Origin of the sequence: Lacibacter sp., from assembly GCF_035299325.1 — a bacterium.
Lineage (GTDB): Bacteria > Bacteroidota > Bacteroidia > Chitinophagales > Chitinophagaceae > Lacibacter.
In genome coordinates this window covers 1-57671 of sequence record NZ_DATGWT010000008.1, presented here as the reverse complement: position 1 = coordinate 57671, position 57671 = coordinate 1, and the positions used below count along the sequence as shown (strand labels likewise).

The following is a 57671-nucleotide window of genomic DNA, read 5'->3' as shown; positions in this document are numbered from 1 at the left end:
TTATGTTCCTACATTAAGCACAGCTATATACAATCAATAAAATTGCTTTTATGAAACGATCAATCATTTATCTAACTATAATTCTTGGTGCGGGGATAATTATTTCGTCCTGCAATAAAACAGATGATGCTCCTCTTTACCCTACCCTAAGCTCGTACCTGCAATCACAGTCTGATCTCAGCCTTTTTGCTGCAGCACTGGACAGGGCTGGTTTGCAGTCGTTCAAAGATGGGCCAGGGCCGTTTACGTGGTTTGCTCCCAACAATGATGCGTTTGCAGCCGCCGGCATAACACTTGATTCAATTAACAAAATGAAAGCAGGTGATATCAGTTATTTGTTGATGTACCACTTGGTCAATGCTTCGTTTGCATCAAATGAAATGGTTGCACAAAACAGTTTTCCACGCACAACTCAATTGGGGGTTGCAGTATATATTGGCAGAAAAGGCGCTGATTATTTTGTGAATGGAAGCAGAATAACCAGTATTGATAACCGTGTTTCAAATGGCTATGTGCATAAAATAAACCGAATTAATCTTCCACCGTTATACACAGGAACAATGCAGGCAATATTAACCAAAACGGGACAGCATTCTCTTTTTATTGCTGCATTAACAAGAGCTAACAGATGGGCAGCATTGAACACTACTGCGGTGTTTACTATTCTTGCTCCAACCGACAATGCAATGACAGCAGCCGGACTTACAAGTGCTGCTATTGCTGCGGCACCTGTTGCAAGAGTTGATTCAATTGTCCGTTACCATTATTTCAGCAGTGTTCGATTGTTCTCTAACGACTTTGGAACAAACGTAGAAACCCCGCAAACAGCTCTTGGCGCAGGAAAAACAATCACTTCACTGGAGAGTGGCAATAAACTAAAAGGTAAAACGAATGCTACGCCTGTAAACGTTACTGTCAAAGACATTCTTGGATCTAACGGTGTAGTACATATCATTGATGGCGTTTTAAGTTATTAAAAAAACACCCACTCATAAAAGGCTGCTTTTATCTAAAAGCAGCCTTTTATTTTAGCTACATTTTTTACATTTACATAATAAGTTTTTGCTTCTATGCGTACACTTTATCATCTTATTCTTGTTGCATTATTACTTATCGTAATTGTTCAAAATGCGATTTCGCAATCGCCCCTTCCCTCGCAAATTTCTACTGGCATGAAAAAATGGGACCAGGAAAACCCGCAGGAAAAAATCTTTCTACAGACCGACAGGTCGCACTATTTTGCTGCTGAAAAAATATGGTTTAAACTATGGGCATTTATTGATCAGCAGCCTGCTTTCTTAAGCCGTATTGTTTATACCGATCTTATTAATGACTCAGGAAGAGTAATCCTTAAACAAATGTATGAGCTGGACAGTATGGGCACTTCTGCGGGTTACATGGAAATACCTGTTGATATAAAAAGTGGCAATTTCAGCATACGCAGTTACACGCTTTGGATGTTAAACTACCCCACATTTCTTGCATCTGAACCAATTTACATTTACAATATCGATTACAAGACAAAAAATAATACTGCAAAACCAGCTCTGTATATGCAATTCTTTCCTGAAGGCGGAAAACTAATCGAAGGACTTTCAGCAAGGGTTGCTTTTAAAGCAGTAAATGAAAAAGGTCTGCCTGTAAGTATTAATGCTAAACTTAATGATCAAACCGGCAAAACAATTACTACATTAACAACAGAACACGATGGAATGGGACTATTTGAATTTATACCAACTGCAAGTACAAGCTATCATGCGGTGATTGAAGGCATTTCACAAAAATTCAATTTGCCGGCAGCAGAAAAAGAAGGTATTTCAATTCGTATCGACAATAGTAAGCCATCCAGAATATTTGTTTCAGCCGAGCGAAATGAAACAAATAAAGATTTTTATAACCGATTGTATTTATCTGCAACGCTAAACGGTAAACTCGTATTCCTGAATGAATTAAATTTTGATGAAGGCCTTTCAGCAGCAGCTATCTCAAAGAAAAATCTTCCTCCGGGAATTTTGCATATCACTTTTTTTCACCCTAACGGATCTGTTGTTGCAGAACGATTGGCATTTATTGATAATTACACGGTTGCTCAACCATCAATTGTACAAACCAACAGTAAGGAACAGAATGGCATTACGTATTTAACGTTCAGGATAGACAGTTTATCTACCGTCAGCAATTCGTTATTATGTTCCGATGCTTCTTTGGTGTCACCAATATTTACAAACAACAATCTGGTATCAAGCCTGTTTCTAACCTCTGATCTGAAAGGAAGTATTAATAATCCCGGCTATTATGTAGAAGACAAATCAATTGTTCGCTTGAAACATCTTGACCTTTTGTTAATGACGCATGGCTGGAAGCGATATAACTGGAAAGATGTAATTACTTCAAACAGCACTACTCTTAAATTCCCTGTGGAAACAAGTATTAATATAAAAGGAAAGGTCACAAAAAGTGATCGTTCAGAAATTATAAAAGACGGTAAAGTAAGCTTTATTATAAAAGCAGAGGATTCTACAACCATGCTATCTGATGCTACTCTTACAGACAAGGGTGAATTTATAGTAGACAAAATTAAATTCTTTAAGAAAGCCGATGTTTACTACCAGGGAACAAACAGTAAAAAAGAAAAATATGTTGTTGATGTTACTTTTTACCCCTCATATATCGACACCTTAAGTCATAGCTCAGTTGTAAGCCCGATCGATCTTGATACTACAAAAAATAGTGAAAGCACTTTTTCCAACTATTTAAAATCGAGCTTTACTCATTTAGACAGCACCGTTAGCAATTACAAAAACCTGAAAGAAATTATTATACAGGGAAAGAGAAAGCTGGCACGCAAAGATTCTTTGAATATCGTTTACGCTTCACCGGGTATATTCCAAAGCGGTTTGTCTCTTGACCCTTCGGAGCGCCAAAGCAATCAAAACATTTGGTATTATCTGCAATCGCAGGTGCCCGGGCTTCGAGTGGAAGGTACATTTAATCCAAACGTTTATTTTTCAAGATACAGCGACCTGCAAATTCCCGGTAGTGAAGAACCATTAGCCGATGCATTTGGCAACAGGGAAGTTAATGGCGTTTTACTCAACAGAGGCGGGGTTGCTTTCTACCTTAACGAAATAAATGTACCTCAGGAAGTAGTTGAAACACTTGTTCTTAGTGATGTGGCGTTGGTAAAAGTATTACGAACAGAAGCGGCCGCACTTGGTATACCTACCGGAGCAATCGCTATCTACACTAAAAAAGGTGTGAATGCAGGAAAAGCGATTTATGAAAAAGATTTTTCGAATCTGAAGGTTACAGGCTACACAGTTAATAATAGCTTTTATGCTTTACCTGTAACGTCCCAAATATCTACCTCGCCTCAACCAACACTGCTGTGGAATGCAAATATTTCCCCAAAAGATAAATCAATTGTTATTGCAGTTAATCAAAAAACAAAACCTAAAGCAATCCGCTTTACCCTGCAAGGTGTAGACATTGATGGCAATTTAAATCTCGTTGAAAAAATAATTGAAATCAATTATAAGTAATAACTGGAATGGCTTCTGCTTAAAGCAGAAGCCATTCCAGTTTGAATATTCGCCTTCTTAATTAAAAAATACTGCATTACACAACATCAACTTCCCGTTCTCCCAGAAATTGCGGAACATAATATCATCAGTGATATACACTACTGATCCACGACCGATGTTCTGTGCACCAAACAATAATCCATCTTTCAAACGGTCTTTCAGTTTAGATCCAACAAAGCCGGCAAGCTGACCTTCTTTCTTGATCACACCAACGTTCCAACCGGTGTTATTGAAGAAATCGAAAATATTGTCATCCATCTTTAATGTGAAATAGTAATTGGGATAACCAAATGCCAACGGATGCGTATTATCCAATTCCACTTTATAAATAGAACCTGGCGTCATATTTCGAACAAAATCACGTTCACGGTTTTCGAACGAACGTAAAGGATCGTACGGATCTTTGCTTGCAGCTTCATCTGTTTTCTTCGATTTTAAACCCCAGTCTAAACGTGCAAATGAAGAAGCAGCACCTTCCATGGCAATTACTTTACCGCCTTTGCTTACCCAATCTTTCAATTGATCAGCCGAAGCCTTATCAGCAAGGAAACGATAGTTACCATCGGGCATAATGATCACATCAGTTTGCTGCCAATTAATGCGACTGATATCATTTGCATATACCAATGAAACAGGATATTCCAGTTGTTTATCAAAGAAATGCCAGACCTCACCAGCTGCATTTCCATTTACTCCTTCACCTGTAAGCAAAACCACATTCTTGAATTTGAATGGTGACACCAGATCACTTCCAAGATCACCTCCAGCATCAACAAAACCGGTAGAGATGGGATATGTTTTTACGTTGGCTGCATTAGCTGCATCAGCAACATGTTTCCACAATTGTGCTCCAAATGACTGGTTACTTGTTTTCATAATAATGATGGAACCACGATCGAATTTCTGTCCACCAACTTCAAACGGCACTTCCGTATAACGAAGCTTGATTCCTTTCTCCAGCAAATCACCTACAACTTTCGCACTTTGCACACTCTCCCACTTAATAACATATGCATATGCATCAGCAGAAGAATTATTTACCTGTGCCGGTTTTTGATAAGCACTTGTATTGATACGATCTTTTGAAGCAAAAGCCTGCAAGCCGTAAGCATAAGGCAAACTCCATGCAGTAATATCATAAGTTGCAGAATCGCTGAGTTTTGATTTTGGTTCAAACAACACCTGTACCATCGCAGAGCGTGGTTGAAAAGCACTGATCACCAGATCTCCATTTGCAACATTGAAACTTTCATCTTTGCCTGTAAAATAATTATAGCCTTTCCCTGCACCGGAAGCAGTTCCATATTCAATACCATTCTTATCGAGTAATAGTGTTAATGCAGCTATGCGATCGGCATCTTTTGCATTGTTCTTAACTACATAGGTCTTGTATTCACCAAAACCACTGCTTACTCCTTTATTAAAAAACTTACGGAACTCAGCAATGAGTTTGTTCGCATTCATCGAAGAAATTTCAACCGTGCTTAAGCCAGTTGTAAAATGATGTGTTGCTCTGTCTAACAGAGTTAAGGTATCACCTTCTTCTGTTAATGCAGTTGCACCACCTGCCGGACCACCACCCTGTTCATACGTCATACCAATTGCTCCGTTATATGTTGGATAGGTATCTCCATACGATGGATAGAATAAATCGAAACGGAGTTTGGTGAAATACAGCCATCCGTTTGCATCAAAATATTTTGCGTGGTTTTTACCAATAGTTGTTTGAAAATCACGTTGCCATTGTGTGATCACTTCATGAAATGGTTCTGCTGCAGGAGCAAAATAATACGGCTCATTAATTCCCTGCTCATGATAATCCACATGTATCTGCGGCATCCATTGATTGTATAGTTTCAAACGCTGCTGACTTTCTACCTGTGTTTGCCAGGCCCAGTCACGGTTGAGATCAAAATTGTAATGATTGGTTCTGCCGCCCGGCCATGGATCACGGTGCTCACGGGTATCCATACGAGGATTTGCGTTTACGCCCACAACAGAATTGAACCAGTTTACATAACGGTCACGACCATCGGGGTTAATACAAGGATCCATCACCACCACAGTATTCTTCAACCATTCTTTTGTTTTTGCGTTTGAAGGATCAACCAATGCATACACGGTCATCAATGCCGCTTCACTGCTTGATGTTTCGTTACCATGCACATTGTAACTCATCCAAACGATAGCAGGTGCATTCTCATTTGGCGCAGCCCTGTCTTTTGTAAGATTCGCAAGTCGTAAATTGTTTACACGAATGGCTTCAAGGTTACCCATGTTTTCTTCTGAAGAAATAAAAGCAACCATCAAGGGACGGCCTTCATTTGTTTGGCCATACTGCTGAAGCTTTACTGTTTTTGGTGCATTTGCCGCTACATGTTGAAAATAGCTCACCACTTTCCAATGTGGCGTGTAACGTGTGCCGATCTTATAACCAAGAAACTGTTCAGGGCTTTGAACTTGCGCAATTGCCGATATTGATATGCACAGCGCAATTAACAGGGAAAGATTTTTTCTCATACATTAAATTATGGTTGCAAATTTAAAAAAGCGACCGACATAGAGTCAGCCGCTTATCATACAGTTGGTTTAATTTATGCCTAAGATAAGCGGAGTTACCCAGTAAAAAATTAATTTCGGTAAAATTAAGTTCATGAGAAAACTGGTTGTCTTACTTCTGTTGGTTGCAGCATCTCCTTCCCTTGCTCAATACAATCCCTATAACTATACCATTGAAAAGAAAACAAGCGGAAAAGCAGCAGTTGTAAGTGCGCATCCGCTTGCCAGTAAGGTTGGCGTTGCTATCATGAAAAAAGGAGGCAATGCATTTGATGCAGCCATTGCAACACAATTAGCGTTAGCAGTAGTTTTCCCCGGTGCAGGAAACATTGGCGGCGGTGGGTTTATGGTAGCTGTTACCAATAAAGGCGAACAGGTTGCTCTCGATTACCGGGAAAAAGCACCTGGTTCCGCAAGCAGGGATATGTATCTCGATAAAGATGGTAATGCACAAACCAATCTCAGCCAGAATGGTCATTTAGCTTCAGGTGTGCCCGGTACTGTTGCAGGTTTATTTTCAACCCATGCCTATGCAAAACTCCCGTTTAAACAATTGATACAACCAGCCATTGATCTGGCAGAAAAAGGTTTTGTGATCACAGAATCAGAAGCAAATAGTCTTAATAATTATGCGGGCCAGTTTGTGCGCTATAGTTCAAGGCCAAGTGCATTTATCAAGTATGGTGGCTGGAAGGCTGGCGACACTTTAGTGCAAAAAGAATTGGCCAATACACTCAAACGCATTCGTGATCTTGGGCAGAAAGGTTTTTATGAAGGCGAAACTGCACGGTTGATCGTTGAAGAAATGAAACGTGGCGCCGGCGTTATTACATTGGCCGATCTGAAAAATTACAAAACAGCGAAGCGTGTGGCAATGGTATCGAAGTACAAAGAGTACACGATTGTCGGCATGCCATTGGTAAGCAGTGGCGGTATTTTAATTCAACAGATGATGGGCATGGTTGAGAACCGGAATATTGGTCAGTATGGTTTTCATTCCTGGCAAGCTGTGCAATTAATGATAGAGGCTGAGCGTCGTGCATTTGCCGACCGTGCAGAATTTCTTGGTGACAGAGATTTTGTAAAAGTGCCGGTGAAAAAACTTACTTCACCGGAATACTTACGGGAACGGATGAGCGATTTTGAATTAGGCAAGGCAGGCAACAGTAAAACAACGAATCATGGAAACATCAACCCTGAAAGTGAAGAGACCACTCATCTTTCGGTTTATGATGCAAGTGGAAATGCAGTTTCAGTAACAACAACGCTTAATGGAGGTTATGGAAGCAGAACAGTTGTGGGTGGTGCCGGTTTCATCTTGAATAATGAAATGGATGACTTTAGTATTAAACCTGGTGTTCCAAATATGTATGGAGCTTTAGGTACGGAAGCAAATGCCATTGCTCCCAACAAACGCATGCTAAGCTCTATGACGCCTACCATAGTTTTGAAAAACGGGAAACCATTTCTTGTGATTGGTTCTCCCGGCGGTACAACTATTCCCACACAAGTATACCAAGTGCTGCTAAATACAATAGAGTTTAACCTGAGTCTTGAAGATGCAGTTTGGAAACCACGTTTTCATCATCAATGGCTGCCGGATGTTGTGTATGTTGAGAAGGGATTCCCAGCAGACTTAAAAACAAAACTGGAAGAGATGGGTTATAAAATCGCAGAACGTGGTACTATCGGCCGTTTTGAAGCAATTAAGATTGTAAACGGAGTAGTTGAAGCAGTTGCTGATAACCGGGGGGATGATCATGCAGAAGGATATTGACCGTGACGGCATAAAATAAAGGAACAAGATGATAACCCAAAAGCCAAAAAACAAAATACAAAGCACAAGTTGCTATATTAAATCAGAATTCATACATCCTAAATCATATATCTGAAATGCTATTAGCAGAAACCTTTTTATCATCTTACATTAAACGCAGCACTTATTACAAAGAGCTGGCTGATAAAACATTTGATCAATTGAATGAAGCAGACTTTCATTACCAACCCAATGAAGAAAGCAACAGCATAGCCATCATCGTACAACATCTGGTTGGCAACATGCTTAGTCGCTTCACAAACTTTTTAACAGAAGATGGAGAAAAAGAATGGCGCAACCGTGATACAGAATTTGAAGAACAGCAATTAAGCAAAGAGGCTTTGCTGCAAAAATGGGAAGAAGGTTGGACATGTTATCTCTCCGCTGTAAAAAGCCTTACTGAAGATGATTTGCTGAAAACAATCACCATCAGAAGCGAAGAACTTTCGGTTGTTGACGCTCTCAATCGTCAGCTGGCACACTATCCCTACCATGTTGGACAAATCGTTTACATTGGACGCATGATAAAAGATAAGCAGTGGCAAAGCCTTTCGATACCAAAAGGCCAATCACAACAATTCAATGATCAAATGCAAAAACCTTAATGGTTACTTTATCACAGGCACCCGGCAGAACAACCATCATTGAAGGAAAAGAACATCTGTTCTTTTCAGGTTACTCCTATTTGGGTTTGGGGTTGAACAAAACGTTTACTGATCTCGTAAAAAAAGGCATTGATCTGTATGGTGTGGTTTATCCGTCTTCACGCATCTCAAACACAGCACTTGATCTTTATGCAAAAATGGAAGAACAGTTAGCTTCATTTACATCAACAGAAGATGCTGCTGTTTTTTCTTCAGGTTTTTTATCTGCACGCACAGCAGTTGATGTGGTAAGTAAAGAAATGAATGTTTATTGTTTGCCGTATACCCACCCTGCTTCATCGGCATTGCCCGGCATCAGTAAAATACCGGAAACATTATCATGGCAACAATTTCTTGATGAACGTGCTGTTGCAGGTGAGTTTCAATTTGCAGTTACTGCAGACAGTATCAACCCAACTCCGGGTCATATCAACAACTTTGCATTTCTTGCTTCAACGCCTGCATCTTTCAATATCACACTCATTGTTGATGATTCGCATGGCATTGGCTGGTTGGGGAAAGATGGAAAAGGCATCGCTTCTTTATTGAGCCTGCCGTCAAACTTCGATCTGTTGCTGAATTTCTCTTTATCTAAAGCATTTCATATCAACGGTGGTGCCATTACCGGCTCACGGAAATGGATAGCCGCTGTGCGCAGGCATGTGAACTATGCCACCAGCACTCCGTTGATGCCTTCACTGGCTTACGCATGGTCTGAAGCAGGTGATTTATTCATTCAACAAAGGGAAATTTTGCTGCAAAACATTGAATACTTGCAAAAACTCATAACAAACGATACATTTGTGGCCGGTGAAGGAACTCCTGTGTTTGTAGTAGCGAAAAAAGGCATCGCCCCGTACCTGTTACAGAACAATGTTATCATATCTTCCTTCGGCTATCCTCATCCTGAAAGCGACCCCGTCAACCGGGTCGTTGTGAATGCCCTCCATTTAAGATCCGATCTTGAAAAGCTTGCTCAGCTAATTGAGCAGTATTAAACCATTGCGGCAATCACTAAATTAAATGTATAAAATGAAATCGTTTTTTCTACTGCTTACCTTCTGTACCGTAATTACATCTGTTACAAAATCGCAAGGTCTTGGTAAAATATACTATGGCGTAAGAGGTAGTTATGGCTATGTCCTCTCTGCTTACACTGTAACAAAAACTGAAGGCACACATGGCGGCAATGCCGGCGTAATGATGAAGATCCCTTTTGATAATCGCCTGTTCTTTACTCCCCAGGTCGATTTTAATTACCGTGGCATGAAAGCAAAAACCTTAGTGCCGAATGAATTCAGCAAAGTAAACGAACTGCAGTTTCGGGTAATGCCACTCGTGCAGATCGATTTTAAACACCCCGACAGAAATGAAAACACTGTGTTCATCAGCACCGGTCCATCATTAGGCTTTGGCTTACTTGGAAAGCAGACCAAACAAGATCAGAATGGCAACCCTGTTGACAGAGATCTGCATTATGGTTTTACACGTTACGGCCAGTTTGATGCTGAATGGCATTTGGGCCTTGGATATGAAACCACGAACGGGCTTCGTTTATTACTTAACTACTCTCATGGCTTGGGCAACATGATCAATACAAATGATGCCGGCAATTTAAGATATAGGACAATCAGCGCAGGAATTGGTTATTGGTTCGGAAAGAAAAAGTAAGAACTTTGTCGCTTACCAATTACTGTTATGATCAGGTATAATCCTAAAGAGTGGTTCACGTTCATATTCCGGTTACATAAATCGGATACCATACGTAAGTTGTCGCCGCTTTTGTTCGGCATAGCCGTCTATTCAGCTATCATTGCCGTGCTTGAAGTGGAGGTATTCAATCTTTCAGACAACAATCATCTAAAGAACATACCCATGATGCATAGCCTGTTGGGCTTTGCAATTTCCATGCTGCTTGTATTTCGAACCAATACCGCATATGACCGTTGGTGGGAGGGTCGCAAACTCTGGGGTTCGCTTGTTAATAACAGTAGAAACCTGTCGATAAAACTGGCTGCTATTCTGAAAGAAGAAGACAAGAATAACCGGATGTTCTTCAGCAGCAGTATTCCTTTCTATGCCTACAGCTTAATGAACCATTTGCAGCAGGAGTCAACAAAAACCGCTTTGTTTGATGAGGATGATCATGGGCATCTGCTGGCCAATATTGATCAGGGGAAACATATTCCGAACCAGATAGCAGCGCAACTCTTTAAACGGGTGTACTTGCTGCATCAGCAGGGAAAAATTACGGGTGATGAATTGATCATCCTTAATGCCGAATTACAGTCATTTGCCGAAATATGTGGCGCATGTGAACGGATAAAGAACACCCCTATCCCGTTTTCATATAGTGTTTTCATTAAGAAATTTATCTTCTTCTATGTTATGACGCTTCCTTTTGGCTATGTGTTTACAATGGGATATTATGTAATACCGGTGGTAACATTTGTGTTTTACGTACTGGCCAGTCTTGAACTGGTAGCTGAAGAAATTGAAGACCCGTTTGGCATTGATGCCAACGATCTGCCAATGGAAAAGATAGCATCCAACATCAAAAAACACGTTCAGGAAATCCTTCATTAAGTTTTCAGCGTCTTTAACATGCCTGCTGCAATACTTACAGGCATTTATTTGTTTTGTTAATAGTGGTATTGAATTTGCCGTACCAGCACGAATGGTTACTTTTACAGATCAAATACCTTGGCTAGAAAAATCTTAAAAATACTAACCCGCATTTTACTTGTCCTGTTCCTGCTTTTGGTGGCAGTATGGTTGCTTATTCAAACAAGTCCCGTGCAAAACTGGCTCTCAAGGAAAGCAGCAAAGTGGCTCGCCAGTGAATTAAAAACAGAAGTATCGGTAAAACACGTAGATTTTGCCCTGTTCAACAAGGCACTTATTGAGGGTGTTTTGGTGAAAGACCGAAATAAAGACACGCTTGCCTATATCGGTCGGCTCAGCACCAATCTTTCCGATTGGTTTTTCCTGACAGACAAGATCGAACTAAAATATATCGGTCTTGAACAAACGCAGTTATACGCCCACCGCACCGACAGCGTTTGGAATTACCAGTTCCTGATCGATTATTTTTCTTCTCCCACAAAATCCACAGGTAAGAAAAAACAAAAGGAACTGCAGTTAAAAAAGATTGAACTGAAGAACATCTCTATTATCCAGAAAGATGAATGGCGTGGGCAGACTATGGCCGGGAAACTGGGATATTTGCTCGTTGATCTCAAAACATTTGATCTTCCCAATAAGATCATTGAAGCGGAAATGATTGAAATCACTTCACCCTACTTTGCTATTAACAATTATGTTGGCAAGAGAAAGAAAAGTGAGCCAAAATCAGATAGTGCATATCATACGCAAGAAATAGTTGCGCAACACTGGAATGAAGCGGGCTGGAAAATGAGCGCAAAGAACGTAAAGGTTGATAATGGTGAATTCAGGATTGATAACGCAACAGATCGAGAACCACTTGAATATTTTGATGGTGCCCATCTTCGTTTTACAAAGTTGAATGGCCAGTTTAAAAACCTGCAATTCCTTGGTGACAGCTTAACAGCCAATATTCAACTCACAGCAAAAGAAAGAAGCGGGCTTGAAGTGAAGCAGCTTGATGCAGATTTTCTGTTTTACCCACAAGGCATGGAGTTTAAAAACCTGACCGCCCGCACCAACAAGAGCAGGTTAAGTAATTTCTTTGCCTTACGATATGAGCAGTTTGATCATGACATGAGCGAATTTCTTACACATGTACGGATGGAGGGCGTGTTTGAAAACAGTGAACTGCATAGTGATGATATTGCTTTTTTTGCCCCCGTATTAAAAGACTGGAATGACCGTATCAGTATTAAAGGCAAAGTGAGGGGCACAGTTGATCATTTAAAAGGAACCGATATTGTCATCAATACATTACGGCAAACAGTTCTTGATGGAAGTTTTACCATGGATGGTCTTCCCGATATTAACAATACATTTCTTGATCTGAAAGCAAACAGGTTGCAAACTTCTTATGAAGATGCAGCTTCCATTTATCCGCCATTACGCAAGATCAGCAACCCGGCTATTTCAAAGATCAGCTATCTCAATTTTTCAGGATCGTTCACAGGCTTCTTTAAAGATTTTGTTACCTATGGTACAATTCAAACAAACCTGGGTACACTGGTAACAGATATAAACCTGAAGCTTCCCGATAAAAGCGAACCTATTTATTCCGGGAAGATCAAAACAAATGGTTTTGCGTTGGGCACCTTTATTAATGATCCAATGTTTGGAACAATTGTAATGGATGGCTCACTGAAAGGTCGTGGGTTTAATCCCAAAACTTTGTTTGCTGAAGTTGATGGTAATATACAGGCATTTTATTTGGATGGTTATACCTACAGAAACATTACGGCAAAAGGTGTATATGAGAAAAGAAAGTTTGATGGTTCATTTATTGTGAAAGACAGTAACCTGTCCGTAAACTTAACGGGCATGGTGAACCTGAGCAAAGACACACCTAGTTATAATGTTGTTGGCGACGTTTACAATATCAATTTCAAAGAACTTGGCCTCACAAAGAACAAGCTTCGGTTGAAGTCATTTGTAAACGTTGATTTTAAAGGAAGAACAATCGACGACTTTCTTGGCACTGCCAACCTGCAAAATGCAGTACTAACAAACGACACCAATCAACTTTCATTCGATTACTTTTCACTCTCATCGGTTATTATTGATGGTAAAAAACAATTAGCTGCACGAAGTAATGAAGCAGATGTAAACATTGTTGGCAACTTTAATATTCTCGACTTGCCGAATACTGCTTTATCGTTCCTGCATATTTATTTCCCTGCTTATATTCCTAAACCGAATAAACAGGTAAAGAACCAGGATTTCAAATTTGATATTACAACAAGAAATATTGCGGAGTATATTGACTTGCTCAATATTCCCGTAAAAGGATTTGACAACAGTATTATTAAAGGTTATATCAGCACAAATGAAAGTACATTCAACCTGCAAACCGATGTGCCTGAATTCAAATACAAAGACATTGGTTTTAACAGCATTGCCATTACTGCAACAGGTGATTACAAAAAACTCGATCTGAAAGGTGCTATCAGCGAAGTGATATTAAACGACAGTCTAAGTTTACCACAAACAACGTTTACGGTTACTGCAGCAAACGATACAGGTTCAGTAAACATTCGCACAAGAGCATCGCAAACATTAAAAGATGCGAACCTCAACGCAAAGATCAAAACCAACAGGGATGGTGTTGAAATTGTATTCCAGCCTTCAACATTAGTGATCAACGATAAAGTCTGGAATATTGAAGACAAAAGCGATCTGTTTATTGGGAAGAATATGATTCATTCCGAAAGTATAAAACTTGAATCGGGAAATGAATCGATCAAAGCCTATACTAAGTTTTCAGAAACAGGTTCAACAGAAGATTTTGTTGTTGAATTAAACAACGTGCATCTCGAAGATGTAATGCCCTATGTATTAAAGGATCCCCGATTGGAAGGACAGGTAACGGGGCAAGTGAACGTTACCAATCCATACGGAAAGATCAGGATCGATGCAGATCTAAAGGCAGAACGTTTCCGTTTCAATAATGATTCAATTGGTGTGGTCGCAATCACTGGTAACTACAATGTTGAAACAGGTGAAATCAATTCAAACATTGTTTCCGATAATCCTTTTTATGATTTCTTAAGTAGTGGAAAGATCAACATTAAAGATCCAAAGAATCCAACCATCGACCAGGTGATTGATGCAAAGAATCTGAAGCTGAGTATACTTGAAAAATACTTATCGGTTATTATGACTGATATGAAAGGTGTGGCAAATGGTGTGATCCGTTTACAGGGAAATGCCAGTGCACCTGATCTTATCGGTAATGTAAAATTAAGTGACGCATCTTTTGTTCTTGATTATACGAAGTGCCGTTACAAAATGAATGAAGGTGCAGAGATCGTTTTCAGGCAGGGAGAAATTGATTTTGGCAGCATCATACTCACTGATACGGCTAAACGCACTGCTACTTTCTCAGGAAAAATGCAACACCAGTTTTTCAAGAAGATGGCTTTTAACATGGAGTTTCACGCCAACGATGCAAAGCGGGGTTTCCTTGTACTGAACACAACTAAAAGAGATAACAGTCAGTTTTACGGCCATGTAGTAGCAAATGCCAGCGGTACAGTTCGAGGTGCAGTTGACGACATTGTTCTCCGCTTCAGAGGTGAGCCAACCGATAGTTCTAAAGTTTATCTGCCAACATCTGATTCCCGTGTTACCGGTACTGCTGATTTTATTGTGTTCCGTCAATACGGTAAAGAAATGAAGGTGGAATCGAAAGTAAAAGAATCATCCAACCTCACAGTAGATCTTGATGTATTTCCTAATCCGCTTGCGAAAATCTATTTGATCCTTGATGAGACCACCAATGATATAATTGAAGGGCAAGGTAATGGCAATCTCAATATCAGGGTTAGCACCAATGAAGGAACATCGATGAGTGGCCGTTACAACATCACCAAAGGACGTTACACATTCAACTGGCAGGCGCTTATCAAAAAACAATTTATCATCAATAACGGCACTGTAGATTGGAACGGAGATCCTTATAATGCACAAATTAATATTGATGCCCGTTATGAAATTGAAAGAGTGACATTACCTGCTGATCTTTGCAGCAGCAATGAACAAAACTCTTTAACTGTAATCAGCAATCTTTCCGGTTCTTTATCAAATCCTGTTATATCATTCCGGTTTGAGTTACCTCAAGGCCACCCATGTCGTAACAACCCCATTACTGATGCCGGTTTTCGACGTATGCAGAGTAACCCGAATGAATTGAACAACCAGGTCTTCTCATTACTGGTATTTAATCAATTCCTGAGCAACAATGCAAATGCAGCAAATGCCATTGGCGGAATAGGTTCAAGCGTTGCAGGAACACTTACCGAATTTTTGGCACAACAGGTACAGTCGGGTCTTGGTCTTATCCTGAAAAATATTCCCGGTATCAATAAGTTGAATCTTGATCCTTATGTAACATTTACACCCGGGTTAATTTCCGGTACAGATGCTGAATCACAAAACTTTGGAGGCACCAGCCGGTTTGGTGTAACGAAACGATTACTAAATGGGAAACTCATTTTAAAAGCAGGTGGTTCCTTATTGGTTAATACCGGTCAAAACACCCCTATACAAAACAACAACCAGTTAACACCTGACTTTACATTGGAATGGCTGCTCACTCCGGATGGCAAACTACGTTTGATTGGTTTTTACCGTAGTGTGTATGATGTACAATGGCGTGCAGCAAACAGAACCGGTATCAGTTTCTCTTATGTAAAAGATTTTGAATTCTGATCTTACTTCAAAATTTCGTGACCTAATTTATCACGCTTTGTTTCAAGGTATTTTTGATTGTATTCATTCGGAGCAATCCGTACGGGAACAGTTTCCACGATCTCTAAACCATAACCTAACAAACCTGCTCTTTTCTTGGGGTTATTGCTGATCAGTTTCAGTTTGGAAACATTGAGTGTGCGAAGAATTTGTGCGCCCACGCCATAATCTCTTGCGTCCATCGGTAAACCCAAATGAAGATTTGCTTCTACCGTATCTAAACCTTCTTCCTGTAGTTTATAAGCTTTCAGTTTATTAAACAATCCAATACCTCTTCCCTCCTGGTTCATATACAACACCACACCCTTCCCTTCTTTTTCCACCATTTGCATGGCACTGTGCAACTGATCGCCACAATCACAACGCAATGAACCAAGAATATCACCCGTAAAACAAGATGAGTGCACACGCACCAGCACAGGTTCATCATTTTCCCATGTTCCTTTTATCAATGCAAGGTGTTCCTGTTTTGTTTCTTTTTCACGGAAAGCGATCAGTTTAAAATGACCATAAGCCGTTGGCATTTCAACCCGAACAATCTCTTCGATGAGTGAATCGATCTTAAGTCTGTATTCAATTAAATCTTTTATTGAAATAATCTTTAAACCGAACTTTTCTGCAATAATTTCCAATTGAGGAAGACGGGCCATGCTGCCATCTTCATTCATAATTTCCACCAACACACCTGCAGGTTCCAGTCCGGCTAAGCGGGCAAGATCAATGGTAGCTTCAGTATGCCCGCTGCGGCGCAATACCCCACCGGGTTTTGCTCTGAGAGGAAAAATATGTCCCGGCCGGGCAAGATCTTCGGGCTTGGTATCCTTGTTTATAAGTGCCTGTATGGTTTTCGCTCTGTCCTGGGCTGAGATACCGGTGCCGGTACCGGGTCCGGTTAGATCAACAGAAATGGTAAAGGCAGTTTCGTGCAGGGATGTATTCGATGAAACCATTGGTTCCAGCTTCAGCTCTATACATCGCTCATCTGTAATGGCAGCACAAATGAGTCCACGGCCTTCTTTGCTCATAAAATTGATCACCTCAGGCGTTACATGGCGGGCTGCAATAATAAAATCGCCCTCATTCTCACGGTCCTCATCATCCACCACAATCACCATTTTACCATTACGGATATCCTCGATCGCACTTTCGATAGTATGAAGCATAATTAGATTTAAGGCCGCAAAGTTAGTTGAAAACAGGAGGCTTTCCACAAATCATCCCCAACTGTTAAATGATCTGCTTTTACTTGCAGCAAGAACTGCAACACGCTTGTCTTTCTTTACGAAATGTTAATATTTGTTTGCTTTCTGTAGGTAAGATTGTTGTTTATTTGCACACGTAAAACTATACAAGTATGCTAAAAATCAGAAAACTGCTGCTGGCGGTAACGGCAATGTTCTTAACAATTGCTGCTGCTGCTCAGGTTACTACAAGTAACTTAGCCGGTGTTGTCTTATCAGACAAAAAAGAAGCGTTGGTTGGTGCAACTGTAGTTGCAAAACATCAACCTACCGGTTCTGTTTACCAAACTACCACAATCTCCCGTGGTGCTTTCACATTGTCAAATATTGCTCCAGGCGGACCTTACACTGTTGAGGTAACATATGCCGGGTTACAGGCACAAAAACAGGAAGACATTTTCCTTAATCTTGGAGAAACATTCCGTTTAGAATTCATTCTTGCGCCAGCTAATGTTACACTTCAGGAAATTGTTGTTACAGGTAGCCGCACAAGATCAGGCGCCAAAGGTGGAATGGAAACAAACATTGGCAGAGATCGATTAGCCAATCTTCCAACTGTTGGACGTCAGTTAACTGATTTTGTTCGTTTAACCCCGCAAGCCCGTGTTACATATGGTGGCGGCATCTCAATTGCCGGCCAAAATAATCGCTACAATCAATTGATGATTGATGGAGCGGTGAATAACGATGTATTTGGCATAAGTGAAACAGGTTCAAATGGAGGACAAACCGGCTCACCACCCATCAGTATTGATGCAATTGATGCCTTCCAGGTTGGCGTTTCACCTTACGACGTATCATTAGGTAACTTTACGGGAGGTTCAATCAATGCAACTACAAAAAGTGGTACAAATAAATTAACGGGGTCTGCTTACTATATTTTCAGAAATCAATCACTTGCAGGAAAAACTCCAACAGGAACTAAAAATGCAGCAACAGGAGTTCCCGACTTTACTGCACAAACATTTGGTATCACTTTGGGTGGTCCGATCATTAAAAATAAAGCGTTTTTCTTCCTTAGTTTTGAAAGACAGGATGATGAAAGACCGCAGCCTTTTGACGCATCAACTTTCCGGGTTTCTACTTTTAGAGATACAGTTGCACGAATTGTAGACAAGTTGAAGACATTCAGTTATGATCCAGGTGCATGGGAAAATATTCCTGATTTAGTTGTAAGTAATAAACTTGCTTCCAAATTCACTTTTAATTTAAACAACAAACATAAGTTGAATGTATCTTACCGTTATACTGGTTCGGAACGTTCTCTTACATCAGCAAGTACAAGCACACAGATACGTTTCTTTAACGGTGGTTACCTTTTCCCAAGTACTACTCATTCTGCTTCTGCAGAATTGCTTTCAAACTTTACAAATAATATTTCAAATAAAGCATTGCTTACATTCACTAATGTGCTTGATGACAGGGATGCATTGGGTGCAGATTTCCCTCGTGTATTATTGAATTCGGCTAACGGATCAAGCTATACGTTTGGTACTGAAGAGTTCTCTACAGGTAACCAGCTGAAGCAAAACAATATTGCTTTCTTTGATGAATTCAAAGTAAGATTAGGTAAAGGTCATGAGTTAAAGGCCGGAGTAGATCTGGAGTTTAGTAATTCCTATAATTTGTTCGTTCGTCAGAACTACGGCTCATATACTTACAACAGTGTACAGGCTTGGTTAGATGATTTACGCCCTGCAACTTATAACCGTTCCTTTTCTTTAGTTGATGATAAAGTTGGCGACGGTAGTGCAGCCGGTACTGAGTTCAATACATTACGTATGGGCTTCTTTGTAGCTGATCAATGGGATATCACAAACGATTTCCAATTGAATTATGGTGTGCGTGTTGATAATTTTGAATTCCTTACTATACCTAACGAGGATACATTTTTCAACAAATATGCGGTACCACAGATCAGTCTTTATCATGATTTGCTTGGAGCAAGATCAGGCATTCGCCCAAATGCACAAGTAAGTTTATCACCTAGGATTGGATTTACATATAACATCCGTGAACAAAAATTACGTATTAAAGGTGGTATTGGTATGTTTACCGGCCGTATTCCTTTAGTTTGGCCTGGCGGCGCCTATAATAATACAGGTGTTAACGTCGGTGGTATTGGTTTGAACTCATCACAAATTAATGCGTTACCAAGTTTTACTTTCCGAGCCGATCCATTTAATCAATACAAGCCTCAGGATGTTGGTCTCACATTCAGACCTCCAAGTGGTCAGATCGATTTGATTGCCCCTGATTTTAAATTACCAAAAGTGTTGAAAGCATCTTTAGGTATTGAAAAAGATCTTGGTAACAGATGGAATTTCTCTGCCGATATCTTATATCAAAAGAACATCAACGAGGTTGATTACAAGAACGTTTTTGCATACAAAGGTTTAACTAACATTTTGGGACAAACCACCTATCTCTCAAACAGCACAACTTATAACCGTATTGATATGAACGGTACAGTTGCAGGCAGCCAAAATCCTTACTCGGAAGGTATCTTCATCATTACAAACGCTAAAGGACAGAAAGGTTTCTCTTACAACTTGTCTGTAGCAATTGATAAAGCCTTCTCTAAAGGCTGGGCGCTTAATGCCAATTATTCTTATGGTGATTCATACAGCGTGTTTGATGGCACTAGCAGTCAGAACAACAGTAACTGGCGTTTCATGGAAACTTCAACAGGCAGAAGTGATCTTCAATTAAGCAGAAGTGATTTTGCTCAATTGCACAGAATCAACTTATATGTTTCTAAGAAGTTCTCTTACTTAGAAGATAAACTGGCTACAACTGTTACAGCGTTCTACAATGGACAATCAGGTACTCCTTATTCATATGTTTACACACGTAGTTTGATCTATGACAGAAATGGTGTAAACAATGAAACCAACGATCTGATTTATGTACCGAGAGACCTGGCAGATTGGAGCCGCATGGCAGTCCCTTATACTTCAGGGTCTACTACTTATTCAGTAGCTGATCAGTGGACTGCTTTAGATGCTTATATCAGTAATGATAAATATCTGAATTCAAGAAGAGGCCAATTTGCAGAAAGAAATGGTGCAGTTTTACCATTCAGTCACATTGTTGATGCAAGAATTCAACAGGATTTTGTATTGAAAACAGGCAACATCAGCAACAAGCTTTCTGTTATTCTCGACGTTTTCAACTTCACAAACCTTCTCAACAGAAACTGGGGACGCATTTACCGTACCCCAGGTGTTGATCAATATCAGTTAATCAATATTGAAAGTACAAACTATAGCACTACTTTAGTTAATGGTCAATTGAAGCCTAATATGACATACAGAAATACCGGAAACAGAACTGCAGCAGATATTCTGGATCTTCAGGCAGGTGCTTACAACTCTTCACGTTGGAGAGGTCAGGCAACTATCCGTTATACATTCTGATAAATCAGAACACATAAAAAAAGTCCCGAATTATTTCGGGACTTTTTTATGTAATTACGTTAAGCGATTAGTAAAGCACTACAGCAAATCATTAAACATCATTTCCCCAACCCCACTCCAGAAATTCTGGAAATGCCTTTGCCCAGGTTGTTACATCGTGTTTACCATCTGTCATTTCAAGATAACGGATGGCTTCGTCACTATAGCCCTTCTTTTTTAATGCAGCGATCAGGTCAAGTACATCATCAATTGAATCGATAATGCCGTTATTGTTACGATCCAGTTTTTCATCAAGTAATCCGGTTTGGAAAAAAAACTTTAACCAGGGAGCAGCAACACCCTCTCTAACCTGGTTGTGCATAATGCGATCGGCTTCATCTGTATAACCGTCTTCATAAGCCTTCTGTCGCCACCAGAACGAACCTGAGAACACCCCCACTTTACTAAACTCCTGCGGATGATTCCATACAATATCCATTGCCATTAATCCTCCCAACGAAAAACCTGCAAAGGATTTTTCTTTAAACTGAGGTACATTATATTGACTACGCAAAAAAGGAAGTAATTCATCAAAAATAAAAGAGGTGTAAGCGCCGGCTTTTGCACCACGTCCCAGATAATCGGCCTGGCTGGCAATACCATATTCCATTTTTCGATCGGCACCGCAATGAATACCCACACAAAAAAGAGGCTTTATTTTTTGCTGCGCATACAATTCATCCAGCATGTCAGTAAAGGGCATTTTTGGAAGATCCTGTCCATCATTAATAAGCAATAAACTCATTTCTGCAGGATCATGTACCTGTGTGGGTAAGTACATATCAATTTTCACATCCCGTTCAAGCAACTCCGACTTCAACAGCACCGATTCAAATACCATGTGCTTCAATTTCTCCTTCAGCATATTTTCAAAAATAAGGAAATGCAGGTAAAATTATTTTATGCCGCAAGTTAATCTTACCGAATTGTGTACTATATTAAAGCAATAATTCATAACAAAGTTGCCTGCTACTTCAACATCATTTCCAGGACCATAAACATTTAATATGAAATATCCACAAAAAAACAGGCAATTCATACAAACTGCACTGCTCTTTTTTGTGGATATACTATTTGGCTAAAAAACAATAAAAATAAACAAATGAAAAAGATCGGTATTCTTCATGGCAAAGAACGCTCCTTTCCCACTGCTTTTGTTGAAAGGATCAACAGTAAAAACATTCCGGGTATTATGGCCGAACCAGTACGCATCGATAAAGTGGTACAGGGCGTAAACAACGGGTATGCTGTGATTGTCGATCGTATTTCACAGGATGTACCACATTACCGTGCTTATTTAAAAAACGAAGCTATTACGGGAACAGCGGTAATCAACAATCCATTTTGGTGGAGTGCCGATGATAAGTTTTTTAATAACTGTCTTGCAACAAAGATTGATGTGCCCGTACCTAAAACGGTGATTCTTCCATCGAAAGAACGTCCGGATGATACAAGTGATGAATCGTTTAGTAACCTTGCTTATCCCATGGACTGGGAAGGTATGTTCAACTATATTGGTTTTCCTGCTTACATGAAACCATTTGCAGGTGGTGGATGGAAAAATGTTTATAAACTCCGGAGTGCCGATGAGTTTTTTGAAAAGCATGCAGAAACGAATCAATTGGTGATGTTGCTGCAGGAAGAGATAGTGTTTGAAGAATACTACCGCTGTTATTGCATTGGCCGAAAGCATGTGCGTATAATGAGTTATGAACCACGCAACCCGCATCATTTGCGTTATGTGGCAGACTTTCAACCATCAGCTGAGAAATTAGCGATGATGACAGACATTGTACTCCGCATCAACAATTATCTTGGTTACGATTTTAATACGGTTGAATTAGCATTAAGAGATGGTGTTCCTTATGCCATTGATTTTTGCAACCCTGCTCCAGATGCAGATCTTGCAAGTGTGGGCCAGGAAAATTTCGACTGGGTAGTTGAATCAGCAGCCTCTTATGCAATTGAACGTGCACTTGAACAAAAAGATGGAGCTGATAATTTAACCTGGGGAGAATATGTAAAACGTGGTGCGAATAAACAACCGCTATATTAATTTGATTAACAACAATGGGTAACATTAATTACAAACAATTCACATTAGGTGTTGAAGAAGAATACATGGTGTATGATCCCGTTACAAGGGAATTAAAAAGCCATGAACAGAAAATTGTAAGCGAAGGCCAAAAAGTAATTAAAGACAAAGTAAAGGCAGAGATGCACCAGGCTGTGGTAGAAGTTGGGACTGATATTTGCCATGGAATTGATGAAGCATATGCAGATGTATCGTTACTACGGAAAACCATCAGCGGCATTGCAGGAACACTTGGATTAAATGTTGGTGCCAGCGGAACGCATCCGTTTAGTCATTGGCAAGACCAGTTGATCACCGATCATGTACGTTATAATCAAATCGTAAATGAACTGCAGGAAGCTGCAAGAAGTAATCTCATTTTTGGTTTGCATGTACACGTAGGTATGGAAGACAGGAAAATGGCAATTCACTTAGCAAACAGTGCCCGTTATTTTCTACCGCATGTGTATGCGCTCAGCACTAACTCTCCTTTTTGGGAAGGGCGAATGACAGGTTACAAATCATTCCGAACAAAAGTGTTTGATAAATTTCCACGCACGGGCATACCCGAAACATTCGAAAGTATTGAGGCATATGATAACTATGTCGCATTACTCATCAAAACTAATTGCATTGATAATGCAAAAAAGATATGGTGGGATTTGCGTGTGCACCCATTCTTTAATACGATCGAGTTTCGTATTTGCGATGTACCAATGACGGTAATGGAAACCATTGCAATTACAGCTTTGTTCCAGGGAATTACTGCTAAGCTTTACAAGCTGCGGAACAAGAACATGAACTACATTCAATACCAACGTGCATTGATCAACGAAAATAAATGGCGTGCAAGCCGTTATGGTATCGATGGTTATTTGATCGATTTTGGTAAAGAAGAAGAAACCAATACACGTGCATTGATCTATGAACTTTTAGATTTCGTAGATGATGTGGTGGATGAATTAGGATGCCGGCATGCGATCAACTATATCCCTACTATGCTGGAGAGAGGCACAGGCGCCGACCGGCAATTAAAAGTGTATGAAGAAACCAAAAACTTAAGTGCTGTGGTTGATTATATTGGTGGAGAGTTCTTAAGTGGAACTTAACCCTCGTCAGACGTCCTCGTCGGACGAATCGAATCTGACTTAACGCTTCGTATGATGAGGACGTCTGACGGAATATTACTAGACATGCAACGAATACTCTTATTCGTTTGTCAACCTAAAAAGAAGAAAAATGAAAAGCATTGTCACTTTAATTCTCTTTGCAATTATTCTTACGGGTTGTAAAAAAGATTCAGCAAAAAGCGAATTTGAATCGCAACTGATTGGCGAATGGGAGCTTGAATTAGTTAGCAATATGACTGGTCCGACAAATTATCCTCAAGGAAATGGGAACATCATGATATTTGAAAAGGGTGGTGTTTATAAAGGCAAACAAAATAATATATTGGTTTCCGAAGGGAAATTTTTAGTTACAATTAAAAACGACTGCTTTAGTTTCGGTCCAAACACCTTTCTAACTACAACAGGTTCTTCCTCAATCGAAATGTATGTAGCAATAGAAAATGGGAAACTTAATTTAAGTACCCCAAATTGCTATAGCGATGGAAACTTTTTAAGATATCGAAAGCTATAACGGCAGCGGTATATTTCACTTTTCCATATAAGCAACACTTCCTCCTACCCAGGTTTTATCTTTATTATAACGCACACCAATCATTTTCCCTTTGCTCATGCGTGCCAGGTTAATGGCTGCATGCGGACGTTCATCACCATCGGGCCACACATACATCATGCGTATCTCAACCTTCGCATGATCATCAGGTGTTTCAACCACATCAGCATATTTTACTTTACGTTGAAGAATAAAATTCTCCGGATCTTTAATGGCATCAATATCTTCCTGTGTTACATCAATGATCACTCCTTGTCCTGCAAAAGAAAATAAAGGCTTCAATACATAATTCGAAAGATCGCTTGGCAATTGCTTGATCTCATTCAGGAAAAATGTTTCAGGTACATAAGGATGATCAATAAACGGAAGTGTGAATTTGCTGATACGATAGAACCAATTGGGATGAGGCACCCACTCCACATCGAGGTCTTGTGTTATATCAACTACATCACCCAGCTTTTCTTTATTGGCTTTGAGATCATCAAAGATGATGCGGTTGTAAATACGTTTGATCTCTGTTTGTACACCATCTTTCAAATAGTAAAGCTTTCTGCCCTTCTGAATTAGTTTGGTTAAGCAAACAACTTCAATACCCGTATAATCTTTGGTACAGGAAAAATCAATTCTTGTTTTTTGTTCCTCCGGTTTTATTTCTAACAGTATTACATTCTCTGTTGGCAAATCTCCAATGAGTAATTTACGCAGCATGTCGATGTATGTTTCTTTTGTATAGTCGCTGAGATATTGACTGTAATTTGATGGAACAGGAAAATGTCGTTCAACCACTTCAGGATAATACACCTGGAAACCAAACAATGTAGGGAAGCCTTGCATCTCGATCAGTTGAGGTTCCAGTTCACCTTCTTCATTCATACACACACCAAAATCGAAAGCGATCATGTGCGATTGTTTATTTTCATTCGGCACTTTTTCACCTGCAGGAATTGCACGCTCCGTCATTGCCGGGAACTTTTCATTGCAGATAACATCAACTATACGTTCACAGGCATCAAGCATTTTTTGTTTGAAAGCCTTATCAACAAATACAGGTGTCTCACTTACACGAAATTCAATATCACCCGGATGCTTGCTGTGCAGATCCTGCAAAAAAGCTTCATATTTTTCAATAGTAAAACTGTCGTTAAACGCCTTGCGGATTGATGGAACCATAGAAGATGTTTTGTCTTCTAAAAGTATCAGATTTTATCTAAACTTTTTCAGGGTTGCCAACCTTTAATCAGGTTATTTCAATTTCACTACCCGTAAGAAGGTTGGCAACCCTTTTATGCTTCTACTGTATCCATGGAAAATACTGCGTGATGAAGAAAGTTAGGCAGTATGTGAGAGTAGGTCAACAGAATTTTATCAGGATCTTCCAGGTGCTCGATCATACTCTTCCATTTTTCAAACCCATGGTTATCGATCACCGTTTTCTTTTTATCTTCTTTTTGCAGGTACATACTCATACCAATAGCATCAGCTTCGGGATGAAATTGTGTACCGATCATGTATTGGTTGAAACGCACACCCATAATTGCACGTTCAAACGGAACATGTGGTCGTTCCTTTTCAATGCAGAGCAGTGTAGCTCCTATTTCACGAAGATGTTTATGATCGGGTTGTATTACCTGGTAGTCACGGCTGTCAACAGCATAGAATGGATCTTTCAACCCGCCAAATACCACTTCATCAGAAGCATTGCCAATAAAATGAACAGGGAATACACCAAACGCAGTCGACTTACGAACACAAACATTACCAATATTAAAATATCTGCACGCTAATTGAAAAGAATGGCAAATAAAAAATACCGGCTTCTTTTGTTCGTTCAAAGCATTGTCATTCCATGCTTTTACATCGCCCACCCATTTGAAGAATCTATTCTCCCAATCAGTTCCTTCACTTTCCAAAGGACTGCCGGGGCCGCCCGATGAAATAAACACATCATAAGAAGATATATCCGGTACAGCACATTTACCACGCACATCAAACTCATCCCAGGTAAGATCCAATACGTTTATATCGGCGAAGCTGTTGAGTATTTCACGTATACAGCGCATGCCCTGGTTGGCAACGCCATCATACATATCCAATATTGCAACACGCACCTGTTTTACTTCTGCCATAAACGGCAAATTTATTGATTTTTTGATGTTTAAACTGTCGTTCATCTATCCACAAATGTGTAAAATGAAACGGGCTGCAAAAAATTGCAGCCCGTAACGTATAAGGATTCGTAAAAAATCTTACATGCCCATGTCCATTTTCTTCTGCTTCAAGCTGTTTAAAGATGGATCCATTTCTATGGCTTTATCGCAAAGCGCCATGCCTTTATCTTTTTGTCCCATTTTTTGATAGGCCATACCAATCATATACAAAGCTCTTGCGTTTTTATTATCGGTCTGTAACACCATATCCCAATTATCGATGGCATCTTTATAACGGCCACCTTTGTATAACGACTCTGCCAATGCATAACGAACCGTTAAGCTGTGTGGACGTTTTTCCAACGACTTTTCGAGGTTTTCAGTTGATTTAGCAAAATTGCCAAGATTCATATAGCAATAAGCTAAGCTTTCAAAGTAATCAGCATTTTGTTGCCATCCACGCTGAGCAGCAAGCTCAAATGTTGCAATAGCATTCTTATCATCAGGAATGGCGTAATACACCATTGCCATTTCATAGAGATAACGTGCATTCTTTTGATCGGCATTCGCTGCTTTCTGGTAATAAGGAATAGCTTGTTTGTAACGCTCCATTTCAAGATAGCTGCGGCCAATGGTATAAAACATAACAGCGTTTGATGTATCTGTTTCTGCAGCATGCAACAAACGGTTGATGGCTTGCGGATAATCTTCTAAATAGTAATGACACATCCCTGAGATGTAATGCATGGGTTTATCCTTATGCAGTTTCTCCCATTTAGAAGTAAATTCCAATGCGTCCTTATGACGGCCGAGATTGAAATACAGATTTGCTAATTGCTGAAAAGTTGCTTCGTTGTTTGGCTCTAACCTGTGCCAGCGGGTGTAGGCATCAACTGCCTGGCGGTAGTTCTTACTTTCCAGGCCATACTCACCCATTGCTTTCAAAGCATCGATGTTAGTGGTATCGTATTTTACCGCTGTTTCAAAAAGATTAATTGCCAACTGGATGCGTCGTTCCTGTTTGGCGGTAATCGCTCTTTGTAAAACGGCATTGGAACTGTCCCTGTTTTGTGCAAGTGCACCGTAGGAAAGGAGTAATGTGGTTGCGGTAATAAGTAACCGGGTTTTCATGGGATTTCTATTTTGGATATTGTGTAAAATTAGAGATTATAAATTTAGTTACAAGCGTAGTTTTACTCGCATAAATCTTGCCATTTTTCCTATTTCTAAGGGTTTATTTTAATAAAACTGCAGCTAAGGGAGGTAAATGGAGATTTAGTTCATACCAACCGGCCTGCCCGTCTACTACTCTTACCCCGATTTCAGGGTTAAACACATCGCCTGTACCCCAGAACTTCCGATCATTACTATTGAACAACTCAGTCCAGTTTTGTTTGCCCTGTACATGTAACTTCCAGTCTCTTCGTACCACCGGCGTCATGTTTAAGATCACCACAATATCATCTTCCGGCTTTTTACCTTTTCTTCTGAAAACCATTACCGACTCAGCGCCACGATTCAGATCAACCCATTCGAAACCGAATTTATTAAATTGATTCTCGTACAAAGCCGGTTCTGACTTTAAGAGATTGGCGAGAGTTTTTACACATTCCAGCACGCCGTTATGCGAATCGAACTGGAGCAACTCCCACTGCAATTCACTTTTATAATTCCATTCACTGGTGGCGCCAAATTCGTTACCCATAAACAAAAGCTTACCACCCGGATGAGTAAACATATAGCTGTACATCAGCCGCAGGTTGGCAAATTTCTGCCATTCATCACCCGGCATTTTGTACAACATCGGGCTTTTTCCATGCACCACTTCATCATGACTTAAGGGTAACATAAAATTTTCGTCATAATAGTACATCATACTGAAAGTGAACTGATCCTGTTGAAACTGGCGATATACGGGATCCTGCTTAAAGTACTTCAATGTGTCGTGCATCCAGCCCATCATCCACTTCATTCCAAAGCCTAATCCATCACCAAAAGTCGGCTTGCTCACACCCGGCCAGTCGGTGGCTTCTTCAGCAATTGTCTGCACATCAGGAAAATCACGGAAGATGGTTTCGTTCAGATCTTTGATGAAAGCAATGGCCTCCAGGTTTCCGTCGCCGCCAAATTCATTTGGCTCCCACTGCCCTGCTGTGCGGGAATAATTCAGTTTCAACATAGACGATACCGCATCAACCCGAATGCCATCAATATGATATTTCCGGAACCAATGCATGGCACTGCTGATGAGGAATGATTTTACTTCGCCACGTTTATAGTTGAAGATATAACTGTTCCAATCGGGATGATAGCCTTTCCGCATATCGGCATACTCGTAGGTATGTGTCCCATCGAACATAAAAAGACCATGGGCATCATAAGGGAAATGCGAAGGCACCCAATCAAGCACCACACCAATGCCTTCGTTATGAAAAGCCTCTACCAGTTTCATAAACTCCTGGGGTGTTCCGTAACGTGATGTTGGTGCAAAATAACCTGCTCCCTGGTAGCCCCAGCTTCCATCAAACGGGTGCTCCATGATTGGCATCAACTCCACATGTGTAAAGCCCAACTCCTTTACATAATTCACCAATTTATCACGAAAGAAATCATAAGTATGATAAACTTCTTCATTGTTTTTATCCGGACGCATCCAGCTGGCAAGGTGTACTTCATACACACTCCACGGTGCATCAAGTTTGTTATGGTCTTTTCGTTTCTCCATCCAGCCGGCATCCTGCCATTCATAGCTAAGCTCCCATGTTCTTGATGCAGTATTGGGTCGCACTTCCCAGTAATTTGCATAAGGATCACCTTTGTCTAATTTCTGACCGGCATAACCATGGATGTGATATTTGTAAGAAGAGCCTTTTGGAAGATTGGGAATAAATCCTTCCCAAATGCCTGAATTATCAAGGCGAACAAATAATGGATGACTCTCTTTGTTCCACTCATTAAAATTTCCAAATACAGAAACGAACGTTGCGTTGGGTGCCCATACGGCGAAGTAATAACCGGTTGTGCCAAGCACTTCCATTACATGCGAACCAAATAATTCATCGCAACGATAGTTAGTACCATTTTGAAAATTGGAAATATCATCTCCCTCGAAACGGGAATAATTCCAAACAGGCTTTGTTGTATCAACAAAATGATAGTCTTCGTATTTTTTAGTCGCTCCCATTAGTCTTGTTTTTAGTTGAACGGTAACACTTATTTCTCTATCTGCACACTTGTAAAAAAATGCAGGACCGTTTGTATGGAAATATAACACTTTAACATCTTTCACACATAATGTGTAACGAAAAGATTTTAATATAGCGCTCAATTATCAACCAAAACCTTCATCATCCATTAACCAACACCATGCAATCACCCAAACTCTTACTGCTTGTCAGTATCTGCTTGTTCTGTTCTTTCCAGTCTTTCAGCCAGCAAAACAAAATCTCCGGTTATATAACCGATACCAGTTCAGGAAAGAAACTGGGCCAGGCCGTTGTCAGCCTCATACGCACACAGGACTCAATTCTGTCAAAGTTTACACGCACAAACGATGAAGGCTTTTTTGAATTGAAAAATATTCCGCAAGGGAAGTATATTTTCATGATCAGCTACCCTGGTTATGCGGAGTATGTTGATGAAGTTGATATTAACAGTGATGTTGTGTTAAACAAAACAGTAACTATTATACCCAGGAGTAAATTATTGGAAGAAATTATTATCCAACAGAAAGTAAGTGCCATCCGTATAAAGGGCGATACCACAGAATACAAAGCAGACAGCTTCAAGGTCGATGCAAATGCCAACGTGCAGGAATTATTGAAAAGACTACCGGGCCTGCAGGTAAACTCAAAAGGAGAAATAACAGCACAAGGACAAAAAGTTGAAAAGATATTGGTTGATGGAGAAGAGTTTTTCAGTGACGATCCTGCTGTGGTTACACAAAACCTACGGGCCAACATTGTAGACAAAGTGCAGGTGTTTGATAAGAAAAGCGAGCAGGCAGAATTTACAGGTGTGGATGATGGACAGAAAACAAAAACCATCAACCTTGAATTGAAAGACGATAAGAAGAAAGGTTACTTTGGAAAAATTGAAGCGGGCAGCGACTTCGATAATTACCGAACGGGTAAGGCAATGATCAATTCATTTAAAAAGAAACAAAAGATTGCTGCTTATGTTACGCACAACAACACTACGTTTGAAGGATTGAACTGGAACGAACAACGCAATTTCGGCAGTTCATCAAACCAGAACATGGAGATTATGGAAGATGGAGGTATGATGATCTGGAGTGATGGAGGTGATGATTTTGCACGAGGCCAAGGCTTGCCGGTTGCAACAACAGGCGGTTTATCTTATATCAACAAATGGAATAAAGACAAAAACAGTATTAACGGCAGCTACCAGTTTAATGACCAAACAGTAACAGGTCGTAACGAAAGTATTACACAAAGTATTTTAGAGAACAGCAGTTTCACCAATACAACATCAGAGATTTTTAATACTTACCGACGCAGGAACAAACTCAATGCATTATATGACTGGACCATTGACTCAAGCAGCAGTTTAAAACTAAAAGCAAACGGTTCTTTGGTTACTGGTCAAAGAGAAAACAGTTTTTTTGGAGAAAGTTTTGGTGATGATGGGCAATTGATCAATGAGCAAACCCGAAGCACCGCTACTGAAACAGAGAACCGTGACTTCACCTCTGAATTGAGTTTCCGCAAACGTTTAAAAAAAGCCGGTCGTACGATCAGCTATACGGGAAACTACAGTAACAATACACGTTTAGGAGATGGGTTTCTCTTTTCAAATAATAAATTCTTTGATACAAACGGCCAATTGACAGATGAGGATGATGTAGATCAGAAAAAAACAAACAACGAACGACAGCAAACGATCCAGAACAGTATTATTTATACAGAACCGATCAGCAAAACATGGAATCTGGAATTGACTTACCGGAACAATTTCAGTCGTAACAATGCGGAGCGTAACACGTTTGAACGTCCCACTGCTAATGACAGTTATAAAGATATTGTTGATACTCTAAGTAATCATTTCTTATTCCGTACAACAGATCATAGTGGTGGAGTTTCGTTCAGGTATAACGGCAAAAAAATTGTTGCCTCGTTTGGCACAGCAGTTGGCCGCACAAATTTCAATCTGGAAGAATTGAATAAAGGGGATGAGCGTAAAATTGCATTTACAAATCTGTTACCTAGAGCAAGCATCAGGTTCACTCCTAAAAAACAAAAAAGTTTCACATTAGCGTATAATGGCAGTACGCAAAATCCAACGCTGCAACAGATCAACCCGATCATTGACAATATTGATCCGTTAAATATTACCATTGGCAATCCTGATCTGAAGCAGGCATTCCGACATAACTTCTCTATCAACATGAACGATTACAAGGTCATTAAAAGCAGGAATTTTTATTTGTCGGGTAATTTTTCATTCGTTAATAATGCTATCACCAATTCAAATACGCTTAACATTCTTACAGGAGAGCGAACCAATAAAACCATTAATACCAATGGCAATTATAACGGTAACGTTTGGTCGATGTATGGCTTTGAAATCTTCAAAGGTGTTAACCTCCATTTTAGTGCCAGTGGCAATGTGAGCAGATTTATAAACGAAGTAAATGGCGTTCGTAATGTAAGCGATAATTACAGTGTTGGAGGGGGTATCGGCCTTGGCAAATGGAGCGACAAGTGGCTTAGCTTTAATTTGAATATTGATCCGAGGTATAACAACTCCCGTTCTTCAATCAACAAAGGCGTCGTTACAAAATACTGGAGTGTAAACGCCTACCCCTATATAGAAACGAAATTCAAAAAGCAAAAACTATACTTTAACCTGAATGGAGAGTTGAACGTCTATCAAAAAACATCAACTTTTGCCAACCAAAGAAATGTGTTTCTGTTGAACAGTTCTTTACGCCGCACATTCAGTAAAACAGATGCGTTTGAAGTAAAACTTTCAGTGAACGATCTGCTGAACCAAAACCTGGGCATCAGGCGTAACATCACCAGCAACTTTATTTCTGAAAATACGTTTCAGAATATCCGTCGTTTCTGGCTACTTACATTCACCTGGAATTTTACAAAAAACGGATCACCATCTAATTTCTAACCTTATCAATGTTTACACATATGAAAAAGTATTTCTTGTTAACTCTTTTATCTGCTGTTTCCCTTATAGCAAATGCACAGGTGAAATTCATCAGCAGCGGAAGAATTGAATTTGAAAAACGCAGTAATCAATTTTCTTACTACGACCAGGAAGATGATCAAAGTCCATGGGTTGTAGAAATGAAAAAAGCGTTCCCGAAAATGGTGAGTGAAACTTACGTGATGGATTTTAATGAAGAGAAAACTGTTTATAAAATGCTGAAGGAAGACCCCGCAGGAAAATATGTTTGGGGAAGAAAACCAAGTGAAGATGATGTTATCGTAAAAGACATTAAAACCGGGCAGATCGCTTTACAGCGTGATATTTTTGAACAAACTTATTTAATTAAAGACAGCTTACGCAACTACAAATGGCGCATGACCAATGAAACAAGAACCATTGCCGGTTTTGAATGCAGAAAAGCTGTAACAATTATTTCCGATTCTGTTTACATCGTTGCGTTTTACACGGATGAAATTACGGTAAGCAGCGGACCTGAAAGCTTTGGTGGCCTGCCGGGTATGATACTTGGTCTTGCTGTACCCCGTTTACAAATGACATGGTTTGCAACAAAAGTTGAACTGAAAGAACCTGCCGCCACAGCACTAACGCCTAAACAAAAAGGAAAAACAGTTACATGGGCAGCTTATGAAAAGGATCTGAATAGGGCGATGGCTGATTGGGGAAAGTATGGAGCAAAGGTTTTGTGGAATAGTATGTTGTAGCAGGATACTCCCATGATACTAGCTGGATAAAGCCTGTTAAAAGCGCTCAAACAGGCATCTGCAGGCCATCATCTCCCCTCAGAACCGGATAGATACAGGCCCCTGCACAACGCAGAGGCCCATGTAAATAACAGACAATTTTCGAAATTTCAGGCACGATTACTTCAACTCCAATACCAAATTCGATACCGGCATTAACTGCAGGTTCTTTTCTAACCGGAACTCAACACCTGCTGCTATATCAACTGCAGTTTGAAATCCCTTGATGCGTTCCATGAATCGGTTGATATCAATTGTTTTTGGTTCAGCATTGGTGTTCATAATACACATCACTGTTTGCTTTGCATCATAACGGAAGTATACATATACCCCATCAATAGGCAGAAACTGCATCAATTTACCTGTTTTAAGTGCTGATGATGTTTTACGAAAGTTCGCCAGTCGTTTGATATAATTAAATATTCTGTTCTCTTTTTCTGTACGTCCTGCAGCAGTAAACTTATCAGCTATATCTCCCTCCCAGCCGCCGGGAAAATCCTGGCGAACATAGCCATCGTTGGGTGATGTTAACCCGGTCATTAAAATTTCATTGCCATAATACATTTGAGGAATTCCACGGAACGTAAGCATCCATGCAAAAGCCATTTTGTATTTGGCAGTATCTTCTCCAACTACAGAATAAAAACGTGGAAGATCATGATTATCTAAAAAGATCACCTGGCGCATTGGATCTTTATACAGAAAATCCTGTGCTGTTGTTGTATAGAGTTTGTTTACACCTTCTGTCCAACCAAATTTTTCATTACAAGCCGGTTGTATACCATAGAACAATGTCTGAAAATCAGTTGTCGCCTGTAAATTGCTTTTGTACTTATTGGTATAATTATTCTCACAAAAGAAACTTTGGTTGGGCACACCATGCACCCATGTTTCACCAAAGATGCTGATCCTGGGATACTCATCATACAATGCTTTGTTGCAACGGTTCATAAAAGCCAAATCGTTGTAAGCATAAGTATCAATCCTCCAGCCATCAATACCGTATTCTTCTACTGTCCATACAGCATGCTGAATTAAAAAGTTTGCAACAAAGGGATTACTCTGATCCCAATCGGGCATGGATGTTACAAACCATCCATCACTCATCATACGTTTGTCTTCTGTTGCTGCATAAGGATCAAACAACACCTGGTCTTTATAATTGGTTTGTGTAAACTTGGGCCAGCGATGAAACCATGTACTGTCAGGCTGATCTTTAAACAGGAAATGCTGAAGACCAAGATGATTGTACACGGCATCCTGTATCACCTTCAATCCTTTTGCATGCGCAGCTTTTATGAGTTGCTTATATGCTTCATCGCCACCTAAACGACGATCGACACGGTAATGATTTGTAAATGCATAACCATGTTCTGTACGTTCAGGCATATCATTTTCAATCACAGGATTTAACCACAATGCTGTCACACCAAGATCACTTAAGTAATCAAGTTTATTCTGAATACCTTTCAGATCACCACCATGCCGGTTAAATACTGTATCACGACGAAGTGTTTGATCGAGCATGCCCGGCACACGATCATTTGATGGATCGCCATTGCTGAAACGATCAGGCATGATGAGATACATCAGATCAGCTGAAGTGGCGCCATTGGCAAATAGTGATCCACGTCCCGGTCTTCTTTGCTGTAATGAGAATTCAAAATTCACGGCCTTTCCATCAGCTGATTTTGAACGGATACCAATGGTTCCGGGTTTTGCAGAAGCTGCAATGGTAACATCAAGTATCACATAATTCTTACTCTGAAATTTATTCACCTTTGTTAATGTAACACCGGGATAATTAATGGCAAAGCCTGAATGTTTTCCAACATCAGTACCATTGATCATCAATTGCAGTTTATTATACTTCATCCCCACCCACCAGTTAGCAGGATAAAGATTGTAGGAAGTTTGTGCAAATGAAAAAGTTACTGCCAGCAGCAGTAACTTGAAGGTTATAATTAATTGTTTCATATTATTATTTTTTCAGGAAGAATAGTACTGGTGAATCAGGATGCTGTTTTCTCCTGTTTGATGATAATTGCACCGGGATCATAAACATAGATCACACTTATAGCAGCACAAATCATAAAGATACCCGCCGTAAGCACTGCATACACAGGTTGATTATTATAAACATTCTTCACCATAGGACCGCCAATGATACCATTCAGTATTTGCGGCAACGTAATAAAGAAATTGAAGATACCCATGTAAATACCCATCTTGCCCGCAGGGATAGAACTCGAGAGAATTACATAAGGCATAGCCAGGATACTGGCCCACGCAATACCCACACAGATCATGGAGAAGATGAGGAATTCTTTATTGGGTGCAAAGAAGATCGAGATCAAACCAATACCACCAATGATTAACGACAATGCATGTGTTTGCTTACGTCCGATCTTACGGGCAATAAACGGCAGACATAGAGCATAAATAGCTGATACAAGATTATAGACACCAAAGATCACACCTGTCCAGCTTTGCGCTTTACGATACATATCAGAGCTCCTGTCTTCAATTGGCAAACCCATAATATGCGTAGCAATGGTATCTGTTGTAAACACCCACATGCCGAATAAGGCAAACCAACTGAAGAATTGTACAAGACCCAGTTGCTTCATTGTCTTTGGCATCTTTTTCAAATCAGTAAAGATGCTGGCAAGTCCTGTGTTATGCTCTTCAGATTTGCCATGATACATTTCATATTCAGCAGGTGGATATTCCTTTGTTTTAAATACAGTGATAAGAATACTGGTGATGAACACACCCGCTCCTATGTAAAAACCATATTTCACATTATCGGCCACTACTCCATCCGGCGCACTTTCTGATACACCAAAGTAAGCAAGTATTGCAGGCAACCATGACCCCAACACAGCACCAATACCAATCAAAAATGTTTGAACAGAAAAACCTGCGGTTCGTTGTGAATCGGGAAGATTATCAGCAACCAGTGCACGGAAAGGTTCCATTGATAGATTAAAACAGGCATCCATGATCATGAGAAAACCTGCGCCAATGATCACCAATGGAGCAATGGTTCCTAATATGCCTGCATTGGGCATTAAGGTTAATGCACCCGATGAAAGAATTGCACCTGCAAGAAAATAAGGTCTTCTGCGACCAAGCTTTGTCCAGGTTTTATCGCTGTAGTGACCAACGATGGGTTGCACAATTAAACCAACCACAGGTGCAGCCAACCAAAACCATGAAAGATGTTCAACATCTGCACCATAGTTGCGGAGAATGCCACTTGCATTTGAGTTTTGTAAAGCAAAGCCAAACTGAATTCCGAGAAACCCGAAACTCATATTGAATATCTGCCAAAAAGAGAGTCTGGGTTTGGGCACTAATCCCGTTGAGGATGGGCCCATGGAAGTACCTGCAGCCATAGCAATCAATGATCTTCTTCCCCCTGAAAGAAGATCATGTTTAGGTTCATAATCAATAGTAGTTATCCTGATCTTTTCACGGGGCGAAAAGGTTAGATCACAAATCCATCCGGTATAATTGCTCCTTTCTTGATCACCACAATGCCATCTTTCACGGTGTACAACGAATGATCAGTGTTAGGCAAATGTTGACCACCATTTATGCGCACATCATTACCGATGCGGCAGTTCTTGTCAATAATGGTATTCTTGATATAGCAACGTTCGCCAATACCAATTTTCGGAATACCACGTGAAGAAGCATGATTCATTTCTTCAAGTGTTTCAAAATAATCTCCACCCATCAGGTAACTGCTCACAACAGTGGTGCCATGCCCGATGCGTGTACGAATACCGATCACACTGTTTTCGATTCTGCTTGCAAGAATGATTGAACCTTCCGCAATAATTGTTTTCTCGAGTGTAGTACCGCTGATCTTAGCAGGTGGCAACATACGTGCACGTGTGTAAACAGGTTTCGTATTATCGAACAAATTGAAATCTGGAATCTCTTGTGTTAAAGCAAGATTTGCTTCGAAGAAAGAATAAATATTTCCGATGTCTGTCCAGTAACCATCATATTGATAGCTCACCACTTTGTATTTTTCAATCGACTTCGGCATGATTTCTTTACCAAAATCAGTTGCGTCTTTATATTCTTCCTGTAACAGATCGATCAATAATTGTTTATTGAAAATATAAATACCCATTGATGCCAGGTAGATACGCCCCATTTTACGCATCTCATCACCTGTATCACTCACCCACTCTCCCAATATTTCTTTTTTTGGTTTCTCAATGAATGATGTGATGGTGCTCTTATCATCTGCTTTCAAAATACCAAACTCAGGTGCTTCACGCTCAGCAACAGGAATTGTTGCAATGCTGATATCTGCACCACCCGCAACATGATCTTCGATCATTTGCTGAAAATCCATTTGGTATAACTGATCACCGGAAAGGATCAATACATAATCTGCTTCATGTTGCTGCACGTGACGGATACACTGGCGAACAGCATCTGCTGTGCCCTGGTACCAACCTGAATTATCAGGTGTTTGTTCTGCCGCAAGAATATCAACAAACGCACTGCTGAACATGCTGAAGTGATAAGTGTTCTTAATGTGTTTGTTAAGCGAGGCAGAGTTAAACTGTGTTAATACAAACATCCGGTTAATGCCGGAGTTGATACAGTTAGAAATGGGAATATCAACCAACCTGTATTTTCCTGCAATAGGCACTGCAGGTTTACTACGGCTTGCTGTTAACGGATATAAACGTGTGCCGGCACCACCACCAAGGATTACCGCCAATGTACTTTTTGCAGCTGATTTACTCATATAACTAATTTAAGTGTAAGGGTCTTGTTCTAAAATTATCGCAAACTTTGGTATAAAGCAAGATATTGTTGAACGCTGGATTCCCAGCTGAAATCGAGCTGCATCATTCGTTCACGTGCAGCTGTAAATTTTTCTTTGTTACTGTATAACTCACATGCACGCCACACGGCATTGCACACATCACCAACAGATGCATTATCAAACACCAATCCGTAACCATCCGGCAACAGAATGTCTTTCACAGTATCTTTTAACCCACCCGTATTACGAACCAAAGGCACAGTTCCGTAACGCATGGAATACATCTGGTTCAAACCACAGGGCTCAACACGGCTTGGCATCAACAGGAAATCGGCACCCGCATACATCAGGTGACTTAACCCTTCGTTATAGCCGATATAACAACTGTAATCGCCTTGCGAAATGGGCGACATGCCATTCAATTTTGCTTCAACATCAGGCTCACCACTTCCAAGAATAAGAAAGTTCATGCGCCTGCCTATGTAATAAAATGAATCGCCGATGACGCCGGGCAACAAGTCGGCAGCTTTCTCTCCTACCAACCGGCCAATGAAAACAAACAATGGCTTGTTCATATCAAGCCCGAATGTCTCGCATAGCTGTGCTTTATTTTTTGTTTTGCCTTCTTCTACTGTTGCAAGCGAATAATCGTGTTTGATGTATTTATCAGATTCGGGATTCCAAACATCTGTGTCAATACCGTTTAATATACCACTGCATTTGCCTTTCTCATACTCAAACAAAGCTTCAAGCCCATTGCTCATAAACTTAAGTTCCTCGAGATAGCTGTTGCTTACAGTTGTTACTTTGGTTGCACATTTAATGGCACTTGCCAAAGGGTTGATGCTTGTGCCCCACTCCAGCATACCTCGCTTCCATTCGTCATAGGGAGGAAGAAGAGTACTCTGCTCCCATGTCATCCAACCTTGGTATTGTGCATTATGAATGGTTAATACAGTTGGTATTGATGCTAATTGATTGTAACGGTAACAATGCTGCATCATAAACGGAATCAAGCCTGCATGATAGTCGTGCACATGCACTACATCCGGCTTAAACTGCCAGGAAGCGATCCAATCAACCACACATACCTGGAAAGCAGTGAAGCGTTGTACATCGTCGTCATAGCCGTAAATCTTATCTCTGTCGAGCAAGCCGTTTACATCAACTAAATAAAGACCAAAGCCAAGCACATTGGTTTTTTCTTTGATGATAGTATAATCGAAGAAGTAGTCACCAATATTTGTATAGCCCTTGTGCACCACATCCCATTCGTTATTCATGAGGAATTTGGTACGGTACATCGGCATCACCACTTTTGCCTGGTGACCTGCGTCTCGTTGGTATTTAGGAAGAGCACCAACCACATCGCCTAAACCGCCTGCTTTGGCAACCGGGTAACATTCGGCACTCACATGAAGAATTTCCATTGGCAAGAAATTATAACTATTTGTTGCCTTGAATATAGGAAGGACTTTTGCTTACACCAAAAAACAATAAATAATTTTTCGCAAAGCAAATTCTTTATACTTTCAGCCTTTACAAACAACTACTATTTGATTTATGTCTCAGCAAACAAAATGGTCTCAATTTGGGGTCCTGATCTCCGTATTCTTTTTCTGGGGATTTGTAGCAGCTTCAAATGACATCTTAATCCCCGTTTTTAAAGAAAAACTCAATCTTGAACAATGGCAATCGCAAATGGTATCATTTGCATTTTACGTTGCCTACACCGTTGGTTCTATTATCTATTTTTTGGTCTCCAAAGCAATGGGTGGTGATGTGTTGAATAAAATAGGTTACAAGAACGGTATCTCGATTGGTCTTATCATTTCAGCATTAGGAACACTTTTGTTCTATCCTGCTGCAGAAAATGCATCGTTTGGACTAATGATCACAGGTTTGTTTATTGTTGGTCTTGGTTTCTCTTTGCAACAAACAGCAGCCAACCCGCTTGCCATTGTAATGGGCGATCCTAAAACCGGTTCGCAACGCTTAAGTATGGCGGGTGGTATAAACAACTTTGGTACAACCATTGGACCATTGATCGTAAGTTTTGCAATTTTCGGTTCTGTAGGCGCTGCAAATGTTGCGAGTGTAGAGAGCATTAAAACACCATACTTGATATTAGGAGCTGCATTTCTCGTTGCAGCAGTGATATTCAGAATGTCATCTGTTCCTAACAAGATCGATCTTGATGCAGTTGCAAGCTCTGAAGCAGAAGACACATCAAAAGTGGTGCATAAGAAAAGCGTACTTCAATACCCACAATTGGTATTGGGTATGATCGGCATTTTTGTTTATGTTGGTGTTGAAGTTTCAACAGCGTCAAACCTTCCGGAATTTATGAAACAGCACCTGAATACTCCTACGGATCAGATAGCTCCTTATGTTTCGTTGTTCTGGGCAAGTTTAATGATCGGTCGCTGGACATCTGCAACAGGCGCTTTCGGAGTAAACAAAAGTACAGCACAGATACTTCGTTTCCTAATGCCCTACATTGCGTTCGGTGTGTTTCTTTTGGTAAATGCTATTGCACAACACGATCTTTCGAAATTCTATATCTACGCAGTTGTAATTATTTTTATGATCGCCGGTGATATCATGAGTAAAGGAAGTCCAGCCCGTTTACTCCTTATTTATTCGCTCATGGGCATTGCTGCTTTATTTATTGGCATGTTGGCCGATGGCATGTTGAGTGTGTATGCATTCATTAGTGTTGGCTTATTCTGCAGTACATTATGGCCTTGTATATTTACATTGGCAATTGCAGGACTTGGCAAACATACCAACGAAGGCGCAAGCTTTTTGATCATGATGATCATGGGTGGTGGTATCATCAGTCTTGTGCAAGGTGTTGTAGCTGATGACGCTATTCTTGGAATTCAATGGTCGTACCTGGTGGGTGTAGCATGTTTTGCTTATCTCGCCTTTTATGCCATCAAAGCCAAATCAATTTTAAAAGCACAAGGTATCGACTACGATAAACTTGAAAGTGGCGGCGGACATTAATGAATCGTAAAAATTTAATTGTTATAAACGAATAACGAACTATGATCAAAGATTATGCAGTAGGAATTGACATTGGCGGAACAAATACCAAATTCGGAATTGTTGACCGACATGGAATTATTCTTGAACAGGACCGTATACGTACGGATGCATATGAAAATGCAGAAGATTTCATTGAAGGATTGTATGGTAAGTTACGTTTAATGATTGCCAACCACGGCGGCAACGATTATTTTAAAGGAATTGGTGTGGGCGCACCGAATGGAAACTACTACACAGGCACCATTGAATATGCACCAAATCTTAAATGGAAAGGCATTATTCCGGTAGCTGACTTGATAGAGAAAAAGTTTGGGATCCCGACTAAACTTACCAACGATGCAAATGCTGCGGCGGTTGGCGAAATGATGTATGGCGTAGCCAAAGGCATGAAGCATTTCATTACTATTACATTGGGTACAGGCGTGGGAAGCGGCATTGTGATTGATGGTAAAATTGTTTTGGGCCATGATGGTTTTGCTGGTGAATTAGGACATACCGTGATTCGTCCCGGCGGACGTTTGCACAAAGGCACAGGTATACGTGGCTCATTGGAATCCTATGCATCTGCAACGGGTGTGCGAGAAACTGCGATTGAAATGCTGAGCGAAAATCCCGGCGCACCGAGTCTTTTACGCAACTACGCCATTGATGATTTAACGAGCGAAACCGTATTCAAATGCGCTGAACAAGGTGATGCTATCGCCAACCAGATTTTTGAATTTACCGGACAGATCTTAGGAGAAGCGTTAGCCAATTTTGTCATGTTCTCTTCGCCTGAAGCAATTGTTTTGTTTGGTGGATTAACAAAAGCAGGCGACCTGATATTGAATCCAACTGTTCAGGCGATGGAGGCGAATTTGATTCAAATATTTAAAAACAAAGTAAAGATCCTGTACAGCGATCTCAAGGAAGCAGATGCTGCGATTCTTGGTGCCAGCGCATTGGTTTGGGATGCTTAACTGACGTTTAAATCGAATAAAATAAAAAAGGAGCTATCTGGCTCCTTTTTTATTGATCGACCTGTTTATATAAGATCAAAAATCTTCGAGCAATTGAATACCTAACCCCGGTTTCTCACTCACGGCAACTTTTCCATGATCATACGTTAAACCGGTTGCAATATCTTCCGCCAATAACAACGGTCCATCCATATCAACATAGTCAACCAATGGCGCAAGATGTGCTATGGCTGCTGAACCAATTGTTGATTCATTCATACAACCGATCATGATCTTCATCTCCAGTTCTCTTGCTTTATCGATCATTCGTTTTGCTGGTGTAATACCACTGCACTTTGTAAGTTTAATGTTGATGCCATGAAAATGATGTTGACATTTCTCCACATCAGCTTCAAATACGCATGCTTCGTCAGCGATCAACGGTAACGGCGATTCGTTATACAATACTTTCATCCCTTCCCAATTATCTTTTGCAAGTGGCTGTTCAATAAACTCAACACCTAGATCTTTTAACTGCGGAATTTTCTCCAATGCTTCTTCCAAGGTCCAGCCGGCATTTGCATCAACACGAAAAACTGCATCGGTGTGTTTTCTTAATGCAGCTACCAGTTCAACATCACCTGGCACTCCTACTTTAATTTTATAAATGGGCCATGGCTTTTCATTCATCTTCTCCACCATCTTTTCTACTGTATCAATGCCGATAGTATAATCGCATATTGGTGCTTTGCTGTAATCTAAATTCCAGAGTTGATGCAAGGGCTTGTTTCTTAGTTTGCCATACATATCCCAACTGGCAATGTCCAATGCACAAACAAGAAAATTATTCTGTGGAAATAAATGATGTAGGTAATGCCAGTAACGTTCTGGGTCGGTATAAGCAAATTTCTCAACGAACATTTTTTTCCGTTCGAGATCTTCCACCATCTTATCAACCGGTAAATTGTAATAAGCAATAGCCGGTGCTTCGCCATAACCTTTTGCACCACGATGTTCAAGTTCAACAATTAATGCAGGCTGATGCGTTTTGGTTCCTTTGGAAATAGTAAACGGATAACGAAACGGAAGTTCTGTTTTTTTATAACGGACTTGTAAAGGCATCGAGAGAAAACTTTTAATAAGGTTGCAAGTTACAAGATAGAAGGCACACGGTTCAAGGCACAAGAAGAAAAGCAAAATCCAAAATACAAGGAACAAGAAAAACCAAGAACAATGGTACAAGGCACAAGGAATGTCACAATCTGCAATCGTCAATCTAACATCTGCAATTCACTTTTACCCTCTCCCACTCATCACAACAAGCTCTTTCAACTCTTCATTAAATTTTTCTTCGTGTAGCAGATCTTCAAGATTGATGTGCATCCTGTAACGCCAGTAATTCTTGGGATTAGCAGGCACATTAATACGTTCATCATGTGGATTCTCTCTACGCAGTTCGCCACTCATACCCAGCAATTCCTGTATCTGGAAAACACTCCACATGGCAGGCGACTGTAAATGCTGCGAAATTATTTTCTGTACGATCCATGGCTCACAATAGTAAGGTGCTTCGCCAAATTGCCCCAGTTCATGTGTGTAAAACTTTTGAGTCAGCATACGATCTTCTTCCCACCATCCACGTATCGTACTCATATCATGGGTACTTGGTGTAACAACACTCAGGTAAGGAGCTGTTGACGGATGAAAGAATTGCTTCGATGGATCTTTTGGCATCCGTTGAATTTCCAGACTAAGCATGCCGAGCTGATTCATTACATCAGGCACACAATCCGGCACCATGCCAAGATCTTCGCCACACACCAGCATATTTGTAGATCGTTTCAGGTAAGGCAATTTTGCCATTGCTTCTTTGCGCCAGAAATCATCCTGCCTGCGGTAAAAATAATTTACATACAGATCATCAAGATTATTTTTCGTTGCTGCATCAAGATAACGGAACGATGATGTTGAACTCATGCTGATGCGGAAATGAAACTGCTGCGATTGGCTGCCTTCCACTTCAAAGAAGATCACATTGCTGATGCAATCATACAAACCATGTTTTATCCAATCGTTATGATCGCTTGCTTCAAGCTTTGCAAAATGTGCTTCTACTTTTCGTTGCGTATTGAATTCCTCTTTCAATTCAAACTGACCATTACCCATATGATTGAGGTATGGCTTCAGCACTTCTGTATCACCGTTCATTAATTCACGTAACACATCATCATTAATAAAAGGACGGCAAAAACGTTGATAATCGAACTGTAAACCACGTGAACCAAACTCATTAATATGAATGGGAGTAGCAGGAACAAAGTATCCAAGTATACCTTCTACAGCATGCATTGGAATACTCCAGATGCGGAAGAAACCAAGAATGTGATCAATGCGGAATGCATCAAAGTAATTACTCATTTGCTCAAACCGCTGACGCCACCATTTGAAATCGTCCTGCGCCATGCGTTGCCAGTTGTAAGTAGGGAAACCCCAGTTCTGCCCCTTTACTGCAAAATCATCGGGAGGTGCACCGGCCTGCATGCTCATATTGTACAGTTCCGGTTCAACCCATGCATCGCAACTGTTACGGTAAATACCAATGGGAATATCTCCTTTCACCACAATGCCGTTTGCATGCGCATAAGCCGTTGCTGATTGCAACTGCAAATGCAAATGATATTGAATGAAGTAATAAAGAGCTATTTCATCGTAATGTTTTTTTGTAGGGTCAACAAACTCCTGGATAGCATGTTCATCATACACACTATGCGATTTCCATTGACTGAAATCAGGCGTTTTGTATTTATCACGCAAATAACTGAAAGCAGCATAAGGCACCAGCCAATGACGATTTAATTCAAAGAATTCAAAGAACAGCGCATCTTCATGCATTGCTTTCTTTTGTTCTGCATATAATTCTTTTACGGAAGCCCATTTTACTTTCATCACTGCTTCGTAATCGATATCGACTAATCCGTTCAGTTCTTTTTGTTTCTTCTTAAGGGATTTCACTACAGGATGATTGGCATTACCCGCAACTGCCTCAATATTGAGGTAGATGGGATGCAAGGCAAATGCAGAGATAGCTGCATAGGGATAAGAATCCATCCAGGTATGTGTGGCTGTTGTATCATTGATGGGCAGAATTTGAATAAGTTTCATATTCACTTTCTTCGACCAATCAACCAATGCTTTTATATCAGTAAACTCACCAACACCTAAACTCTTTTGTGTACGTAAACTGAAAACAGGAATGGCAACCCCCGTGCCTTTCCATGTATTATTGGGCAGCAGAGCAAATCCATCGTGTAATATGGTGATTTTCTTTCTGCCATAACTGTCGTAAAGAATACGGTTGTTACCGCTCTCAAATGAAACAAAGCTTTTTGTTTTTAAATTGAATACACCATACTTATACGCAACAGGAAAACTTTCTGTAGAAAAATTTAATCTGGCTGTCCACCAGTTATCTTCCATATGCATGAGCACAGGTTCTGTAGTACTCCATTTTGAGAGTGTATCATTACTGCCTGAGATAAACAGCACCTCGTCTTCTTTCAATAACGGTGCTTTTACTTTAAACACATGGGTTACTGCTTTAAACGATCTCGATTTCGCTTCTTTATGTTTCGGCAACAACACATTTTGGAATGGCTGTGTATAAAATGCATTTTCAAATTCACCTGCATGGTTCCATGTATCAATAAGTGTAAGTTCATCCACACCCAATTTCATTACCTCCACCACACGGTCGTTACCCCATTCAACAACATCGCCCCCATGATCGTTTTTGAGAATATAGTTATACTGAAGTTCGTTCTCGAAATCCTTTCCAAGATCAATACTCACTGTCCAGAATTCATCTGTTAAGTATTGCATGGGCAAAGCAGTAGCAGGATCGTTATTGCCAAGCGCCTCACAATTTCCCGAAACAAAGAGGCTTTGGCCATACTGCGTAAAAAAACGCAGATAGAATTGAATCTTCATAATCAACAATTGGGCGGTAAAATAGTGAAATTCTGAGGTTTATAGTCAAGAGATCAATAAAAAACCGGGATGTTTTTCATGACATCCCGGTTAGAAAACGTTTGCGGACAATTAAAAGGCCCTGTTCTCCAAATGATCAGGCAGTTTTAAACGGTCGATTCCGTTTTTCAGCCAATCGGGAGCTTCTTTGCCTTTGAGATGATGATCAAAAAATTCCATCATACGAACACTGTAATCTTTGCGGTTTTCCATTTTGGCCAACCCATGATTTTCACCTTTGTACTGCATCATGATCACCGGTTTTTTCAAACGGCGTAATGCATTGTAATATTCAATACCCTGTGTGAAATCAACCGCACCGTCTTTATCGTTATGTAACATCAGTAACGGTGTGTTCACTTTCTTAACATGATACACAGGTGAGTTGCGCAAATAAGAATCCCAGTTTTCCCATGGAGCACCACGGAAACGGCCTTGCGATGCTTCAAAGATGGACATGTTACCTCCGCCACTGTTCCAGTAAATAAGATCGTACATGCTCACCATATTGGTTAATGGTGCACCGGCAGCTGCAGCTTTAAACATATTTGTTTGGGTGATGAGGAAAGCTGTTTGGTAACCACCCCAGCTATGTCCATGAATACCGATCTTAGTTTCATCGATCACACCCGTTTGTATAGCCGCTTTGATTGCAGGCAACACACACCACACAGCACTCATACCCGGATCATCCATTTTATAAACAATATCCGGAATAAACACGGCGTATCCATTGCTGGTGTACATAGCAGGGTTCCAGCCCGTACCACTGAAACCGGGGTTGCTGTAGCTGTGTAATGTTTGTGATAGTTTTTCGTAATAATAAACCAGTGTTGGATACTTCTTCCCTTTTTCATAACCTGCAGGGAGGAACAATGCACCTTGCAGTGTATCGCCTTTATCTGAAACATAATTTACTAATTGTGTACCTGCACTCCATTTGTATTTTGAATAATCAGGCGCATTTTTTGTAAACTGTACAGGGCTTGCCAACTTTTCGTTTGCAGTAAAAAATTCTGTCGGCTTATTGAAATCTTCTTTTGAATACATAAACACATTGGCATTCTTTGCTTTTGCAAATGAACCAACAGCAGCATCTTCCCATAACAAAACAGTTGCACCCGGTTTTAATCCGTTTGTACCGGGATCGAGTGTAACAATCCCGCTTTTCTTTGTCCACTCTCCGTATATGCGGAAATAGTTTTTCTTCTTCAGATCAAATCCTTTTTCTTCTTCATCAATGGAGTAACGGTTGGTGTAACGTATTTGCTCTTTCTTTCCATTCAATGTAAGATTAACCGCACTGCTTCCGTTTGCAGCTACCTGCCAGATATCCCACAGATCACGGATGAGAACATATTTACTGTCGCTGCTCCATCCAATTACAGGAGTGAGCGGTTTTGTTACGTTATGATCATCCTCTGTGTTTACAAAACTCGTTGCAATTTTCTGTGTAATGTTGGTTGATGTGTTTGTTGCAAGATCATACACATAATAATGTCCATCTTCGCCATAGGTAAATTTCAAACCATCGGGTGAAGGACGTGGAGTTGAAGAGAATGAAGGACGATAAAATTTCTCTTTGAACTTTGTTTTAGCACCGGTTTTGAGATTGATGATGTAAAGATCCGAATAACTCTGTCCATCAAGATTCTGATCCAGTTCGTAGGCATCAATATCTTCTGCAACTGCAAAAAGCTGCTTGGGCATAATACTTAATGAACGTGTGTTGCCATCATTCAACCGTGTGAACTTATTGGTGGCCACATCAACCATTGCTACATAAGAAAAATTCTTATCCTGCATTTCCTGCACCTGCTGGCGGCTTTGCAAACGTTTATCCTGCCAATGCCAGATGGTCATATCAGGTTTTGTTGCATCGTTTGCAGGTTTTACTTCAGGCTTTCCTTTTGCTTCTGCTTTCTCCAATGCCCGTTTGAGATCAGCAACTGATTTAATACTGGTATCTGCTTTAATGCGAACCAGCACTAATGAATCTGGTTCTTTAACCGCCGGTTTTGATTTACCCGTTGTGTCGTCTTCCTTCTTAACAGGTTCTAACGCAGCAATACCAAAGAACAATCTGCTCAGGTCTTCACTCCAATATGGACGACGCATTGCACTGATGGTCATCTTTGCAGGAAAGTTGAGTGAATCTTTTTCAGGATCGTAGGTGAATGAAGCAGGTACTTGTGAAAGATTCTTTACTCCAAACACAATTCCTTTCTCTGTTTTATATTTCTCATCTTTTTTTAGTTTCAATACTGCAACCGCATCTTTTTCTGTATCCCATCCAAGAAACTTATAAGTTGTTTTATCATTATCGAGCACCGTTGTTTGGCGGCTGTTGATATTATAGAGATATAAACCATTACCGGTTTTGTTTGCAGCATCAATTGTGTAGGCCAACAGGTTGCCTGCTTTGTTAAAGCTGAATTCGCCTACATTACCAATATTGATGGCTTTCCCATTTGCAAGTTCAATAATTAAAAGATCACCACCTTGCGCATCTTCAGGTCTTGCACCAATGTTGCGTTCTTTTACAATTTTGATGGCAAGATGAGATGCTGTTTTGCCGTTCAGTACAAAACTACCAGCCCTTTCAAATTCAGTTTTTTTGTTATTGTTAAGATCGAGCAGGTACAGTTTTTCAAACAACTGTTTGCCTGGTGATTTTTCATTGGCTTTTACTTCTTTGAATTTGGGTGATTCTTTAAACACCAGCCATTTGCCATCTTCAGAAAAACTGAACTGCGGAAAACTGCTGAACCCGATGGGGAATTTTCTCTCCACCGTATCATTTAATTTCTTAACCACCAATTCTCCGTCGGTTTCTGCAGCAGTAATGGGATAAGCAGCCCATTTACCATCAGGCGAAAGTGTAACCTGGAAATTATTAATGGTACGCCAACCCGGAACATCTTTCCAGTCGATCGGTTTTGGCTCCATTGTTTCTTTTTTCGACTGGCTGAAGGCCACTGCACAAGGCAGCAACAGAAAGGCCAGTAATGCTTTTTTGATCATAGTTTGATGGTTAATGTGAAGAAGGCGAGAAAGATAATTACTTTTTGATGAACCGGAAGCTCATAAAATAGAAATAAAAAAGCTCAATAAAACTTTCGCTTTACTGAGCCTTGGCGGAGAGAGAGGGATTCGAACCCCCGGAAGCTTTCACTTCAACGGTTTTCAAGACCGCCGCATTCGACCGCTCTGCCATCTCTCCGGCGCAAAAGTAAGGTTACAAGTTTTCCAAGCCAAAATTTTTTAAAATAAAAACTAAGCTATCTGCAAATCATGAAGCAAACCTGCTTCAAAGCTCTGAACTTCTTCTGTAAGCTGCAGTTCAAGTAAAGGGTCTTTGATTCTAATATCAGTACAATTAAAGTTCTCATAGAAATCTCCCAACGAAAACATACCTGTAGGTTCACCACCCCATCTTGGCAGCAGCCCCTTCAGCAAGTGCAGATTGGCTGCACCGCCATTCAATCCTGATGAAGTACTCAACAGCAATACAGGTTTTTGCTGAAACACCTGCTGGTTAATACGGGAAAGCCAGTCGTATAGGTTTTTAAATCCTGCGGGAGGCAATCCGTTATGTTCAGGACAGGCAAGGATAAATCCATCGGCTTCAGAAAACCTATCATAGATTGTTTGTACAGCTGCAGGTATACCTGTTTGCTTTTCCGTTTCTTCATTATAAACGGGAAGTTCAATTTCTGAAAGAGACAATAAATTTACCGCCACATGTTTTAGTTTTTTTGCAGCATAAAGTAAGAGTATCTTATTGATCGAAACCTTTTTGTTACTTGCCGCAATTGCCAATACGTTTTTCATATATCATTTTTTTGATTAGAGTTCAAAATTGACTTGAACGGAGGCGGAATAAAATAATCCAGATTAAGAAAAAGGCCAGGTAGAAACCCGGCCACGACTATCAAAAAACAAAATACAGTGAACTACTTAGCTGGATGCAGCACTGATCCAATCCTCATAAGAGATAACGCCCAGTTCGGGCTTTGCTCTCCCATCGAGTATGCCAATAAATTCAAGCACATGACCATCGGGATCATTAAAGTATATTGACACTGCCGGCATCCATGCAAATACCATTGGCCGATCTGTTCCGTCATTTAAAAAATTATAACAGGATAGGTTTTTGCTTTTTAGAAAACGCACAGCATCATTTAGCACCCATTCCGGTTCACATTCAAATGCAAAATGGCGTGGCTTCACTTCAGCCTCGGGCATTTGCCAGATACCTAACATAAATTTCTGTGGTGCACCCACCCAGAAAAAGACGATGTTGCGTTTTTCATCTCTGTGACATTCTTCCAGCCCAAGAACGTTTGTATAAAATGTTGCTGAACGTTCCAGGTCACGTACATACAAATGCGTTTCAAATAAACCTTTGATCATAAACTATTCGTTTAAACATTACGAACAAGCGGGCTGTTCTTTGCTAAAAGGTAATCAATTGAATATTTTCCTGCTCCATCAACCAGGAGTAAAACTGCAAGACCAATTACCAGCAAATGATACTCAAAGCCTTCACCCTTTTGTGTTCCGTACCAGTTCATAAAAAAGCCATAGTCGAGATGTGCTGTAACGATCATACCTGAAAATAAAAAAATGATCGCTAATGCCAAAGGTCTTGCTGCAGCTCCGGCAATAAGCAGTAACGGTCCAAGAGACTGTAGCAGGATGACCAAAAAACCAACGATCCATGGAAGCCCCACCGTATCGGTAAAGTATTGCATACTTCCGCTAAAGCCGTAGCCGCCAAACCAACCAAACAGTAATTGAAGACCGTGCGGTAAAATAACCATACCTAGTGTAAGTCGGGCAATCAAACCTCTTGCATGATCACCGGATTGAAATAACCAATTCATTTTTTTCATTTTTTTAATTGCAAAAATGATGTGCACCCTTCCTTTAAAAAATAATGCAGTTTAAGTTTTTTCAAAAAAGATATCATCAACATCATCGGCAGTTTGTATTTCTTAATACAGTTTATTTTTCGCCAGGGTGTACAGGTAAAACTTTGCACACAATAATGATCATCATCACAACTAAACAAAGAAAGAAATGAGAACCTGTTTACTTTTTATACTTTTCATTCAGGTATGCAATCACCTATCGGCACAAGTTTATACAGCAGAAGCTATGCCCGGCAACCGTTACATATTCTATCAGCATCTTTTTCATCAGAAGTTCAAAGAAAACGGGAAGACCGGCATCGTACACATTGCGAACATCAGCAACTGGTATGAACATGATCCGGGTAAAGGAGGCATGAGTAATGAAATAATGAACCAGGCCTATATCAGTCTGCAGGCCGGGCGTAGTATTACATTTATGGGAGGAATATTCTATACAAATGTTACCGGCATCAGACCTGCAATTGCTGTGCAGTTTGCACATCGTTTTAAAAATGGACTGCTTGTTCTGGTACCACGGGCCGATGTAATAAATAGCGGAAGTGTTGTATTGATGGGAATGATTGAATATGAACCGCAGTTAACAAAGAAAACAAAATTATATTCTCGCTTGCAGTTCATGACTAACACAGGCCCCTATCACCATAACAGAAGTTATCAGCGTGCAAGAATAGGTATGAACGTAAAGAAATTCCAGGTGGGTGTCGGCGTTAACGTAAATGAATATGGCTATCCTGGAAAGTTGAAAATTAATACCGGCATATTTTTGCGGAGATTATTTTAGGTTTTTTGTCGTTTGCGTTCCCTTTCTTTTTCTACGATACGTCTTTTTATTGTACTCAAAAACTCAGGTGACATACCAAGATAAGAAGCAATATGCTTTTGTGAGATCTGTAAATCCATTTCAGGATATGCGTTTCTGAAAGCAACATAACGTTGCTCCGCATCAAGACTAAGTGACTGCAGCACACGCCTGTGAAAAGCGCCGTAAGCATTTTGAATGAGCAACCGAAAAAAGCGTTCCATTTTTGGCACAGCTTCATAAACTAATTGCAACTGGTCATGCGAAAATGAAAGCACCTCTGTTGTTTCGAGCGCTTCAGTAAACATGCTGGCCTTTGTTTGAGTAATAAAACTGGGAAAATCGCCGATCCACCATTTACTGATACCTAATTGAACGATATGTTCATGTCCGTTCGGTTCAATATAATAGACACGGGCGCTGCCTTTTGTGATGAAATTTGTAAACCGATTGACTTCTCCTTCGCTGTTCAAAAAATCACCTCGTTTAAAACGCCTTTCTGTGATATGCTCTAACACCAACTCTTCCTCGTCTTGTGTGAGGTTGATAAAGTTTTTAAAATTATCCAGCAGCAATTGGTGGCTCATATTCTAAAAATAAGAAAAGGTTTGAAATATGAATCAACCTCTGTAACAACAGTGTTACATAAACGAGATGGTTATCTTATTTGTAAGGTTTATGATTTCGTTTCTGTTTCTTCCACCTTATCCACCACAACCACTAAATCAGTTAAACTTACAGTGATAGGGATAGCACCCAGCTGCACAACGGCATTCTTACCACGCAGCTCTTTTACAATACCTACCTGGCGGTTCTTCATCATCTTCACTTTAACGCCCGGTTTGATCTCGCCGCCCACTTCTTTGAACTTTTCGTTGAGCTTTTTATCTTTCTTCTCCGCTACCTGTTTTTGCTTTTGATCAAACAGCAAGGCGCTGATCTGCTTCATTACTTCAGCTTTGTTATCGCTCCTCCTCCACTCCTGCACAATGGCTTTGAGCTTGCGATCCATATCCTTGAGGTAAGCAATACGGTCTTCGGTGATCTTATTCTGCTGCTTCAGCAATTCAACCTGTTGTTGATGTTTTTCTTTATTGAGCACCTGCTCCATTTCCTTTTTCAACCGCTCGTTTTCTTTCAGCAAACGATGCAGTTCTTTTTCTTTCTTTTCAATTTGACGGAGATCACTCTCTGCCGTATTCAACAATTTATCTAACCTGAAATGATCTTCATCCACCAATGCCCTTGCACGGTCGATCAATTGTTTGCTTAAGCCAATACGTTCTGCAATGGCAAACGTGTAAGAACTTCCTGGTTTGCCGAATATAAGTTTATACAAAGGCTGCAAGCTCTTTTCATCAAAACTCATGGCCCCGTTCACGATACCGGGTGTATGGTTAGCCATTACTTTCAAATTGAGATAGTGTGTTGTAACAATGCCAAGCGAATGTTTCTTCACCAACTCCTGTAAGATCACTTCAGCAAATGCACCACCAAGATTCGGATCACTACCACTACCTAACTCATCAATGAAAAATAAGGTTCGTCCATTTGCCGTTTCCATGAAGTGTTTCATGTGCAGCAAGTGACTGCTGTATGTACTCAAATCATATTCGATACTTTGCGTATCACCAATATGGATCATTACCTGTTTAAAAATGCCGAACTCACTATCAGGGTGCACCGGCACCAGCAAACCACTCTGCACCATCAATTGCATGAGGCCAACTGTTTTCATGGTAACCGTTTTACCACCGGCATTTGGTCCGGAGATCACCAATATCCTGCTCTTCTCATCAAGCCTGATATTAGTTGGTATAGTTGGCTTTTGATTTTTCTTATTGTACAACAGCAACAATGGATGATAGGCTTCTTTCAAATCAATGACTGCTTTATCAGTAAGCATTGGGAAATTCGCCTGCATGTCCACACCCAGCTTTGCTTTCGCTCTGATGAAATCGTATTCGCCTAAAATGCCGTGATATGTTGTAAGTAATGATGCATATACTGAAAGCTGTTCGGTCAATTGCCTGAGTATACGATATACTTCTCTGCGTTCTTCGTTCTCTAAACTGAAAATATCATTGTTGAGTTCAATGGTTTCTTCGGGTTCAACAAATACTGTTCTTCTTGTTTCACTTTCTCCATGTAAAATTCCTTTCACCTGTCGCTTCTGTTCTGCAAACAAAGCCACTACCCTTCTGCCACTTAAAAACGACTCTTCAATATCAGCCACATAACCTTGTTTCTGTAAACGCTTCAACACTTTTTCAAACTCCCGGCGTAATTCATTCCGTTTACGGTATAAACTCATACGAATATTACCCAACTCTTCACTCGCATCATCCTTTACCACACCACTATCATCCAGCACATCATTGATCAGCTCAAGAATTACTTTTTCATAGTAGGTTCCTTCAATCACTTGCGTTAATGCAGGATAAGCAAGCCTGCGTTCTGCATCAAACCAACGAAAAATACTTTGTGCATTAACAGCCAGTTTTCGGATCTGCACCAATTGTTCCTCCGTCAACACCGCTCCGGGGATCGATAATAATTTCAGTTCACGTGAAAGATTGAGAATATAATCGGTTGGGAAATATTGCCCCTGCTGCAGCAACAACATAAACTCATAACTCTGCTGCAGTTCCAGTTTTATATATTCCTTTCGTGTATGGATACGAAGCTCCTGTGCCTTGTTTTTTGCATACTCCGTTTTGCAATGCTCATGTAACAACGCCTTCACTTTGTCAAACTCCAACTGCACGAGGGCCGAATCGGGAAAAAATTTAATCACAGAAAAACCACTTTTTTGTTGCCGGCAAAGGTAATTCTATTCGGCGTTCCTTGCGTCGTATGCCGAAGCTTCGTTCGGCATCGAGACCAAAGCGTCTCGACTTGTATACAACAATTCCCATGGCAGTAACTAACTTTTATCCAGATTCCCGGCCGGTTTCTTAATTTGCCTCAAATAATGGCACTAATGAAGTTATGCTTACTGTTTCTTGTTTCCCTTCCCTCCTTTGCATCTGCACAAACCAGCTATGAAGATTCGCTGAACTTATTCTTGAAAAAATACGTGGCCGATCATGAAGTGGTAACAGGCGCCGATAAGCAAAAGATGAAATTTTACCCGGTGCAGCAGCAATACCGTATTACCGCTGTTTTTGAGCGAAAAGAAAACAGCCCATGGTTCCTGATGAGTACCTCAGGCAACACCAAACAACAATACCGTGTGTATGGAATCATCCGTTTCAATATTCATGACACAGCAGTTGCATTACACATTTATCAATCCCGCTCACTTATGAGTTCTGAAAAATACAAGGAACATTTATTTATTCCCTTCACCGATCTTACATCGGGCAGAGAAACCTATGGTGGAGGTCGTTATATTGATCTCACTATTTCTGACATCAGCAACAACACTTATGTGATCGATTTCAACAAAGCCTATAATCCCTATTGTGCTTATACAACAGGTTACAACTGTCCTATTCCACCAAAAGAAAACGATCTGGCTGTGGCAATTAAAGCCGGAGAAATGAATTACATAAAATAATCAGACTTTTACACGTCGGGTTACCAGGTGAAGATTTGCTTTTTTGTAGCGATCAACTATCAACACAACATATATTACATCCAATATAAAACAGAGAACACCCATCAATTGCAGAAACTGACTGTAACGTTTAAATAAAATAATGGTTGCAGCAACAGTGCCAAGCATTTTAAAGAAAGCAATGCCAAACGCCTGCCCTTTCAGATCCTGTTGTTGAAGGAACATTGCAATAAACATCCACGACATTAAAACATTCATTGTAAAAGCCGAATAGGTTATTGCCGTAGCACCAAAATCCAATTGAAAAAAATACAGCAACGAGAATGCTCCCAAAACAATGGATACCGCATATGGGTAAAAAAACTTTTGATACAACTTGTCCCATTGTTTCGCCCCGTACAACAGAAAGGCAGCAAAAATCAGCACATCAAATACGAACCATACCCGGTTTATCCACAACTGCAGATCTGATCCAGTATCATAAAACATAAAGGAGTACAGAAACTCCCAGGAAAGGTTAAAAGCCATGGCCACTGAGGGCATGCCGCATTGTTTATCTTTAAACGAACGGTAGATCACGAGAAGATAAACAACTGTCCAGGATAATCCCATGGTAGCAGCTACCAGCAGGGATAGCAGTTCGGTTGACTCCATACTTTGTAAATGCAGAGATTAATGTATCGGTGCTGAAAGATAAAAGATGCAAGCCAAAATTTAACACAAACGTTAAAGCATTTCTAAAATCATTAAATTGTCGTTTGTACTACAAGCTAAAGGAAACCTCTGGCACAATTTTACACGTACATTGCATGTTGCAAAAAACAAGAACGATATGTGGAGCAAATTACTTTTGAGCATTTTGACTGTAACCGGATCGTTTCAATTTTTTTCCTGTGTTACAAGTGAACCGAATAATAAAATTATGAGTGATAATTTATCAAGTGTTGCCTTTGCAGGAAGCACTGGCAATGAAGGAGCAGCTACTGATACCGCCACTTTTGGTGCCGGTTGTTTCTGGTGCGTGGAAGCGGTTTTTCAGCAAGTGGAAGGCGTGTTAAAAGTAACCAGCGGTTACTGCGGCGGACATGTTAAAAATCCAACGTATGAGCAGGTGAACACAAAAACCACAGGTCATGCAGAAGTTGCGCAGATCATCTTTGATCCAAAGAAAATTTCATTTGATGAGTTGCTGGAAATTTTCTGGCAAACGCATGATCCTACAACATTGAACCGCCAGGGGAATGATGTAGGCCCTCAATACCGCAGTGCAGTTTTTTATCACAATGCAGAACAAAAAGCTAAAGCTGAAAAATATAAAGAGGAATTAAACAAGAGTGGTGCTTTCAGCGCTCCTATTGTTACAACTGTTGAAGCTTACAAAAACTACAGCGAAGCGGAGAACTATCATCAGAATTATTACAACCTTAATAAGAACTCAAATCCTTATTGCTACTATGTGATCAAACCCAAGCTGGATAAGTTTGATAAAGTGTTTAAAGACAAAAAGCGGAAGAACTAAGGCACACGGTGCAAGGCGCAAGAGAAAACCCAAAATCCAATATCCAAAAAACAAGAACGAACTACAATAAGCAACTCAGAACTTAGAACTTCAGAACTCAAAACTTAAGCACTATAAACTACTTGAGTTTAACTCGTCTTAATTCCAGCCAATTTAATGCATTGGGTTTAAATCCTTTTACAGTTGGTTGCACAAGATGAATCACCATATCATACCACAACGGAACAACAGGTGCATCGTTCATCAGCATCTGATCCATTTGTTGGTATAGTTTATAACGGATAGAATCGTTTGGTTCTCTTGTTGATTGTTCATACAACGCATCATACGCTGCATTTTTATATCGGGTATAATTGGGCGGCGCAGGATTTTTTCCATAGAACACACTCAAATAATTTTCAGCATCAGGGTAATCAGCAATCCAGCTTGCACGGAAAAACAATGCTTCGCTTTTTGAAGTTTGTGTAAG

Annotated in this window: 40 protein-coding genes, 1 tRNA gene and 1 pseudogene (1 of these 42 running past the window's edge); 20 read left to right on the top strand and 22 right to left on the bottom strand. The window is 40.3% G+C overall.

Translation table 11 applies throughout. From position 1 onward, the window contains the following. From VK159_RS06895 to VK159_RS06885, 3 genes are all read left to right on the top strand, one after another. Positions 1-40, top strand: partial view of a hypothetical protein gene (locus VK159_RS06895; RefSeq protein WP_324229397.1) — the end only. It extends 740 nt beyond the left edge of the window; 40 of the gene's 780 nt are visible here — the last part of the coding sequence; the start codon falls outside the window, past its left edge; its stop codon occupies positions 38-40. Between the two features lie 10 nt (positions 41-50). Next, complete coding sequence (locus tag VK159_RS06890) at positions 51-977, top strand: fasciclin domain-containing protein (protein ID WP_324229396.1); 927 nt, start codon at positions 51-53, stop codon at positions 975-977. Between the two features lie 195 nt (positions 978-1172). After that, positions 1173-3542 (top strand): hypothetical protein, encoded by a 2370-nt coding sequence (locus VK159_RS06885; RefSeq protein WP_324229395.1) that lies wholly within the window; start codon positions 1173-1175, stop codon positions 3540-3542. Between the two features lie 57 nt (positions 3543-3599). Here the strand turns inward: VK159_RS06885 and VK159_RS06880 are convergent, their stop codons facing one another. Continuing rightward, positions 3600-6104 carry a M14 metallopeptidase family protein gene (locus VK159_RS06880; RefSeq protein ID WP_324229394.1) on the bottom strand — a complete coding sequence of 835 codons (2505 nt, stop codon included), beginning with the start codon at positions 6102-6104 and terminating at the stop codon, positions 3600-3602. Positions 6105-6237: 133 nt separating this feature from the next. On the opposite strand from VK159_RS06880, the gene ggt reads away from it, so the two are divergent. From ggt to VK159_RS06850, 6 genes are all read left to right on the top strand, one after another. Next, positions 6238-7920, top strand: coding sequence for a gamma-glutamyltransferase (ggt, locus tag VK159_RS06875; RefSeq protein ID WP_324229393.1), 1683 nt, complete (start codon positions 6238-6240; stop codon positions 7918-7920). A gap of 116 nt (positions 7921-8036) precedes the next feature. Next, positions 8037-8564 (top strand): DUF1572 family protein, encoded by a 528-nt coding sequence (locus VK159_RS06870; RefSeq protein ID WP_324229392.1) that lies wholly within the window; start codon positions 8037-8039, stop codon positions 8562-8564. Continuing rightward, positions 8564-9601 (top strand): hypothetical protein, encoded by a 1038-nt coding sequence (locus VK159_RS06865; RefSeq protein WP_324229391.1) that lies wholly within the window; start codon positions 8564-8566, stop codon positions 9599-9601. Before VK159_RS06870 ends, VK159_RS06865 begins: the two co-directional genes overlap by 1 nt. A gap of 34 nt (positions 9602-9635) precedes the next feature. Beyond that, positions 9636-10274, top strand: a complete 639-nt coding sequence (locus VK159_RS06860; protein WP_324229390.1) for a porin family protein — start codon at positions 9636-9638, stop codon at positions 10272-10274. Positions 10275-10301: 27 nt separating this feature from the next. Then, positions 10302-11189, top strand: coding sequence for a bestrophin family protein (locus VK159_RS06855; RefSeq protein WP_324229389.1), 888 nt, complete (start codon positions 10302-10304; stop codon positions 11187-11189). A gap of 210 nt (positions 11190-11399) precedes the next feature. Then, positions 11400-15977, top strand: a complete 4578-nt coding sequence (locus VK159_RS06850; RefSeq protein ID WP_324229388.1) for a translocation/assembly module TamB domain-containing protein — start codon at positions 11400-11402, stop codon at positions 15975-15977. Between the two features lie 2 nt (positions 15978-15979). On the opposite strand, the gene VK159_RS06845 is transcribed toward VK159_RS06850, so the two are convergent. Then, positions 15980-17179 (bottom strand): bifunctional 3,4-dihydroxy-2-butanone-4-phosphate synthase/GTP cyclohydrolase II, encoded by a 1200-nt coding sequence (locus VK159_RS06845; RefSeq protein WP_324229387.1) that lies wholly within the window; start codon positions 17177-17179, stop codon positions 15980-15982. A gap of 191 nt (positions 17180-17370) precedes the next feature. Between VK159_RS06845 and VK159_RS06840 the strand changes: the two genes are divergently transcribed. Beyond that, a complete protein-coding gene (locus tag VK159_RS06840; RefSeq protein WP_324229386.1) occupies positions 17371-20676 on the top strand; it encodes a TonB-dependent receptor in 3306 nt (1101 codons plus the stop codon). Between the two features lie 91 nt (positions 20677-20767). Here VK159_RS06840 and VK159_RS06835 read toward each other — a convergent pair whose 3' ends face one another. Continuing rightward, positions 20768-21556: an alpha/beta hydrolase gene (locus tag VK159_RS06835; RefSeq protein ID WP_324229385.1), complete on the bottom strand. Its 789-nt coding sequence runs from the start codon at positions 21554-21556 to the stop codon at positions 20768-20770. 261 nt (positions 21557-21817) lie between these two features. On the opposite strand from VK159_RS06835, the gene VK159_RS06830 reads away from it, so the two are divergent. The 3 genes from VK159_RS06830 (at position 21818) to VK159_RS06820 (ending at position 24430) form a co-directional block, all read left to right on the top strand. Further along, on the top strand, positions 21818-22771 hold the full coding sequence (locus VK159_RS06830) for a hypothetical protein (RefSeq protein WP_324229384.1): 954 nt from the start codon (positions 21818-21820) through the stop codon (positions 22769-22771). 14 nt (positions 22772-22785) lie between these two features. Then, the gene (locus VK159_RS06825) at positions 22786-23898 is read left to right on the top strand and encodes a carboxylate-amine ligase (RefSeq protein ID WP_324229383.1); all 1113 of its coding nucleotides are present in this window, start codon (positions 22786-22788) and stop codon (positions 23896-23898) included. Between the two features lie 130 nt (positions 23899-24028). Further along, positions 24029-24430 (top strand): hypothetical protein, encoded by a 402-nt coding sequence (locus VK159_RS06820; protein ID WP_324229382.1) that lies wholly within the window; start codon positions 24029-24031, stop codon positions 24428-24430. A 15-nt stretch (positions 24431-24445) separates the two neighbouring features. On the opposite strand, the gene VK159_RS06815 is transcribed toward VK159_RS06820, so the two are convergent. The 4 genes from VK159_RS06815 to glgB all read right to left on the bottom strand — a co-directional run bounded on the left by VK159_RS06815 (position 24446) and on the right by glgB (position 29800). Next, a complete protein-coding gene (locus VK159_RS06815) occupies positions 24446-25639 on the bottom strand; it encodes a hypothetical protein (RefSeq protein WP_324229381.1) in 1194 nt (397 codons plus the stop codon). 113 nt (positions 25640-25752) lie between these two features. Continuing rightward, positions 25753-26595 (bottom strand): type 1 glutamine amidotransferase, encoded by an 843-nt coding sequence (locus VK159_RS06810; protein WP_324229380.1) that lies wholly within the window; start codon positions 26593-26595, stop codon positions 25753-25755. A 120-nt stretch (positions 26596-26715) separates the two neighbouring features. Continuing rightward, entirely contained in the window at positions 26716-27747 is a 1032-nt protein-coding gene (locus tag VK159_RS06805) for a tetratricopeptide repeat protein (protein WP_324229379.1), read from the bottom strand. Between the two features lie 103 nt (positions 27748-27850). After that, a complete protein-coding gene (gene glgB / locus VK159_RS06800) occupies positions 27851-29800 on the bottom strand; it encodes a 1,4-alpha-glucan branching protein GlgB (protein WP_324229378.1) in 1950 nt (649 codons plus the stop codon). 182 nt (positions 29801-29982) lie between these two features. Between glgB and VK159_RS06795 the strand changes: the two genes are divergently transcribed. Further along, positions 29983-32760 (top strand): outer membrane beta-barrel protein, encoded by a 2778-nt coding sequence (locus VK159_RS06795; RefSeq protein ID WP_324229377.1) that lies wholly within the window; start codon positions 29983-29985, stop codon positions 32758-32760. A gap of 20 nt (positions 32761-32780) precedes the next feature. Next, the gene (locus tag VK159_RS06790) at positions 32781-33524 is read left to right on the top strand and encodes a GLPGLI family protein (protein WP_324229376.1); all 744 of its coding nucleotides are present in this window, start codon (positions 32781-32783) and stop codon (positions 33522-33524) included. A gap of 159 nt (positions 33525-33683) precedes the next feature. Here the strand turns inward: VK159_RS06790 and VK159_RS06785 are convergent, their stop codons facing one another. From VK159_RS06785 to VK159_RS06770, 4 genes are all read right to left on the bottom strand, one after another. Beyond that, on the bottom strand, positions 33684-35540 hold the full coding sequence (locus VK159_RS06785; RefSeq protein ID WP_324229375.1) for a glycoside hydrolase family 13 protein: 1857 nt from the start codon (positions 35538-35540) through the stop codon (positions 33684-33686). A gap of 35 nt (positions 35541-35575) precedes the next feature. Continuing rightward, positions 35576-36883, bottom strand: a complete 1308-nt coding sequence (locus VK159_RS06780; protein ID WP_324229374.1) for an MFS transporter — start codon at positions 36881-36883, stop codon at positions 35576-35578. Between the two features lie 173 nt (positions 36884-37056). Then, the gene (locus VK159_RS06775; protein WP_324229373.1) at positions 37057-38343 is read right to left on the bottom strand and encodes a glucose-1-phosphate adenylyltransferase; all 1287 of its coding nucleotides are present in this window, start codon (positions 38341-38343) and stop codon (positions 37057-37059) included. Positions 38344-38378: 35 nt separating this feature from the next. After that, the gene (locus tag VK159_RS06770; protein ID WP_324229372.1) at positions 38379-39794 is read right to left on the bottom strand and encodes a glycogen/starch synthase; all 1416 of its coding nucleotides are present in this window, start codon (positions 39792-39794) and stop codon (positions 38379-38381) included. 133 nt (positions 39795-39927) lie between these two features. On the opposite strand from VK159_RS06770, the gene VK159_RS06765 reads away from it, so the two are divergent. Next, positions 39928-41376: an MFS transporter gene (locus tag VK159_RS06765; RefSeq protein ID WP_324229371.1), complete on the top strand. Its 1449-nt coding sequence runs from the start codon at positions 39928-39930 to the stop codon at positions 41374-41376. A gap of 41 nt (positions 41377-41417) precedes the next feature. Beyond that, entirely contained in the window at positions 41418-42377 is a 960-nt protein-coding gene (locus VK159_RS06760) for an ROK family protein (RefSeq protein ID WP_324229370.1), read from the top strand. A 75-nt stretch (positions 42378-42452) separates the two neighbouring features. On the opposite strand, the gene VK159_RS06755 is transcribed toward VK159_RS06760, so the two are convergent. The 7 genes from VK159_RS06755 to VK159_RS06725 all read right to left on the bottom strand — a co-directional run bounded on the left by VK159_RS06755 (position 42453) and on the right by VK159_RS06725 (position 51271). Then, the gene (locus VK159_RS06755) at positions 42453-43478 is read right to left on the bottom strand and encodes a dipeptide epimerase (protein ID WP_324229369.1); all 1026 of its coding nucleotides are present in this window, start codon (positions 43476-43478) and stop codon (positions 42453-42455) included. Between the two features lie 174 nt (positions 43479-43652). After that, positions 43653-46343 carry a 4-alpha-glucanotransferase gene (locus tag VK159_RS06750; RefSeq protein WP_324229368.1) on the bottom strand — a complete coding sequence of 897 codons (2691 nt, stop codon included), beginning with the start codon at positions 46341-46343 and terminating at the stop codon, positions 43653-43655. Between the two features lie 111 nt (positions 46344-46454). Next, a complete protein-coding gene (locus tag VK159_RS06745) occupies positions 46455-49406 on the bottom strand; it encodes a S9 family peptidase (protein ID WP_324229367.1) in 2952 nt (983 codons plus the stop codon). 111 nt (positions 49407-49517) lie between these two features. Then, positions 49518-49605 (bottom strand) — tRNA-Ser (locus VK159_RS06740). Positions 49606-49658: 53 nt separating this feature from the next. Continuing rightward, positions 49659-50216: an NADPH-dependent FMN reductase gene (locus tag VK159_RS06735; protein WP_324229366.1), complete on the bottom strand. Its 558-nt coding sequence runs from the start codon at positions 50214-50216 to the stop codon at positions 49659-49661. Between the two features lie 126 nt (positions 50217-50342). Beyond that, positions 50343-50798, bottom strand: coding sequence for a VOC family protein (locus tag VK159_RS06730; protein ID WP_324229365.1), 456 nt, complete (start codon positions 50796-50798; stop codon positions 50343-50345). An 11-nt stretch (positions 50799-50809) separates the two neighbouring features. Further along, positions 50810-51271: a DoxX family protein gene (locus VK159_RS06725; RefSeq protein WP_324229364.1), complete on the bottom strand. Its 462-nt coding sequence runs from the start codon at positions 51269-51271 to the stop codon at positions 50810-50812. Positions 51272-51467: 196 nt separating this feature from the next. Here VK159_RS06725 and VK159_RS06720 point away from each other — a divergent pair, with 196 nt between their 5' ends. Further along, positions 51468-52103 (top strand): hypothetical protein, encoded by a 636-nt coding sequence (locus tag VK159_RS06720; protein ID WP_324229363.1) that lies wholly within the window; start codon positions 51468-51470, stop codon positions 52101-52103. Here the strand turns inward: VK159_RS06720 and VK159_RS06715 are convergent. Both VK159_RS06715 and VK159_RS06710 read right to left on the bottom strand, forming a co-directional pair. Continuing rightward, complete coding sequence (locus tag VK159_RS06715) at positions 52100-52708, bottom strand: Crp/Fnr family transcriptional regulator (RefSeq protein ID WP_324229362.1); 609 nt, start codon at positions 52706-52708, stop codon at positions 52100-52102. The two genes, VK159_RS06720 and VK159_RS06715, sit on opposite strands and share 4 nt — an antisense overlap. 89 nt (positions 52709-52797) lie before the next feature. Then, positions 52798-54915, bottom strand: a complete 2118-nt coding sequence (locus tag VK159_RS06710) for an endonuclease MutS2 (RefSeq protein ID WP_414672819.1) — start codon at positions 54913-54915, stop codon at positions 52798-52800. Between the two features lie 189 nt (positions 54916-55104). Between VK159_RS06710 and VK159_RS06705 the strand changes: the two genes are divergently transcribed. After that, complete coding sequence (locus VK159_RS06705; RefSeq protein WP_324229360.1) at positions 55105-55683, top strand: DUF1684 domain-containing protein; 579 nt, start codon at positions 55105-55107, stop codon at positions 55681-55683. Here VK159_RS06705 and VK159_RS06700 read toward each other — a convergent pair whose 3' ends face one another. Then, positions 55684-56337 carry a hypothetical protein gene (locus VK159_RS06700; protein ID WP_324229359.1) on the bottom strand — a complete coding sequence of 218 codons (654 nt, stop codon included), beginning with the start codon at positions 56335-56337 and terminating at the stop codon, positions 55684-55686. A 268-nt stretch (positions 56338-56605) separates the two neighbouring features. Here VK159_RS06700 and msrA point away from each other — a divergent pair, with 268 nt between their 5' ends. After that, positions 56606-57202, top strand: coding sequence for a peptide-methionine (S)-S-oxide reductase MsrA (msrA, locus tag VK159_RS06695; RefSeq protein ID WP_324229358.1), 597 nt, complete (start codon positions 56606-56608; stop codon positions 57200-57202). Positions 57203-57320: 118 nt separating this feature from the next. Here msrA and VK159_RS06690 read toward each other — a convergent pair. Continuing rightward, a pseudogene (locus VK159_RS06690) lies at positions 57321-57671 on the bottom strand (ABC transporter substrate-binding protein); the annotation flags it as partial.

What these genes read in the sequence shown, in the direction of transcription:
- VK159_RS06890 (WP_324229396.1), top strand. Translation starts at nt 51, where the DNA reads ATGAAACGATCAATCATTTATCTAACTATAATTCTTGGTGCGGGGATA.
- VK159_RS06885 (WP_324229395.1), top strand. Translation starts at nt 1,173, where the DNA reads ATGAAAAAATGGGACCAGGAAAACCCGCAGGAAAAAATCTTTCTACAG.
- VK159_RS06880 (WP_324229394.1), bottom strand. Translation starts at nt 6,104, where the DNA reads ATGAGAAAAAATCTTTCCCTGTTAATTGCGCTGTGCATATCAATATCG.
- ggt (WP_324229393.1), top strand. Translation starts at nt 6,238, where the DNA reads ATGAGAAAACTGGTTGTCTTACTTCTGTTGGTTGCAGCATCTCCTTCC.
- VK159_RS06870 (WP_324229392.1), top strand. Translation starts at nt 8,037, where the DNA reads ATGCTATTAGCAGAAACCTTTTTATCATCTTACATTAAACGCAGCACT.
- VK159_RS06865 (WP_324229391.1), top strand. Translation starts at nt 8,564, where the DNA reads ATGGTTACTTTATCACAGGCACCCGGCAGAACAACCATCATTGAAGGA.
- VK159_RS06860 (WP_324229390.1), top strand. Translation starts at nt 9,636, where the DNA reads ATGAAATCGTTTTTTCTACTGCTTACCTTCTGTACCGTAATTACATCT.
- VK159_RS06855 (WP_324229389.1), top strand. Translation starts at nt 10,302, where the DNA reads ATGATCAGGTATAATCCTAAAGAGTGGTTCACGTTCATATTCCGGTTA.
- VK159_RS06845 (WP_324229387.1), bottom strand. Translation starts at nt 17,179, where the DNA reads ATGCTTCATACTATCGAAAGTGCGATCGAGGATATCCGTAATGGTAAA.
- VK159_RS06840 (WP_324229386.1), top strand. Translation starts at nt 17,371, where the DNA reads ATGCTAAAAATCAGAAAACTGCTGCTGGCGGTAACGGCAATGTTCTTA.
- VK159_RS06835 (WP_324229385.1), bottom strand. Translation starts at nt 21,556, where the DNA reads ATGGTATTTGAATCGGTGCTGTTGAAGTCGGAGTTGCTTGAACGGGAT.
- VK159_RS06830 (WP_324229384.1), top strand. Translation starts at nt 21,818, where the DNA reads ATGAAAAAGATCGGTATTCTTCATGGCAAAGAACGCTCCTTTCCCACT.
- VK159_RS06825 (WP_324229383.1), top strand. Translation starts at nt 22,786, where the DNA reads ATGGGTAACATTAATTACAAACAATTCACATTAGGTGTTGAAGAAGAA.
- VK159_RS06820 (WP_324229382.1), top strand. Translation starts at nt 24,029, where the DNA reads ATGAAAAGCATTGTCACTTTAATTCTCTTTGCAATTATTCTTACGGGT.
- VK159_RS06815 (WP_324229381.1), bottom strand. Translation starts at nt 25,639, where the DNA reads ATGGTTCCATCAATCCGCAAGGCGTTTAACGACAGTTTTACTATTGAA.
- VK159_RS06810 (WP_324229380.1), bottom strand. Translation starts at nt 26,595, where the DNA reads ATGGCAGAAGTAAAACAGGTGCGTGTTGCAATATTGGATATGTATGAT.
- VK159_RS06805 (WP_324229379.1), bottom strand. Translation starts at nt 27,747, where the DNA reads ATGAAAACCCGGTTACTTATTACCGCAACCACATTACTCCTTTCCTAC.
- glgB (WP_324229378.1), bottom strand. Translation starts at nt 29,800, where the DNA reads ATGGGAGCGACTAAAAAATACGAAGACTATCATTTTGTTGATACAACA.
- VK159_RS06795 (WP_324229377.1), top strand. Translation starts at nt 29,983, where the DNA reads ATGCAATCACCCAAACTCTTACTGCTTGTCAGTATCTGCTTGTTCTGT.
- VK159_RS06790 (WP_324229376.1), top strand. Translation starts at nt 32,781, where the DNA reads ATGAAAAAGTATTTCTTGTTAACTCTTTTATCTGCTGTTTCCCTTATA.
- VK159_RS06785 (WP_324229375.1), bottom strand. Translation starts at nt 35,540, where the DNA reads ATGAAACAATTAATTATAACCTTCAAGTTACTGCTGCTGGCAGTAACT.
- VK159_RS06780 (WP_324229374.1), bottom strand. Translation starts at nt 36,883, where the DNA reads ATGAGTTTCGGGTTTCTCGGAATTCAGTTTGGCTTTGCTTTACAAAAC.
- VK159_RS06775 (WP_324229373.1), bottom strand. Translation starts at nt 38,343, where the DNA reads ATGAGTAAATCAGCTGCAAAAAGTACATTGGCGGTAATCCTTGGTGGT.
- VK159_RS06770 (WP_324229372.1), bottom strand. Translation starts at nt 39,794, where the DNA reads ATGGAAATTCTTCATGTGAGTGCCGAATGTTACCCGGTTGCCAAAGCA.
- VK159_RS06765 (WP_324229371.1), top strand. Translation starts at nt 39,928, where the DNA reads ATGTCTCAGCAAACAAAATGGTCTCAATTTGGGGTCCTGATCTCCGTA.
- VK159_RS06760 (WP_324229370.1), top strand. Translation starts at nt 41,418, where the DNA reads ATGATCAAAGATTATGCAGTAGGAATTGACATTGGCGGAACAAATACC.
- VK159_RS06755 (WP_324229369.1), bottom strand. Translation starts at nt 43,478, where the DNA reads ATGCCTTTACAAGTCCGTTATAAAAAAACAGAACTTCCGTTTCGTTAT.
- VK159_RS06750 (WP_324229368.1), bottom strand. Translation starts at nt 46,343, where the DNA reads ATGAAGATTCAATTCTATCTGCGTTTTTTTACGCAGTATGGCCAAAGC.
- VK159_RS06745 (WP_324229367.1), bottom strand. Translation starts at nt 49,406, where the DNA reads ATGATCAAAAAAGCATTACTGGCCTTTCTGTTGCTGCCTTGTGCAGTG.
- VK159_RS06735 (WP_324229366.1), bottom strand. Translation starts at nt 50,216, where the DNA reads ATGAAAAACGTATTGGCAATTGCGGCAAGTAACAAAAAGGTTTCGATC.
- VK159_RS06730 (WP_324229365.1), bottom strand. Translation starts at nt 50,798, where the DNA reads ATGATCAAAGGTTTATTTGAAACGCATTTGTATGTACGTGACCTGGAA.
- VK159_RS06725 (WP_324229364.1), bottom strand. Translation starts at nt 51,271, where the DNA reads ATGAATTGGTTATTTCAATCCGGTGATCATGCAAGAGGTTTGATTGCC.
- VK159_RS06720 (WP_324229363.1), top strand. Translation starts at nt 51,468, where the DNA reads ATGAGAACCTGTTTACTTTTTATACTTTTCATTCAGGTATGCAATCAC.
- VK159_RS06715 (WP_324229362.1), bottom strand. Translation starts at nt 52,708, where the DNA reads ATGAGCCACCAATTGCTGCTGGATAATTTTAAAAACTTTATCAACCTC.
- VK159_RS06705 (WP_324229360.1), top strand. Translation starts at nt 55,105, where the DNA reads ATGAAGTTATGCTTACTGTTTCTTGTTTCCCTTCCCTCCTTTGCATCT.
- VK159_RS06700 (WP_324229359.1), bottom strand. Translation starts at nt 56,337, where the DNA reads ATGGAGTCAACCGAACTGCTATCCCTGCTGGTAGCTGCTACCATGGGA.
- msrA (WP_324229358.1), top strand. Translation starts at nt 56,606, where the DNA reads ATGAGTGATAATTTATCAAGTGTTGCCTTTGCAGGAAGCACTGGCAAT.